Raw genomic sequence first — 54,655 nt, forward strand, 5'->3', positions numbered from 1 at the left:
CGCGCCGTCGCCGTCGGGCGGTCCAGCCGTAGGTTTTCTCCACCTCGATTCCGTGGTCGCTGACGATGAACATCATCGCTCACCGTGGATTCGGAGACCGATACCCGGAGAACACCACGTTCGCCGCCGAGAGCGCGAGTCGCGACGCCGACGCCGTCGAGATAGACGTCCGGCGGTGCGGGTCGGGGGAGTTGGTCGCCAGCCACTTCAGTCGCCTGCGCTGGGTGTCCGACGCGTCGGGTCACGTCGCGGACCACCCCGTCGAGACGCTGGCGTCGCTTCACGTCGCCGGGTCGGAGTACGGCATTCCGACGTTCGAGGAGGCGCTTTCGGCCGTCCCCTCCGACATCGCGGTGGAAGTCGACCTGAAGGAACCCGGCCTCGTCGCGGACGTCCTCGACGCGACGGACGCGGTGGAGAACTACACCACGCTCACCTCCTTTTATTCCGACACGCTCTGGGAGGCTCGCTCGGCGTCCGATGAGGTTGACCTGACGTACAACTTCGACGTCAGACTCGACCGGAACCTCCACACCGCGGAACTACTCGACTGCGACCGGGTGAACGTCCACTGGTCGCTCTGTCTGGGAACGGACGTCGTCGAGCGAGCGAAGGCGAAGGGGATGGACGTGTACGCGTGGCCCGTCAAATCGCGGGCGGTCGCGGCGGCCGTCGGCGCCGCGGACGTCGAGGGGATGCTCGCGACCCGGCCGGGGACGGCGAGGTGGGCCGACCGCGGCCGAAAACTGCGAGACGCACTCGCCTGATTCGACCGTCGACTCACACCCGCGAGAGCACGTGGACGTGTCGGTCCAGCGAACCGTGGACGCGACGCTCGAACCGGGCGTCGACGCGCCACCCGGCGTCCTCGGCCGCCTCCTCCCACGACCGGTCCGCGACGACGACGGCCGACGGCGCGATTCTGGCCGCCTCCGAGAGCGCGCCGCCCACCAGGTCCGCGAGTTCGTGCCGGGCCACCTTCGACTGCCGGCCGTACGGCGCGTCGAACGCGACGGCGTCGGCGCAGTCGTCGCGGAGGGGGAGGGAGGTGGCGTCGCCGCGCACCGCCTCCCAGTCGGCGTCGGGGAGGTACGCGGCGAGGTTCGTCTGCGTCCCGCGGGCCATCTTCCACTGGGCGTCGCTGCCGACGACGCGCGCGCCGACCAGCCCCGCCTCGACGAGGAGGCCGCCGGTGCCGCACATCGGGTCGACGACCGTCGCGTCCGGCAGGGCGTGGCCGGCGGCGAGGTTGACGTACGCGCGGGCGTCCAGCGGGTTCATACTTCCCGGTTGGAAGAACGGTCGGTCGGTGGGCGCGCGCGTCCCGAAGTCGCGGACGCTCTCGGCGGCCCGCCAACCGAGCAGACAGGTGTCCTCCGAGAAGAGCGCGCACAGGACGTTGTCGGGGTCGTCCAAGTCGACCGCGAACCCCCGGTCGACGAGGACGCCGCCGAGCGCTCGCTCCGCGGCGGAGGCGCTCACCCCCGAGGAGGAGCGCACGTCGCGGGCGCGGACGGCGACGCTTCCCTCCTTCTCGAACGAGGCCGCCGAGAGGAGGGCGGCGGCGCTCTCCACGTCGGCGTCGGTCCGCCCGAGCAGTTCCGAGACGCGGTGGGTGTACGCGAGCGTCGGCACCCGGTCGAGGCGGACGCCGCGGGCCGTCGCCAGTCCGGGGGCGGCCCGTTCGACGGCCGAGGCGGCGGCGCGTTCGGCTTCGAGGCGGGCGAGCGGTTCGTCGCCGGCCTGCCCGGCGAGTTCGAGGCAGTACACGCTCGGACCTTCCCGGCCGCGGGCATCAGCGTGTCGACTCGGCCCGTCGCCCGAGCGCTCGAGGAGTGCGGAGGAGTTCGCGACCCCTCGGGGTATCGTATAAGTCCTCGGACGCCGTCGCTTCCGACGATGCTCCCGGCCACCGTCGCGTCCCTTCCCGTTCCGGCGCTGGACGCCGCCCTCTGGCTTTCGGCCGTCGCCCTCTACGGCGTCGGCGACTACGTCACCACCGTCGCCGCGGTGACGCGACCCGGGGCGCGGGAACGGAACCCCCTCATCCGCCGCCTGTTCGACTCCGTCCCCCTCCCGCCGTCCGTCTCCTTTGCGGCCCTCAAACTCGTCGCGTTCGCCTGTTTCGTCGCCGGGTACCTCTCCGTCGATGCGCCGCCGCTCCGTCCGCTGATTCCGGCGCTCGTCGCGGCCGTCGGCGCCCTCGTGACCGCACAGAACGTCCGCGTGCTGAGCGGTCGTCACTCGCCCCCGCGGTGACTGCACTAACCTTTTTCAACCTTTATATCGTCATTTAAGTCGTCGCATGACCGACCCCAAGGATACTATCAACATCGAGAATGTCGTCGCCTCGACCGGTATCGGTCAGGAACTCGATCTCCAGAGCGTGGCGATGGACCTCGAGGGTGCGGACTACGACCCCGAGCAGTTTCCCGGACTCGTCTACCGGACGCAAGAACCGAAATCTGCGGCGCTCATCTTTCGTTCAGGCAAGATCGTCTGCACCGGCGCGAAGTCGACCGACGACGTGCACGAGAGTCTCGAACTCGTGTTCGACAAGCTTCGCGCCCTCCAGATTCCCGTCGAGGACGACCCCGAGATCACGGTGCAGAACATCGTCACCTCGGCCGACCTCGGCCGGAACCTGAACCTCAACGCCATCGCCATCGGTCTCGGATTAGAGAACATCGAGTACGAACCCGAGCAGTTCCCGGGGTTGGTCTATCGGCTGGACTCGCCGGACGTGGTCGCGCTTCTCTTCGGGTCGGGCAAACTCGTCATCACCGGCGGCAAGCAGCCCTCGGACGCCGAGGAGGCGGTCGACGAAATCGTCTCCCGGCTCAGCGACCTCGGTCTGTACGACGGCTGACGCCGTCTCTTCTTTCGACCGGAATGTACGCGCCTAAGTCGTCGGCGCCCCTGGCGTCCCGTATGTCGATACGCCTGGCTCCGTTGCAGTCCGGCACCGCCGGCGGCAGCGCCGTCGCCGTCGCGGGCACGGTCGCCTCGCTGGCTCTGTTCCTCTCCCTGACCGCGCACATCGCGGCGAGAAACGTCCTCGGGGACGTCCCCGTGAGGTACGCGTTCGTCGTCGGCCCCGTCCCGGCCGTCGTCGCCGTCCTCTTCACCGCGTTCGGGCTGAACCCCCTCGTCGGCATCCTCCTCGCGATACTGCTTGACGGCGTCGCCGTGAGCTACCTCTACGGGCAGTCGCGACGCCTGACGGCGTACATCACCTTCATCCACGTCGTCGTCTCCATCCTCCTCGGGACGGTGCTGTACGGCGTGCTGGCGCTGTGGGCCTCGGCGCCCGGCTAACCGGCCTCGGCGGACCACTTTCTTGCGCCGTCGGTTCGAACCGCCGACGTGAACCTCCCGCCCGCCGTCCGTACGGTTCTCGGCGTCGTCTGGAGTTGGATTCTCGTCGTCTGGAGCTGGATTGTCAGCGTCGTCTGGAACCGACGGGAGCGGCGCCCGCGTGCGCCGGTCCGACTGACCATCGGCGTCGTCGCATTGCTCACTACGCTCGTCGCGGTCGGCTTCCTCCTTACGTACGTCCTCGGAGCGCCGGGGCCGCTCGGCGGCCTCGTCTCCCAGTTCGTGTCCATCTTGGTTCCCGGGGCGCTGGCCCTCGGCCTCGCCGTCGTCGTCGACAGGCGGACCCTGACGGACCTCGGACTCGGCCTCGACCGCGACTGGTGGCTCGACCTCGGATTCGGCCTCCTCCTCGGCGCGGCGCTCATGACCGGAATCTTCCTCCTCGGCGTCTCGGTCGGTTGGTTCCGCGTCGAGGGCACCTTCAGCGGCGGTTCGCGCGGCTTCCTCGCTGGGTTCGCCCTCCTGACGCTCACGTTCCTCGCTGTCGGCGTCAGCGAGGAGGTGCTCTCGCGGGGCTACCTCCTGACGAACGTCGCCGAGGGGCTTTCGGGCTACACCTCCCGAACCGTCGCCGCCGGCGTCGCCGTCCTCGTCTCTTCGGTCGTGTTCGGCCTCGCGCACCTCCAGAACCCGAACGCGACGCTCGTGAGCATGTTCGGCATCTCACTCGCCGGCATCTTCCTCGCCGCGGGCTACGTCCTGACCGACGAACTCGCCATTCCCATCGGTCTGCACGTCACGTGGAACCTGTTTCAGGGCGGCGTGTACGGCTTCCCGGTCAGCGGACTGGGCATCGGCGCGAACGTCGTCGACACGGTGGAGACCGGACCCGACGTCTTCACCGGCGGCGCGTTCGGCCCCGAGGCCGGATTGCTCGGGATGAGCGCCGTCGTCGTCGGGACGGTCGCCGTCGTCGCCTACGTCCGGTGGCGCTACGGCGAGGCGCGACTCGCCCCCGGCCTGTTCGTTCCCGACCTGCGCTGGCGCGACTGAGTCTCCCTCTCCTTACTCCACCAACCGCTCGATTTCGGTGACGAGGATGCCCGAGGCGCCGACCGCCTTCAGGTCGTTCACCACCTCGAAGACGTGGCGCTCGTCGACGACGGCGTGGACCGCGACGGCGTCGTCGCCGGCCACGTCCATCACCGTCGGACCGCCGAGGCCGGGAAGCACCTCGCGGATGTCGTCCAGTCTGTCGCGGGGGGCGTTCATCATCACGTAGCGCTTGTCCTCGGCGGCGAGAACGGACCGGAAGGCCGTCACCAACTGCTCGACCTTCGGGTCGTCGACGGCGTCGGGGTGCGCGAACAGGCGCACCGACGATTCGAGCACCTCGTCGACGATTGCGAGGCGGTTCATCCGCAGGGTCGTCCCCGTGGAGGTGATGTCGATGATGGCGTCGGCCATCTCGACGTGCGGGGTGAGTTCGGTCGCGCCGGTCACCTCGACCACCTCGGCGTCGACGCCCTGCTCGGCGAAGTACTCGCGGGCGATGGTGGGAAACTCCGTGGCGACGGTCTTGCCCGCCACGTCCTCGACCGACTCGATGTCGCCATCCTCGGGCGCCGCGAGGACCAACCGACAGGAGCCGAACTCCAAGTCGACGAGTTCTTCGAGGTCGTGGCCCGACTCGCGCATCTGGTCGAGACCCGTGACGCCGACTTCGGCGGCGCCGTCGCGGACGTACTCCGGAATGTCGGCCGCGCGGGCGAACAGCACCGTCACGTCGGGGTCGACGGTGTCGGCGTACAGTTTTCGGTTCGCTCCGTTCTTGATGTGGAGGCCGGCGCGCTCTAAGAGTTCGACGGTCGGGTCGTGGAGGCGCCCCTTGTTGGGCACGGCGATACGCATACGTCCCCGTCTCGGCGGCGGAACCTACGCCTTTCGCTCTCGGCGACGGGGACGGAGACGGCTGCGCGGATAGCGGATACGAGAACGGCGAGTGGGAGGGCCGCGTCAGTCGGGGATTCGTCCGCGCTCTCAGTCGGCGTCGACGGGCGTCTCACTCGGTCCGGCGGCGTCGGCGCTCCGTTCCGCCGCCGCAACCGCGTCCGCGTCGAGGCGCGAGAGCAGCGCCGCCGTCGCCGCCGGCCGGTCGAGCACCAGCGTCACGCGGTTTCGGATGTCGCGCTCCTTCTCGACGACGCCCTCGGCTTCGAGGTGGCCGACGTGCCACTCTAGGGTGCTCCGGGCGATACCGAGGTCGTCGGCGAGGGCCGCCGGGCGCGCCTCCCCGTCTTCGAGGAGGGTTTCGAGCACCGCGCGCGCGGTCCCGCGGTGATAGAGGGCGACGGTCGCGCGCTCCCACTCGGTGAGGCCGGGGGAGTAGTAGTGCGTCCGGCCGTAGAACTCCTCGCGGACGACCGCCTCCGTCTCGACCAGGCGGCGGACGTGATGTTGGACCTGACCGGGCGCGAGGTCCAGCGAACGGACGAGGCCGTTGAAGTGGACGCCCGGGTGCGAGTCGACGTACGTGCGGATTTGGGTTCGTGTCTCGGTCATCTGTCGCTCCACCGGCGCGCCGGGGGACGCGCCGACGTGTTAGTCGTAGACTCGGCCCGCGCCGTGGGTAAGATAGGTTCACGATTCTCGGAGTTCTGGAATCGGTTCGCTCGGCCCGCTACGGCCGTATTATCGACGGATAACTTCGCGCGCTCGCCGCACGTATCGTCCGACGTACACGTCGACGCGGCGGAACCCGATGGAGTGATACGCCCGCCGTCGGTACGGCCGTCCATGAACGCGCTCTGTATCGCGGGCGGTCGGGTGCTCCGCCCGGACTGCTCCGTCGAGGCGGCCGACGTAATCGTCGACCGGGACACCGGCAACGTCCACGACGTGGGCGAGGGACTCGCGGCCGAGTACGACGGTGAGACGCTGGACGCCGCGGGCGGCGTGGTGATGCCGGGACTCGTCAACGCCCACACGCACGCGGCGATGACGCTGCTCCGGGGGTATGCCGACGACAAACCGCTCGGGTCGTGGCTCCGCGAGGACATCTGGCCCGCGGAGGCCGCCCTCGAACCCGAGGACGTGCGCGCCGGCACCGAACTCGGAATGGTGGAGATGATTCGCTCGGGGACGACGGCCTTCGCGGACATGTACTTCGAGGTGCCCGAAGTCGCCGCCGCCGTCGAGGAGTCCGGGATGCGCGCCCGCCTCGGCCACGGCGTCGTCACCGTCGCCAAGGACGACGAGGATGCCGCCGAGGACGTCGAGGAGAGCCTCCGCGTCGCCCGCGAGTTCGACGGCGCCGCGGACGGGCGAATCCGCACGGCGTTCATGCCCCATTCGCTGACGACGGTGAGCGAGGAGTTCCTCCGGGAGGCCACCGCGACGGCCCGCGAGGAGGGGATTCCGCTGCACTTCCACGCGAACGAGACGGCCGACGAGGTGTCGCCCATCGTCGACGACTACGAGAAGCGCCCGCTGTCGTACGCCGACGACCTCGGCATGTTGACGGAGGACGACTTCCTCGCCCACGGGGTCCACACCGACGCCGAGGAGATAGAACTCCTCGCCGCGCGCGGCACGAGCGTGATTCACTGCCCCGCCTCGAACACGAAACTCGCCTCCGGCATCGCGCCGATACAGGAGATGCTGGACGCGGGCGTGAACGTCGGCATCGGCACCGACGGCGCCGCCTCGAACAACGACCTCGACATGTTCGACGAACTGCGCGACGCGGCGATGATCGGGAAACTCGGCGCCGACGACGCCGCGGCCGTCCCCGCCGCCGCCGCCGTCACCGCCGCCACCGCGGGGAGCGCGGACGCCGTCGGCCTCCCCGGCGGTCGAATCAAGGTCGGCGGCGCGGCGGACCTCATCGTAGTGGACTTCGACGCGCCGCACCTCGCGCCCGCCCACGACGCGGTGAGCCACCTCGCCTACGCCGTCCGCGGGTCCGACGTGCGCCACACCGTCTGCGACGGGCGGGTGCTGATGGAGGACCGCGAGGTGCAGACGCTGGACGAGGAGCGAGTCGTGGAGACGGCGAAAGAGCGGGCGGAATCATTGGTGGAACGGGCGGAGTAAACCTCCACTTCGGTGGACTTGTTTTGAGATACCGTACCGCGAGGCGAGCGAATGCGAGCCTCGCGGCGTCTTTTTGGTCCAGCTTTTTGCGACGAGGGTCCCCGCAGCGTCGCCGAAGGCGACGCGAGGAGACCTGAATCTGCAAAAAGCTGGTTCGGTACTGATTTGAGTCATCTCCGCAAACTCCAACCTATGAGTGACTATGCCCCCGTAAGCGAGCATCTCGACGATGTGGAGAGCGCTCGCACAGAGGGACGACGCAAGATGGATTGGGCGCTCCAGCACATGCCCATCCTGACGGAACTCCGCGAGCAGTTCGAGGCCGAGAAACCCTTAGAAGGCGAAGTCATCGGCATGGCGATGCACGTCGAGGCGAAGACGGCCAACCTGGTCGAACTCCTGGCCCTCGGCGGCGCGGAAGTTGCCATCACCGGCTGTAACCCGCTGTCGACGCACGACGACGTGAGTGCCGCCCTCGACGCCAACGACGCGATTACCTCCTACGCCGTCCGTGGCGTCGACGACGACGACTACTACGCCGCCATCGAGTCGGTCATCGACCACGAACCCACCCTGACCGTCGACGACGGGATGGACATGGTGTTCGCCATCCACGAGGAGCACCCCGAACTCATCGACACCATCGTCGGCGGGTGCGAGGAGACGACGACGGGCGTCCACCGCCTCCGCGCGATGGACGAGGACGGCGCGCTGAACTACCCCGTCTTCGCCGTCAACGACACGCCGATGAAGCGCCTGTTCGACAACGTCCACGGCACCGGCGAGTCCTCCTTGGCTAACATCGCCATGACGACGAACGTCTCCTTCGCCTCGAAGAACGTCGTCGTCGCCGGCTACGGCTACTGCGGAAAGGGCGTCGCGAAGAAGGCCTCGGGCCAGAACGCGAACGTCGTCGTCACCGAAGTCGAACCCCGCCGCGCCCTCGAAGCGCACATGGAGGGCTACGAGGTGCTCCCGATGAAGGAGGCCGCGAAGAAGGGCGATATCTTCGTGACGACGACGGGTAACCGCGACATCATCACCGAAGAGGACTTCGAGGTGATGAAGGACGGCGCCATCCTCTCGAACGCCGGCCACTTCGACATCGAAATCGACCTCGACGCCCTCTCGGACCTCGCGAGCGAGGAGTACGACGCCCGCGACGGCGTCCGCGCCTACGAGATGGACGACGGCCGCCGCATCAACGTGCTCGCGGAGGGCCGCCTCGTCAACCTCGCCTCGCCCATCGCCCTGGGTCACCCCATCGAGGTGATGGACCAGTCGTTCGGCGTCCAAGCCGTCTGCGTCCGCGAACTCGTCGAGAACGGCGACGACTACGGGGCGGGCGTCCACGACGTGCCCGACGACCTCGACAAGGAAGTCGCCGAGATCAAACTCGCTGCCGAAGGCGTCGAGATAGACGCCCTCTCCGAAGAACAGCGCGAGTACATGGGCAGTTGGAGCCACGGGACCTGAGGTACGCGACCGACGCTGACGACGCCGACGGCGCCGCCGCACTTCTCACCCGATTTCACCGAACGAGTCGAACGCGTCCCAGCACTCGCAGTCCAAATCGTCCAAGGAGGTCACCTCGTCCGGCAGACTGGACACCGGCATCCCGCCGCCCACCGCCTCACAGTCGCCCGTGTGCATCGTGAAGTCGTCGCTCGACATCGTGTACATCGAACACTAGTCAGATTCCCAACTATAAAAAGCTCACTCGCGCTCGCAGGGGCAGCGAGCGGAGCAGGGGCCGGTCCGCTACCGCGTACGGTCGTCCATCTCGTCCGCCTGTCGGCTCACGTCGTTCAACGCCTTCTCCTGTTCGCCGCGTGCGATGCCGCCGGACTCCGCGTGGCGGCCGTCGTACTGTCGCCGCGGGATGGCGTCCCAGACGGAGTTCTCGCCGTCCCGGTCCGCCGAGACGAAGGCGCGGAGCCGTTCGAGGAGTCGGAGGGCCATGCCTCGGAGTAGCACGTCGGAAAAGTTAATGTTCGGGTCGCCGCGGCGTCACCGCGAGGTGGTGGACCCGGCGCGGACGACGTGCCCGTACTTCAGGAGGGCGACGAAGACGGAGCCGCCGATAGCGTTGCCCACCGTCGAGACGGCCATGAACTCCGCGAACGTGGCGAGCCCGATTTTGGGGGAGAATATCATGGCCGGAAGCACCTCGACGATGCCGGCGATGCAGTGCGGCAGGTGGGCGATGCCGATGGTCGTGGCGACGAGCCAGACGAAGAACGTCCGGCTGATGGTCTCTTGGGCGGCGGAGACGAGCCACGAGAGCAGTCCCATCAGCCACCCCGCGAGGATGGCGGCGGCGAACTTCGCCTCGGGGGGATGGTCGACGAGCTTCAGGGCGATGTCGACGAACGCGCTCGGGTCGACGATGCCGAACGAGGGGGCGACGGTGACGGCGATGAGGGAGAACGCGACGGCGCCGACGATGTTGCCGGCGTAGATGATACCCCACAGGCGGCCGAGTTGCTTGACCGAGGCGTCGCCGTTGAGCACCGGAACCACCGCTAAGGTGGTGTGTTCGGTGAACAGTTCCGACCGGCCGAGGACGACGAAGATGAACCCGATGGCGTAGAGGTTCGCGAGGACGATGCTGCTCGTCACGTCCGACCAGGTGCCCGCCGCCGTCGTCGCCACCGTGGCCATCAGCAACGGGCCGAATCCGATGTCCAACCCCGCCGACAGCGCCGAGAGGAACAGGCCGCCCGACGGGCGCTGCAACTCGTTCAGCCCGTGTTCTATCTCGGTTTGGAGGATGGCGCTCATCGGCGTCTGGTCGTCAGAGCTACTCTTCATCTCCCCTTCGCTTGCCTCGCTCATTCAATCGAACTGTCGGGCGGGGGCTTGAAAATCGCTCTTGCCGTTCCGGGCGTTTCCTTCGTCTCATTTAAGAACGGCCGCGGCCGAGAGTCGTCCATGTCCTCGAACCGAAAGGGCGACCGCAGGGAGCGCGAACTCGTCAACCGCCTCGACGAGGCCGGGTTCGCGGTCATGCGCGCGCCGGCGTCCGGGAGCGCGACCGAACGCGAACTTCCGGACGTCCTCGCGGGCAACGGCGAGGTGTTCTACGCCATCGAGGCGAAGGCGAGTTCGGGTCGGCCCATCTACCTCCAGGGCGAGGAGGTGGAGGCGCTCATCTACTTCTCGCAGAACTTCGGCGCGAAGGCCCGAATCGCCGTCCGGTTCGACCGCGAGGACTGGTACTTCTTCCACCCGGGCGACCTCTACACGACCGACGGCGGCAACTACCGAGTGAAAAAGGAGACGGCGCTCGCGGAGGGGGAAGCGTTCGAGTCGTTCGTCGGCGGCCCGGCCCAGAGTAGACTGACGGACGTGAGCGAGGAGTCGGCGGACGGCGACTGAGCGAGGACGCCGACTCCGGCCCTCTCGAACCCCTTCGTTTCCACTGTACGATGACGCGCGTCTCGCGTCCGTCTGACGCGGGTTCGGCGCTCAGACCAGCGACGCCTGCCGCGTCTCCGGCCGGTCCGACGCCGTCGCGTGCCGGACTGACTCGGCGTCGGCGAAGTCGGATTCGACCGGGCGGAGACGCGAGGCGGGGAAGCGGTAGCGCGTCCGTCCCGCTAAATCCTCGACGCCGCCCGAGAGGGGCAGCGAGTCGACGTAGACGGCCTCGAAGACGGGTTCGTGCCGGCCGTAGTTCTCGTTGCTCTCGTAGTCGGCGACGAGCCTTCCCCCTCCGGTGGCCGACTCGTCGGCGCGTTTGCCCGTCGCGCGGACGACGACGAGGAGGCTCTTCGTCTCCCTGTCGCGCACCAAGTCGCCGGGGGCGTGAGCGTGTCGCTCGCAGAGGGTGGGCGCGGAGTCGAACATCGGGACGAACGTCCGGCGGCCGCAGACGGCGCAGGCGCTCGTTCGCTCGCCGGGGGCCGGAATCAGCCTCTCGTTTATCTCGATGGCGACGCGGCGCAGGTGCTTACAGCGGGCGCGTCTGATTGCGCTGTCCGGACAGGTGCAGGTTCCGGTCTCCACGTCGACGACGTACGTTCCGCCGGTCGTCTCGACGACGTACCGGCCGTCCCTGAGCGGTCGGATGGCCATCGCTTCGGCGCGGGCGCGGCGCGTGCGGCCGGCGAACCCCTCGGCGGGGAGAGTCGTCATCCGTCTCACGGGGCGGACAGCGGGCGCGGAACGGGCTGTCGACGCGGGTGTGTTTCGGGTGTGCGTCATGGGTGATTCGTGCCGAGAGAGCGTCTCTATCGTCGCTCTCCCGCTGTATTCTCCTACGTCCCCGACGGAGGTAAACCCTCGTTTCGTCTCGAAACAACGGACGATTTTTGTGCGACTACCGGTCCGAGTTCGCGTCGCCGCGAAGGGTCGTCGCCACCCCCAACCGACGCATATTCGAGTTAATTCGAGACAATTTAACTAAATTAGGATAGTCAATATCTATATTATATGTGGACAAACGGATACGTAACGACCGTCATGAGACGAAGCGCAACCACGGCGATGACCGCGATGCTGCTGATCGCGGCACTGACTATCGTCCCGATGGCGGGTCTCGCCCAGTCCGACACGGCGACCCCTGCGACCCCGACGCCGACGGCCGACTCCGAGTCGACCGACAACGAAAGCGTCAGGTCGGGAGAACTGCTGAGCGGCGTCCTCGCCGTTCAAGACGCCGAGATAGACGGCGAACTCGAAACCCGCGCGTTCGGTATTCGGGTGGCACAGGCGGCGACGGACGAGGCGAAGGCCGACGTCGTCGCCGAGCGACTCGAATCGAACCGAGTGCGACTCGACGAACTCGAACGACGCAAAGCGCGGCTCGAAACCGCCCGCGAGAACGGGTCGATGAGCCGCGGACAGTACGAGGCGCGGATCGCCGGACTCACCGTCGAGACGGCGACCGTGAAGGAACTGACCAACCGCTCGGCGAACGCTTCGGAGGGGATTCCGAGCGAACTGTTAGAACGACGCGGCGTCAACGCCTCGGCGATCCACACCCTCGCGACGCGGGCCGCCGATCTGACCGGGCCCGAAGTCGCGGAAATCGCCCGCAGCATCGCGGGACCGAACACCTCCCGTGGAGACGCCTCGGAACGGCGCGAAGCGGCCGGCAACGCGTCCGCACCCGGTGACCGCGCCGCCGCCGGCGATAGCGAACGTCGGGGAACGGACGCGGACGGACGGCGCGGACCGGCCGCGGAAGCCGACGACACGACGACCGGCGACGAGAGCGCAACGACCGAAACCGCGACCTCGGAGTCGAAATCGGGGTCCCACCCGCGTGACTCCGGGACCGACGATTCCGATGCCGACCGTGAACCCGGCGGCAGCACGCGAGGCGCGGCGTTCGCGTCGATATCGGGGGACGACCGCGCGTGAGCCGACCGACCGGTGAGGCGAGACGGCTACTGCGATTGCTGCTGGTCGGCGCCCTCCTCGTCGCCGGGACGGCGCCGACCGTCGTCGCGGCGGAACCGACCGACTCCGGACTCGTCGTCGAACTCCACGACGACGGAACCGCCACGGTGACGCTGCGAACCACCTACGACTTGGCGCGCGAGGAGGAGGCGCGAGCGTTCGCGGAACTGCGCGAGGACGAAGGCGCCCGCGAGCGACTGGTCGCGAGGTACGCGGAGAGAATGACCCGCGTGGCCGCGGCGGCCGAGGCGGAGACCGACCGGACCATGCGCATCTCCGAGGAACGCGTCGCGCTCTCGACGAACGACGGCGTGGGCGTCGTGGCGCTCTCGGTTCGGTGGGAGGGCCTCGCGGCGACGGACGACGGCCGACTCACCGTCGCTCACCCGTTCGCCAGCGGCTTCGACGTCGACCGGCCGCTGACGCTCGTCGGACCGACCGGCTACGACGCCGTCGAGACCGCACCCGCGCCCGACAGTCGGACCGAGAACCGCCTCGCGTGGGAGTCGGGGGCCGAACTGGACGGCTTCGAGGTGGCGTTCGCACCGTCCGGCGTCGAGACCGACTCGTCCGCGGACGGCCCCGACACGGGAACGAACGTCCCCGGGTTCGGTGCCGTCGTCGCGGTCGTCGCTCTGTTCGTCGCTGCGATGTCGGCTCGACTCCGCGAGTGACCCGGAACCCCGTCGCCGTACCGGGCGGGCCGTGACGGACGCCGGGAGTCGGCGTTCCGAGACGGCGCTCTCGCTCTCCGGCGTCGGGTCGCCGACGCTGTCGGCTCAGACTTCGAAGCGCTTTTAGAACGGCCGACGGAAGGCGAGAGCATGGCTCTCGAAGCGGAGATGCGTCGCAAGATCGTCGTCTCCGTCGCCGCAGTCGGCTTCTTCATCGCGCTCGTTGTGGGGGTCGGTGCGACCTACAACGACGGCGGACTCGTCGGGGACGGCGGCCTCGTACTCGTCGGCATCCTCGCGCTGTTCGTACTGGTGATGGGTATCATCGGCTTCATACTCGACCGCTGAGCGCGGCGCTCCCGGTCGCTTGTCTCCCTCTCGTCGTCCAGTCGCGACGCTCAGTCCCCGTCCGCGACCGCCTCGCGCCAGTCGCGCACCTCGCCGGCGTCCCGCAGGGCGCCCGCGTAGTACGACAGGGGATGTGAGATGGTCTCGCAGCGCTCGTCTCTGTTCACGCAGTCGCCGTACGACTGCATGCTCGCACACGAGGGTGGGGCGAACTGCGCGCCCTCGGCGTCCGCGAGGTACTCGACGCGCGTCTCCATCCGCGCCGCCGCCTCCTCGTCGGCCCCGAGCAGCGTGGTCACTTCCGTCGCGTCCATGCCGAGAGCGACGAGGAAGGAGACGAGCGAGAACTCGCTGTGCGAGGCGAGCGACTCGCCGTTTCGGGCGCGCTGAACCAACTCCTTCATGCAGGGGGGAAACAGCCCGGGGACGACGGCGTCTACCTCGGCGCCACCGGCCGCGTCGTGGTCGTTCAGCAGGGTCCGCAGCGCGGCAACCTCCTCTTCGAGGGCGTCGGCTATCTCCTCGCCGGCCGCGCTCCCCCGCACGGAGAACGGGAGACCCTCGGCGACGCGGCGGCGCACCGCCTCCTCCAGCAGTCGGCGGAGTTCCTCTTCGGTCACGCGCACGTCGCCGGCGGCGAGTTCGCGGTTGACGAGGCGCCAGCGCTCGCCCCACTCGGCCGTCGAGAGCGTCAGGTACGCGCCCGCGTCCACCCAGTAGTGCGAGGGGTCGCGGCCGCCCCGGCGCCCGCCGCCCTCGGCGCGTTCGGGTCGCACGTCGCCCGAGAGGTCGAACTCCCGGAGCACGTCGTCCAGCGAGACGGTTCGCGTCCCGGTGCTCTGCAGGCCGTCGTCGTCGGATTCGAAGTCCGTCTGGAAGCGGTCGTGCGCCGTCGCGGCCTCCGCGGCGGCGTACTTGTCGACGGCGGCGGGGGTGTCCACGAGGGAGACGAGGATGCGCGCGATGGGGTAGGAGAGCAGTTCCTCGCGGTCGGTCCAGCGCCGTTCGTCTTCGGGGGCGACGGTGCCCTCCATCAGCGCGCGTTCGACCCGCTCGAGGCCCCGTTCGACGGCGGGGGCGTCCTCGGCGATGAGTTCCGCCGGCGAGATGTCCGCGTCGCCGACGGCGTCGCGCGCGCCGTCGAAGAAGGGATACCGGGCGAAGTGCGGGTCCATCGGTTCGGCTCGTCGTTGCCGGTCTGACCGAATAAACACGACGATTGGTGCGGGGTCGTTCCGGTTCCGCCCTCTCCTCGGAACTCGCTCTCGGCCCGCCGTTGACCCGACACCGCACGACCTAAGACGGCGCGCGCCCTCCCCGACGACGTGCCGCAGTTCGACTACCCGTGTCCCGACTGCCGGGCGACCAACAGTCTCCACGACGTGGACTGCCGCTTCGAGGGGACGCCGTGGCCCGCCGTCGAGAAAGCCTACGTCGACGCCGTCGCGCGACTCACGGCGGGGCCGGTCGCCGAGGACGACCTCGAGTCCGAGGTCCACGGCGACTGGGACAACCTCCACCGCGCCGCCCTCGAACGGTTGAAGCGCGACGGCCGGGTGTCGGAGGCCAACGGCGTGCTCAGACTGCTGACCGCCGAGGAGTTCCGCGAGGAGGTCTCGGAACCCACCGCGGAGCCGATGAAGACCATCTACCGCCGCGGGAGCGTCCCCGGCTGTCACGACAACGCCGTCTTCGCCATGATCGCGTGGTACGAGATGGTCGGCCTCTCGTGGTCGGAGACGCGCGAGAAGGTGGTGTCGTGGCTCGAAGAGAGCGGAACGTGGTCCCGCGGCGGATTCGAGGAGGCGACGCCGGCCCAACTGGTCGACAGCAAGCGCCACGTCTACGAGGCGGGGTACGGCTGGAAGGAGAAGGCCCAGTCGGCGAAGCGCGTCATCGACCGCCACCGCTGACTCCGTCTCCATCCTCCTCGCTCCGCTCTCCGCCCCCGAGCGCACCGCTCGCACGCCCCTCGCCCCCTTTTACGTCGTTACCGTCCGTCTCTCCCGCGTGAGCGAACCAGAGGCGACGGGCGGCGACGACGGGGCGACGCCCGCGGCGGAGACCGTCGACTCCCCCCGTCGAGCCCTCGCCATCGTCGTCGGCATCGTGTTCATCGACCTGCTCGGCTTCGGCGTCGTCATCCCCGTCCTCCCGTTCTACGTTCGCAGTTTCGCGGTGAGCGACGTACTCATCGGGCTGCTCGCCGCGTCGTACTCGCTGATGCAGTTTCTCTTTGCACCCTTACTGGGCCGCCTCTCGGACGCGCGCGGCCGGCGGCCCGTCCTCATGCTGTCGCTGTTCGGCAACGTCGTCGCGTGGACCGTCTTCGGCCTCGCCGCCGAAGTCGGCCTCCTCCTCGGGACGACGGCCGCGCTGGCGACGCTGTTTACCTCGCGGATGCTCGCCGGTGCGATGGGCGGCAACATCGCCACCGCGCAGGCGTACATCGCGGACGTGACGGCCCCCGAACGCCGCGCCGCCGCCCTCGGTTTAGTGGGCGCGGCGTTTGGCCTCGGATTCGTCTTCGGCCCGGCCATCGGCGGCGCCGCCGCCAGCGACGGCGCCGTCGCCGCCGCGGAGTCGGTGCTTCCGTCGTTCGTCCCGGCGACGCGCTTCTCCCTGCCGAGTTTCGTCGCGGCCGCTCTCAGTCTCGTCGCTCTCGCCGCCACCGCGGCGTTCCTCCCCGAACCCGACCGGCAGCGCGGGACGGCGGGACGCGCGACGCTCGTCGGTCAGTTCGCTTCGGCCCTGCGCGACCGGTCGCTCCGCGGCCTCGTCGTCGCCTTCTTCCTCGTCTCCTTGGCGTTCTCCGGGGTGCAGGTCATGTTCATCCCGTACGCCGCCGACCTGTTCGGCTACGACGAGACGCAGACAGCGCTGCTTCTCACCTACATCGGCGTGCTCGGCGTGCTGAACCAGGGCGTCCTCGTCGGCCGTCTCTCGCGGCGCTACCCCGAGCGCCGCATCGCACTGGCGGGCGCCGTCCTCCTCGCCGCCGCCCTCGCCGCCATCCCGTTCTCGCATCTCGTCGGCGCGGCCGTCCCGCTGGCGGGCGTCGGCCCGGCGTGGTTCACCGGCCCCGTGGCGGTGCTCCTGACGGTTCTCGCCTGTCTCTCCGTCGGTAACAGCCTGCTGAACGTCGCGCTGTCGGCGCTCGTCTCGCGCGCCGTGCCGGCGGACAGGCAGGGCAACGCCTTCGGCGTCACGCAGGGGGCCGGCAGCCTCGGGCGGACCGTCGGCCCGCCGCTGATGGCGGCGCTGTACGTCGTCGTCTACTGGTCGCCGTTCGTCGCGGGCGCGCTGTTGGCGCTCCCCGTCGTCGCCATCCTCGCCGGGCGTGTCCTCGGCGACGCGACGGCGGCCGCGCCGCCGAGCGGGTCGGAGTAGCGGAGCGTCGCGCGCCCGCGGCCGCTACGGGCGATTGCACCGGGGGTCGAAACGAAGGGGAAACAGGAGGGAGAAGAAAGGTAAAGCGGCGAGAGTGCGGGCGAGCGCGCGTCGAGCGCTTCGAGGCGGCCGTCCGCTCAGTCGCTCTGGATGCGCGGCGCGAGCATGTAGGTGACGTTGCCCTGCCCCTCGGCGATGCGGTAGTGGAGCTTCACGGGGAACTCCTCGCCCAGTTCCATGGTGACCTCGGCGTCCTTCGGGATGGCCTTGTTCATGTCCTTCAGGTAGTCCAGGGAGAACAGCGAGTCGGCCGTCCCCGAGGTGAGGTCGATGAGGTCCTCGGCGTCGAGTTGGAAGTCCACGTCGTCGGTGTCGCCCTGCGCCTGGATGTGGAACGCCTCCTCCTCGTCGTCGACGCGGAGGCGGACGTGGTCGGAGACCATGTCGGCGGCCTTGATACCGCGGTCGAGTTGCGCGCCTTCGAGGACGATTTCGGCGGCGAGGTCGAGGTCCGGGATGTCGGGTTCCTGCCGGATGGAGTCGGGGTCGATGAGCGCCAGCGTCGAGGTGAGTCCGTCGATGCGAATCTGCAGTTTCCGCGTCTCCTCGTCGAGTTCGAGTTCGACCAACTGGTCGGAGTTCGCCATGCCGACGAAGTCTTCGAGTTTCGAGAGGTTGACGCCGATGACGCCGCCGTCGGCCTCGTAGGACTCGAACGAGGCGGCGTCAAGCGTCAGGTCGACCATGCCGACGTTCGCGGGGTCGACCGCCCGAATCGAGAGGTCGTCCTCGTTCAGTCGGATCTTACACTCGTCGACGAGCACGCTCACCGAATCCAGCGCGTCCCGGAGCGTGGAGGCGCTCACGATGGCCTTGAACATGTGGACGCAGCTACGACAGCGGGCTTAAAAATACCCTTGATTCGCCCGTTCACTAAGTGTGTTCTCGCACGCCCACGCGAGACCGTGCCTGCCTCTCCGCGCGCCCCGTCCTGTCGCCGATTCTGTCTGTTCCAGGTGGGAAAACAACTATATGAGTATCTGCTCATCTATTCATACATGGTGCAAGGCGCGAAGCTAGAGGGCGACGCGGCGGAGGAAAACGGAGACTGCTGCGGGACGGCGGAACTCGGCCCGGACGGGGCGAGCGACCGCACGGTCGAGCGCGACGTGGAGACGCTGAAAGCGCTCGGGAGCGACACCCGCTACCGGGTCGTCAGACTCCTCGCCGCGGCCGACGAGGAACTGTGCGTCTGCGAGATAACGCCGCGGTTCGAGGTGAGCGACAGCGCCGTCAGCCACGCGCTGTCGGACCTCGCCGAGGCCGGGTTGGTCGCGCGTCGAAAGCAGGGGACGTGGCGGTACTACCGACCGACCGACCGGGCCGCGAAACTCGTCGATGCGCTCGACGCCACGCGGGGTGAGGAGCGATGAGCGACGCCGACCGCGCCGCCCCGCAGGAGGACCCCGTCGACGCCGTCCGCGTCGCCTTCGTCTGCGTGCAGAACGCGGGTCGGAGTCAGATGTCGGCCGCCTTCGCCGAACGCGAACGCGACCGGCGGGGACTCGAAGACCGCGTGGAGATTCTGACCGGCGGGACCCACCCCGCCGACCACGTTCACGACGTCGTCGTCCGACTGATGGACGAGGAGGGGTTCGACCTCTCGGACCGGACTCCCGGAGAGATATCGACCGCGGAGTTGGAGACGTGCGACTTCGTGGCGACGATGGGGTGTTCGACGCTCGAACTCGATACCTCCGGCGGCGTCGACGTACGCGATTGGGCGCTCGACGACCCCGACGGCGCCGACGAGGACGACGCGCGGGCGATACGCGACGAAATCGAAGAGCGGGTCGTCGCCCTGTTCGACGAGATAGAGGCGCGGGCCGAGGGGAAGGGAGCATGAGCGACTCCGAGGACGGCGGGTCGGCGGACGCGCCGACGGATTCTCTCGACCCCGCCGCCCAGCGACGCGCCGTTCGGGAACGCTACGCCCGCATCGCCACCGCCGGGTCCGCGTCCGACTCGACTTCGGATTCGACCGCGGACTCGACCGACGACGACGGTGGCTGCTGCGACGCCGACGCGATCGATTCGTCGCCCGACGACTCGACGGCCCTCGGCTACACCGACGACGACGTGGCCGCCGTCGCCGACGGCGCGGACCTCGGACTCGGGTGCGGCAACCCGAACGCCATCGCCGCCCTCGAACCCGGCGAGACGGTGCTTGACCTCGGGTCCGGCGCCGGGTTCGACTGCTTTCTCGCCGCCCGCGAGGTGGGCGAATCCGGGCGCGTCGTCGGCGTCGACATGACGCCCGAGATGGTCGAGAAAGCCCGCGCGAACGTCCGGAAGAACGACGCGACGAACGTCGAGTTCCGCCTCGGCGAGATAGAGAACCTCCCCGTGGCCGACGGGTCCGTCGACGTGGTCATCTCGAACTGCGTTATCAACCTCTCGCCGGACAAGCCGCGGGTGTTCCGCGAGGCGTACCGGGCGCTCCGCCCCGGCGGGCGACTCGCCGTCTCCGACGTGGTGCTGACCGCGTCGCTTCCCGACGACGTCCGCCACGACCCCGACTCCGTGGCCGCCTGCGTCGCCGGCGCGTCGACCGTCGAGGAGGTGGAGGAGATGCTGACCGAGGCGGGATTCGAGGACGTAGATATATCCCCGAAAGAGGAGAGCGCCGAGTTCATCGGCGAGTGGGACGACTCGCTCCCCCTGGAGGAGTACGTCGTCTCCGCGACCATCGAGGCGAGAAAGCCCGCGTAGCGCGCCCGTCGACGCCGGTCGGTTCTCACTCGCCGACGCGACCCCGTGAACTCCCGTCGCACGCGCGTTCCATCCCGCTACCCCTATCTGTCTGAACCGAGTAGAGCCGACAATTGACCATGGCCCGAAAGGACCACTACTACAACAAAGCGAAACAGGAGGGCTACCGCACCCGTTCGGCGTACAAACTGCAGCAGTTGGACGAGGAGACGGGGCTGTTCGGCCCCGGCAACACCGTCGTGGACCTCGGGGCCGCCCCCGGCGGGTGGCTCCAAGTCGCCGCCGAGGCCGTCGGCGACCGCGGGACCGTCGTCGGCGTCGACTTCCAGCGCATCCGCGACCTCGACGCCGACAACGTCGAGACTATCAAGGGCGACATGACCGAGGAGGGGACGAAGGAGCGACTCCGCGAGCGAATCGGCGCGGAGGGCGCGGACGTCGTCATCTCGGACATGGCGCCGAACATGACCGGCGAGTACTCGCTGGACCACGCTCGCTCCATCCACCTCGCCCGGCAAGCGTTCGAGGTGGCGCTGGACCTCCTCCCCGCCGGCGGCGACTTCGCTGTGAAGGTGTTCGACGGGCAGGACCTCGCGGACTTTCGCGCCGACATGGAGGAGGAGTTCCAGTACGTCCGGTCGGTCCGGCCGGACGCCTCCCGAGACGAGTCCTCCGAGCAGTACTTGGTGGGCAAACACCGCATCACCGCGCCCGTCGCGGAAGGGGACGAGTTGGACGTCGTCATCCACGACGTGGGCAGCGAGGGCGACGGCATCGCCAAGGTCGACGGCTACACACTGTTCGTCCCCGGCACCGAGACGGGTCAGGAGGTCCGGGTGCGCGTCACCGACCGCAAGCCAAACTTCGGGTTCGCCGAGGTCGTCGACGGTTGAACGGCGACGACGGTCGGTGAACCACGAACGACGAACGACGAACGACGGACGTGCGCCGTCGCTCCTCGCTCTCCCGTCTTCTCCTCGTCTCTGATTCGGTTACTCGGACTGCCTCTCGACGACTACGTCGACGTGGAGGTGAGCCTCGCAACTGCCGCGCCCGCCGCCCCGCCGACATTGGCCCGTACTGATGATGTCCGAGAGGGTCGTGTACGTCCCGCACTCGGGGCATCGTAGCCCGCTCTCCATCGTATCACCTTCCGTCAGGCGAACGCGTTGCTCTCCGTCCATGCGTGTCGTACGATACCGCCCCGCATAAGAGGGTTAGTCTCGCCGCTGACCGGTCAGAACCCGTGTCACTCCAGCGCCCACGGGTCCCGTTCGTCGGGACGGCCGCCGCCGAGGGCGGCGACGACGCCGTAGACGAACGGCGTGTCGACGACGGCGATGAGCAGTTTCAGGAGGTACTGCCCGACCATGAGCGAGAGGAGGGCGCTCCACGGGAGGGCGTCGCCGATGCCGAGCACCCGCGGCGCGACGGAGAAGGCGACGAGGACGAAGATGACCGTATCGATGGCCTGACTGGTCGACGTCGAGGCGATGTTGCGGAGCCACAGGTGGTCCCGTCCGGTCGCCGCGCGGATGCGGTGGAAGACGACCACGTCCCAGTTCTGGCTCACGAGGTAGGCGAGGAGGCTCCCGGCGACGACGTTCGTCCCGGAGGCGAGGACGGTGCGGAACTGCCCGGCGAACTCCGGGTCGGCGGCCGGCAGGAGGATGGTGACCCACACCAACGCGAGGAGAACGAAGTTCATCGCGAAGCCGACGTTGACCATCACCTGCGTCGACCGGCGGCCGTACAGTTCAGAGTAGCAGTCCGAGGCGAAGAAGGTGAGCGCGTACGCCACCGCCGCGCCCGGCATGAGCACCATCGCGCCGACGATGGGGAGCGTTCCGAGAGCCTCGGGAACGGGCACGGCGAGCAGTTTCGACGCCGTGAGTTGCGCCGTCGTCAGCGCGGTGACGAACAGGGCGAGGAGGACCACCTGCCCGGTTTCGAGTCCCCGCTCACTCATCGTCGATTCGGTCGTGTCGGGCGTCTATCTCGTCGAGCAGATCGAGCGTCTTGCGGACGGACGCGCGGATGGCGTCGCTGCGGTTGACGAACTTCTTGTCGTCGCCTACGTGTTCGTCTAAGTCGGCCAGGAGTTCGTCGGGTATCTCGACGCTTATCTTGGACATACTCGTGGATTCTCAGGCGCATATTTACCGCTTTTCAATGGCCTGTCGGCCGGGCGACACCCGCCGCTCGGGCGGATTCTGAGACGACCTCCCTTCGTCGCCTCAGGTCGCCCGGGCGGGCGCGAGGTTGCGCCGGCCGCCGAGGGTGACGACGAACAGGAGGCCGAGTCCGATACCGTAGGCGGCCATCAGCGGAATCGTGACGAGGAACATCGTCAGGATGCCGGCGGGCGTGAACACCGCGGCGAACGCGAGGACGCCGACGGTCACCTCGCGCCAGCGACCGCGGAGTGACTGATAGGTGACGCCCGACCCGTTGAGCAGCAACAGCAGGATGGGGATGTCGGCGAGGAGGCCGATACCGCCCGTCGTGAAGAAGATGAGCCAGAAGAAGTCGGTGATGCGGTAGGAGATGATCATGTTCGACTGCACCGCGTCGTTGACCAGCCACGAGATGACCGCGGGGGCGACGTAGAAGTAGCCGAAGACGAACCCGCCGAGCAGACCGCCGACGAGCGACCCCGTCCAGAGGAACACCGTGCGGCGGCGACGGCGGACGATGTTTCGCTCGCGCAGGGCGGGCCACGCGAAGAACGCCACGAGGGGGAGCGTGACGACGGCGCCGACGAGCACCGAGAACTTCACCATGAACAACAGCGCCTCCATCGGGTGGAGGGCGACGACGTTCAGCACCTCGTCTGGCGTCACCTGCGCGGGGAGTCGGCTGAGGAACTGCTCGTAGACGACCCGCAGACCGCCGACGTACAGCGCCGTGAACGCCAGCGCCATCGTCGTCATGAACACGCCGACGATCCAGAACGTCTTCGAGGTGAGCGACTCGACGATGAACGAGATGTCCTTGTAGTAGCCGCCGATGTCGTCCTCGTCGGTTTCGCCGTCGGTGAGTCCCTCGAACAGCGTCCCGCCGGCGCGCGTCGCCCGGTCTTCGAGTTCGCCGGGTTCGTCTCCGTCTCCGGTTTCGGTCCCGTCTCCGCTCTGCCCGTCGGCCTCGCGCGCCGCCTCGGCCTCGTCGAACCGGTCGAGGACGGCCTGCGCCCGTTCGTTGTCACCCTCGTCGAGGGCGTCGCCCGCTATCGCCATCGCCTCCTCCTCGCTCAGGTCGGCGAACGCCTCGGGGGGCGCCGCGCGGACGCCCGCCGTGTCCAGTTCGGAGACGTCGATGCTGCCCGGGTCGCCGACGCCGCGTTCGAGCGGCCCGACAGACTCCTCTAAATCCTTGTAGACGGCGTAGCAGACGCCGAGACCGAGGAAGACGAGGCCGCCGAGAACCGACAGGAGGAGGAGGACGCTCTGGGCCGGGAGACCGAACGTCCCCTCGAGCGCGGGAACCTGGTAGTCGCTCCCGGCGAGGCGGAGTGCGCTGTCGACGGCCGCGGGACCGCCGACGGTGTAGAACAGGTAGACGGCCGCGCCGCCGAGGACGCCCACGCCGGCGACGACGTTCCAGCGCTTCGAGACGCCGGCGCGTACGTCGATTCGCTCGCTCCCGCGCCGCGCCGTGACGAGCACCTTCGAGAGATACAGGCTGAACCCGTACAGCGTCAGCACCGGAATCGCCCACAGAATCTGGGTGAACGGCTCCGGCGGCGTGAACAGCGCGCCGGCGAGGAAGATGGCGACGACGGCGTAGCGCCACTGGTCGCGGAACGTCTCGTAGGGGACGATTTCGGTGTACGACAGCAGCGTCATCACCAGCGGCAGTTGGCTCGCCAGCCCGAACGAGACGGTGAGCAGGAACATGAACTGCGCCCACTTGACGATGGAGTAGGTGGGCGCGAAGCCGATGTTCACGGTGCTCTGCGCGAGGAACGCGAAGGTGATGGGGAAGAAGAAGAGATAGCCGTAAGCGACGCCGAGGGCGAACAGCGCGACCATCCCGCCGACGACGAGCGCGAGTTTCCACCGCGGAACGGGCGATTCCGGCCAGTAGCCGCGCTCTCTGAGCGCGTCGCGCGAGAAGTAGATGAACACGGGCGCGGCGACGATGAGACCGGTCACCAGTCCGATCTTCGCCTGGAGGAGGACCACGTCGAACGGCGTCTGAGCGATGATCTGCACCTCCTCGCTGATGGTCTGCTGCATGTTCTGACGCGTGATGGCCTTCAGAAAGCCCCAGACGTACAGCCGAAGCGCGTAGAACGTGCCGAGGAATCCGACGAGAAAGACGATAAAGACCTTCTGGAGGTCCTTCTGCGCCGCGCGGAGCATCGCCCCCGCGGTCTCTCGACCCTCGTCGAGTGCGCGGCGAGTATCGCCGTCCAGCGCGCTAGACATACCCGACGAAAGCCCTCTCGCAGTTATCAATCTTTTTCATGCGGTCGCGCGGGCGACCGCGTCCTTCTCGCGACGCGGCTATCCGGAAAGGCCTATAAGAACCGGGAAGTGAATCTCTGGTGAATGGCCGACGATTCGGAGTCGGAGCGTCCGCCGACGGACCCCGACGAGTCCGACGATTCGACCCCGGACGACGACGAGACCGAGTCGTCCCAGACGCCGACCGACGGGGGCGGGGACGCGGACGACACCGAGAGCGACGGCTACGCCTCCGACGAGACCGATGCAGACGCGGACGCGAACGGAGACGAAGACGCGGACGTCGAACACGAGGACGGAATCGACAGTCCCGACCGAGACGGTGACACCGACGCGGACGCCGATGCGGATTCCGAGGGGAGCGACGACCGGCCCGACGTCGCCGCGACGTCCGACGGCCGACCCGACGCGGAGGGTGACCCCGACGAGGAGGACGACGTCCCCCTCGAACGCGAGGGGCTCGTCCCGCCGCCGGGCGACGAGCGAGCGACGGACGTCTCCGGCGAGGAGGTAGACGGGGACGGTGCGGCCGCCGACCCCGACCCCGACCCCAACTCCGACGGCAACGCCGACGCCGACGACACTGATTCCGACTCCGCCACCGCCGACCCTGATTCCGACTCCGCCGCCGCCGACCCTGATTCCGCCGACGAGGACGACGACCCCCTCTGGCCCGAGGGCCACGAGTACCCCGACACCGAGGCGGCCGAACGGCGGGAGGTGGCCGACGACGACCCGGCCGCCGTCGCCGACACCGACGGCGGCGCGCCCGCCTCCGTCTCCGCCTCCACCGCTCCCGGACAGTCCCGCAACGACTTCGCGGACGACGACGACGTCGACCAGGGGATGTTCGGCGACGGGCCGGAGTCAGACCAGGAGATGCCGCTGGCCGAGCACATCGAGGAGATGGTCAACCGCCTCGCGGCGGTGTTCCTCGTCGGCGGCCTCATCACCCTCCTGCTCTACCCCGGCGCCGACCTGGCGAACTCGGCGCTGAACCTGAACTTCGTGAGTTCGGCGGACGTCATCAACTTCCTGTGGAACAAACACATTCCCGGGGCACCGGAGATAGTCGACCGCCGCCCACGGGTGTACGGTCCGCTCGAACTCGTCCTGACCGAACTGAAGGTCGCCGGACTCGCCGGTCTCATCGTCGGTCTGCCGGTGTTCGTCTACCAGACCTACCTGTTCATGCGCCCCGGCCTGTTCCCCCGGGAGCGCCGCTACTACCTCGCCGCCGTGCCGACGAGTCTCATCCTCGCGTTCGTCGGCGTCGCCTTCGCGCACTTCGTCGTCCTCCCGGCCATCTTCGCGTACTTCACCTCCTACACCACCGGAACGGCCGTCGTCGCCTTCGGACTGAAGGAGACGTTCAACCTCATCCTCATCCTGATGGGCTACAACGCCATCATCTTCCAGATTCCACTGTTCATCATGCTCGCCATCATGATGAACCTCGTCACTCGGGAGTGGTTGGTCCAGCGCCGTCTCATCTTCTGGGCGTCCTTCCTCGGTCTGGCGTTCTTCGTCAGCCCCGACCCGACGGGGATGGCGCCCATCATCGTCGGGACGACGATGATCACGCTGTTCGAGGGGACGCTGTTCCTCCTGCGCTGGACCGGGAAGGGGTCGCTGGTTCCCACCGCCGAGGGACTGGCAGCCTACCGTCCCCACGTCGCCGTGTTCGCGGCGCTCGTCGGCTACCTCCTCAGCCCCCTACCGGCCCCGACGGGCTACTACGACCTTCTTCCCGCGGTGGTCACCGAGACGCTCGCGGCCAACGACCTCGCGGTGTACACGCCCCTAATCATCGCGGGGGTCCTCGTCGGCGCGTTCGAACTCGCGTCGTTCCTCCTGCGCCGCTACGGTCGCTCGCGGCGGATGCTGCGGGCCCGTCTCGCCATCAGCACCGCCCGCCGTCCGGTGTGGCTGGTCGCCATCGTCGTGGGCTACCTCGGCAGCCCCGACCCGGTCCTCCTCCGGTGGGCCGCTGAGCCGAGTCTTCGCCCGGCGCTGGCCGGCGGAATCGCGGTCGGGCTGGTACTCGGGTACGAGGCGCTTCGCCTCCTGCTCGCGTCCCGCGAAGACCGCGCGGCCTGAACCGTCGGCTGTCTCGCACCTTTTCCGACGACCAGAACCGGGTCGAAACGCTCCGACCACCGGCCGCCGACGGCTTCCTCTCCGCCGTTCGGGGGCGTGAGTCGGACGTGGGGCCGTGCTCCGACGGTCGCCCGCCGGGTGATTCGCGCGAACGGGTTTCGGTTCAGGACCCGTACGCCTCGAAGTCAGTGAGCCCTGTCCACACGTCCTCGGGCGGGACGTGGACATCGATGACCGTTCGAATCTGCTTCGTACGCTCTCCGAGGCGGCTCCGGGGAATCTCTCGCGTGCGACGACGTGACTCCCCGTCGGGTCGCCCTAGGATTCGAGTCGCGCGGCGAAGAACGTCCACGGCGTCCGGTCCTCGGCCTCCTCCGCGCGGTCCGCCGCCAGCGGTGACCGGGTGCCCCACTCGTCGACGACGGCGAACCCCGCCCCTCGAAGGTGTTCGCGCGTCGTCGCCGCGCCGGCGATACTCCACTCCATGGAGACGCCCGTGTCGAGCCAATCCGGGTTCTCGCCGTCCCACGCCGTCGTCCCCTCCGAGAGGAGCACCCGACCGCCGGGTCGCAGGACCCGCGCGAACTCGTCGAGGACCGTCGGGTGTTCGGCCGCCGGGAGGTGGATGAGCGACCAGTAGGCGACGACGGCGTCGAACGCGTCGTCGGCGAACGGCAGCGCCGCCATGTCCCCGCGGACGTGAGACGCCTCGGGGGCGTTCTCGGTCGCCGCGCGGAGTTGCGCCCGCGAGAAGTCGAGGCCGACGGCGTCCCCCTCGGCGCTCGCCCGCGAGAGCACCGGCGTCCCCCGCCCGCACCCGGCGTCGAGGACGCGCGGCGATTCGGGAAGCGTCTCGAGGAACGCCGAGAGGATAGCGACGTCCCGGCCGTCTTCGCCCCGCTGTGCGGCGTAGGCGTCGGCCAGCTCGTCGTACGACCGGCGGACCGCGTCCTTGTCGACCATCGCCGGAGACGTCGGGCCGCGGCGCCGTAACTCCTCGGCGTCGGCGCTCAGCGCTCCGCCGGGACCGTCGCGGCGAGTCCGTCGACGAGGTAGTCGTTGGCGACGAGGAGAATCACGACGATGGGGAGCAGTCCGAGGACGGCGGCGGCCGCGCCGAGCGTCGCCTCGGAGTACCGGAGACCGTAGACGAACGGCGCGAGCGGCGCCCAGTGGTCCGGGTCGCCGTCGGTCATGAGGTACGAGAAGAAGAACTCGTTGTACACCTGGACGAACGTGAGGACGCCCGCCGTGGCGATTCCGGGGCGAGCGAGGGGGAGCACGACGCGTCTGAGCGCGCCGAGCCGGGTCGCCCCCTCGACGCGCGCCGCCGCCTCCAACTCCTCGGGTATCTGCGCGTAGAACACCATCAGCACGTAGACCGCCAACGGCATCGTCAGCATCGACGTGGGCAGGACGACGGCCGCCGGCGTGTTGTACAGGGTGGGCGTCGCCACCGTCACCGGCCCGAGCGGCACCGAGAGGCCGGTGAACAGACGGAACAGGGGAACGAGGAACGCCGCCGGCGGGACGTAGGCGAGAGCCAGAAACAGGAGCAGGAGGGGTCGGCGGCCGGGGAACGACAGGCGTCCGAACGCGTACCCCGCCAACGACCCGACGACGAGGACGAGCGCAGTGCTGAGTGCGGCGACGAGCAGGCCGTTGAGGAGGTGTCTGAGGAAGGGGGTGAACGCGGCGACGGCGACGAGGTTCGACGCCGTCAGCGTCTCCGGCGCGATACCGAGGCCGTTGACGGCCGCCGGCGGGGTCACGGCCAGCACGAGCAACCAGTAGAGGGGGAACCCGAACAGGAGGAGGACGAACGCGACCAGGACGCCGAACAGCAGCCGATACACTACGTCAGGGTGTTCGATGGCGTTTCGGACGCCGCGCTGGAGGATGCCCTCACTCACGACCGATTCGCTCCTCGGGTGGGATACACGTCTCGTTGTGTCAACTCAGTCGGGTAAAAAGGATAGGGACTCGCGCGTCTCACTCCGCCGTCGACGGGCGGGGCGCCTGCTCTTTCTCGGTTCTCTCCTCCGCACGGCGCTTCAGCGCCCCGTTCATCGCCTCGAAGCCGGCTTGCGTGTCGTCGCCGACCATCCGGAGGAGCGGACCGGCGAGGACGCCGCCGAACGTCTCGGCGTGGACGAACCGGGTTCGCGCCCCGCCGTCGAGGGGTTCGAGGACGAAGCGGTGCTCGCCGTCGAACAGTCCCGGAACGTACAGGTGGCCGAGCCATCTGAGTTCGCGGTCCGGTTCGACGACGGTCACTTCGGGACGGAACGTCATCGCCCGGCCGTCCGGCGGCGTCAGCCGAACCTGCGGGTGCGCCCCGACGTTCGGCTTCCCGGCGATTCGCGCGAACGGGTTCCACTCGTCGTAGGCCTCGAAGTCGGTGAGTACGGTCCACACTCGCTCGGGCGTTGCGGCTATCTCGATACTCGTCAGAATCTCCTTCATTCGTCTCTTGACGCGCGCTGAGTCGATAATACTCGCGTGTGCCCTGTCACCCCGCCGCCGCGCGTCACTTCGTCGGGTACTCGGAGGCGAACACGTCCTCGACGAGGGGTTCGTCGCCCGCGGACTCGGCGTTGGAACCGGCGTCGGCGTCGGTTTCCCCGTCGCCGTCGGCCTCCGCGGCCGGACTGACGCTCCCCGTCTGGTAGCCGTGCAGGTCGAGGGTGACGTGGTCGAACCCGAGTTCCGACAGGCGCTCCCGGACGGCGGCGGCGAAGTCGGGGTCGAGCGCCGTCTCCAACTCCTCACGGGCGATTTCGATGCGGGCGAGGCCGTCGTGGTCGCGGACGCGGAACTGCGAGAACCCCCACTGGCGGACGGCGCGTTCGGCCTTCTCGACGCGGCTCAGTCGCTCTTCGGTGACCTCAAGCCCCGTGGGGATGCGCGAGGACAGACACGCCATCGAGGGTTTCTCCGCGACCGAGAGACCGTAGTCGTCGGCGACGTCGCGCACCTCCTCCTTCGAGAGGTCGTGCGCGAGAAGGGGTGAGAGCACCTCCAACTCCTCGACGGCGCGGAGACCCGGTCGGTGGCCCTCGCCGGGGTCGGAGGCGTTCGTGCCGTCGCAGACCGTCTCGATTCCCCGCTCCCGAGCGGCGTCGTACATCCGGCCGAGGCGCATCGTCCGGCAGTGGTAACACCGGTCGCCGTCGTTCTCGACGAAGTCGGGGTTGTCCAGTTCGGAGAACTCGACGACTTCGTGTCGGATGCCTATCTCCTCGGCCACGCGGCGGGCGTCCTCCAACTCCTCGGCGGGGAGCGTCTCGGACTTCGCCGTGCAGGCGACGGCGTCGTCGCCGAGGGCGTCGCGGGCGAGGGCGGCGACGACGGCGGAGTCGACGCCGCCGGAGAACGCGACGAGGACGCCGTCCCGCTCTCGGAGCGACGCGCGCGCCGCCGCGGTCTTCTCCGCGAGCGTGGGGGCCGGGTCGTCGGGCGTGTCCGCGTCTGACATGCGGGTGACTTCCCCCCGGAGCGTCAAAAGTACGTTGTCCTCGGCCGGGGCCGCCGGCTCTCCGCCGTCAGGATAACAACGCGCGCCGACGAACCGGCTGGTAATGCCGGTTGACCCTGCCATCGAATCGCGCGCGGCCGAGGCGGAGATAGAGGACCACGACGCCACCGTCACCGACGTCGCCGTGATGGACCGGGACCGCGAGGAGGAGATCGAGGCGGCGGTCGACACCCACCGCGAAGCGATACGCCAACGGCTCGACATCGAGGATACCCTCGGACCCTTAGGCGAGAGCGGGGACGCCTGGGACCGGGTGACCGCGGAACTGTCGGCGCAGGGCGAAGAGGAACTCGGGGGGAAACTGGAGGCGCTGAAAAAGCGGCTCGAACGGCCCTACCCCTCGCTCGTCCGCATCCGCTTCGAGGTGGGCGAGGCGGCGGACGACCCCGACGACACCACGTTCGACTACGTCCCCGGTCAGTACGCCAGAATCAGCTACGGCGACGAGGAACCGCGCGTCTACTCCATCGCCAGTTCGCCCAACCGCGACTACGTCGAACTCTGCATCCGGCGGGTGCCGGGCGGCGAACTCACGCCGCACCTGTGCACGGAGACGAAGGAGGGCGACTCGCTGTTCGTCCGCGGACCGTACGGCGACGAACTCATGCTGGAGAAGCCCTCCGAACGTGACCTCGTCTTCATCGCCACCGGGACGGGCGTCGCCCCGTTCAAGAGCATGATCAACTACGTCTTCGAGGAGGAGATGGACCAGTACGACGGCGACGACCGGGACGTGTGGCTGTTCCTCGGGTCGTCGTGGGAGGACCATCTGCCCTATCACGAGGAGTTCCGCCAGTTGGACGACGAACGGGAGAACTTCCACTACGTGCCGACGCTCTCCCGCGAGAACTACCTCACCGAGTGGGAGGGAGAGACCGACTACGTCCAGTACTGCCTCCTCCGGTATCTCGACCGCGAGGCGACCGACCTCGACGCCCTCCCCGAGGAGTTCGCCGACTACGCCGAGAAGGAACCGACCGTGGACGTGGACGGCGGCGCCCGCGTCGACCCCGCGAAGATGGAGGTGTACGTCTGCGGCATCGGCGCGATGTGCGACCCCATCGAGAACGTCGTCGCCTCCCTCGGCGTCGGCGAGGAGTTCCTCGACGTGGAGAGCTACGGATAGTCTCGCGCAAGGTCGTTTACTGTCGACCGCCAGACCTGGCCCCGAAGGCGTCCCCATCGGACCCGTAACGTTTTCTCCGAGGGGGCGATACTCCACCCCGAATGGAGTTCGAGGCCATCCCGGGCGTCGGGGAGAAGACGGCGAAGTCGCTGTCGGAACTCGACGACGCCGAGCGAGCCCTCGCGGCCGGCGACGTGGCCGCCCTCGCTCGCGCCCCGGGACTCACCGAGGGCCGCGCGGCGGCCATCGCCCGCGGCGCCATCCGCCGCCGTCACGGCGACGACGGCGACTTCCTTGCCACCGACCGCGCCCGCGAAGTCTACCGCGACGTGCTCTCTCTGCTCCGCGAGCGGACCGTCACCACCTACGCCGAGAAGCGACTGGAGACGCTCTTTCCCACCGCCTCTGCGTCCAGAATCGAGGAGGTCCGGGCGTTCGCCGCCGAGGCGATGGAGCGAGACCCGGACCCGGCGGTCCTCGACGCCCTCGACGGGGTCGCATCGCTCGAACCCGCCTCGGGCATCCGGGTCCGAGAGCGCTGTCTCGCCACCGCCGACGCGGAGCGCTACGCCGCCGCGAAGGACGCCTTCCCGGAACTCTCCGTCGAAGTCGTCGAGGACGCCCGCGGCCTCGCCGAACTCGCCCGGTCGTACGCCACCGTCGTCGCCCTCGACGAGGAGTTCGCGGGTGTCGACGTTGAGGGCGACGTGCGCGTCCGCCCCGACGCCGAGGAGCACCCGGACGACATCGTCCCCGAACGAGTGCTGGCCTTCTTCGCGCAGAACCGCGGGCGCATCCGCGCCGCCGCCGACGTGCACGAGGCGGCGGGGATGGACATCCCCTGCGACCTCGACTCGCTCCGCGACGCGCTCACCCGGTTAGACGACGACGGCACCGTCGTCGGCGACGAGGAACTCGACCGCCTGACGAACGCCGTCGACGACGCCGACGCCGCCGTCTCGACCGCCGAATCGGTCGCCAACGACCACCTCCGCGACGCCATCCGCGAACGCGACGTGACCATCGAGGGGACGGACTTTCTCTCCCTGGTCGAACAGGGCGCCCGCGTCGACTCGCTGCTCTCGCGGGAACTCGAAGACCAGTACGCCGGGGCCGTCGCCGCGGCCCGCGAGCACCTCGTCGAGTCGCTCTCGCTGCGACCCGAAGAGGCCGACATCGCGAACCGAATCTTTTCGGACGACCCCTCCTTTCCCGTCGGCTACGACGAGGAGATGCTCTCGCGCCTCCGCACGGAGTTGAAGGCGGGGCGGGACCGCCGGGCCATCCGCTTGAAACGCGAACTCGCCGCGGACCTCTCGGCGCTCCGCGACCCCGCGAACGAGATGGTGACGGACGCCCTCGAACTCGACGTGGAACTCGCCGTCTCGCGGTTCGCCCGCGACTTCGAGTGTTCGATGCCCGAGTTCGTCGAAGGGGGAGACGCGGACGACCCGGCGGGGTTCGCCATCGAGGGCGGCCGCTCGCCCCTGCTCGACGTGCCGTTCGAGGCAGCCGACCCCGTCGACTACGGCGTCTCGGGCGTCACGCTCCTCTCGGGGGTCAACTCCGGCGGGAAGACGTCGACGCTCGATTTGGTGGCCCTCGTCGTCGTCCTCGCGCAGATGGGGTTGCCCGTCCCGGCCGACCGCGTCGAACTCGAACGCTTCTCGGAGTTACATTACTACGCGAAGTCGCAGGGAACGCTCGACGCCGGGGCGTTCGAGAGTACGCTCCGGGACTTCCGCGAACTCGTCGACGGCGAGACCGACCGGTTGGTGCTCGTCGACGAACTGGAGAGCATCACCGAACCCGGCGCCTCGGCGAAGATAATCGCCGGCATCCTCGAAGCGCTGGACGACCAGTCCTCGACGGCGGTGTTCGTCTCCCACCTCGCCGACGAGATACGCGAGGCCGCCGGATTCGCCGTCGCCGTCGACGGCATCGAGGCCGTGGGGCTGGAGAACGGAGAACTCGTCGTCAACCGCTCTCCCGTCAAGAACCACCTCGCGCGGTCGACGCCGGAACTCATCGTGGAGAAACTCGCCGGCGAGGACGCCTCCGGCTTCTACGACCGCCTGCTGGAGAAGTTCTAGCTCCAGGTTCTGACGGAAGTTTATCACGATTCGCCGTCGACGGTCGAGTATGGTCTCCGAGACGGACCCCCCTCCCGCCACCGATGCGGACGGTTCTCGTCGCGACGACCGCGCCGCCGTCGACTCGACCGCTACGACGACCGACGGCGGGTCGACGGCGGCCGACCCGCGCGACGGCCCGACGTACGACGTCGTCTACCGCGCGACGCGGGACGCGATGTGGGACGTGGTCGGAACCGCGACGCTCATCCTATTCTTCCTCGCGCTGGCGGGCATCGGTCTCTCCGTCGCGTGGACCGGCTTGGGCTTCGGCGTCGGTCCGGTCGGGGTCGCTATCGGACTCGTCGGACTGGCCGTCAGCCTGTTCGCCGCCTCCCGCGTCTACGTCCTCGTCACCGAGTGAGGTCGACTGGCGCCGGGTCGAGTCGACGCGCCGAATCGAATCCGGCGTCAGTGGACACGCGACGCCGTCCGTCGGTTTCGTCCGTTATTTCACTTTCACTCCGGCGCTGGGGAACGGTTAAGTAGACTGCTCTGCGTGATTCAACCGATGAGCGAGGACCCCGAGGAGGGGATGCTGTCGTGGGACGAGACGGTGTTCCGCGACGAGCACGTCTTCGAGATAGACTACGTTCCGGAGACGTTCAACCACCGCGAGACGCAGTTGCAGAGTCTCAAGTACGCGCTGCGTCCGGCCGTCCGGGGGTCCCGCCCGCTCAACACCACCGTCCGCGGTCCGCCGGGGACGGGCAAGACCACCGCCGTCCAGAAACTGTACGGCGAACTCGGCGCGCAGTCGGGCGTCCGCGCCGTGCGCGTCAACTGCCAGGTCGACTCCACCAGATACGCCGTCTTCTCCCGCATCTTCGAGCACATCTTCGAGTACGAACCGCCCTCCTCGGGCATCTCCTTCAAGAAGCTGTTCGGGCAGATAACCGACAGATTGGTCGAGGAGGACGAGGTGCTCGCCGTCGCGCTCGACGACGTGAACTACCTGTTCTACGAGAACGAAGCTTCGGACACGCTGTACTCGCTGCTCCGCGCCCACGAGACGCACTCGGGGGCGCGCATCGGCGTCATCATCGTCTCTTCGGACCTCGCCTTGGACGTCATCGACGAACTCGACGGGCGCGTTCAGAGCGTCTTCCGGCCCGAGGAGGTGTACTTCCCGGTGTACGGCGTCGACGAAATCGTCGACATCCTCCGCGGGCGGGCGAAACGCGGGTTCCACGACAGCGTCGTCGGCGCCCCCGAACTTGACCGGGTGGCCGAACTCACCGCCGAGAGCGGCGACCTCAGGGTCGGAATCGACCTGCTCCGCCGCGCCGGCCTCCACGCCGAGATGCGCGCCAGTCGCACCGTGACGCTCGAAGACGTTGAGGCGGCCTACGACAAATCGAAGTACGTCCACCTCTCGCGCTGTCTCCGCGGCCTCTCCGACTCCGAACGCGCCCTGGTGCGCGTCGTCGCCGAGTACGACGGCGAACAGGCCGGCACCGTCTACGAGGGATTCCACGACGAGACCGGACTCGGCTACACGCGTTACTCCGAAATCGTCACCAAACTCGATCAACTCGGTATCATCGACACAGAGTACGCCGAGATAGACGGACGCGGCCGCTCCCGGTCGCTCTCCCTGGCGTACGACGCCGATGCGGTTCTCGACCGGCTCTGAATCCGGCTTCGACCCCCGTGCTCACTGCGTGTTCGCCATTCCGCCGTCCACCGAGAGGGACTCGCCGTTCACGTACCCCGAGAGGTCGGACGCGAGGTAGAGCGCCACGTCGGCGACGTCCTCGGGCGTTCCGCTCCGCCGACTCGGAATCGACTGCGTGTACGCGTCCTCGGCGTCCGTTCCGAATATCGGCACGTCGTCGGTGGTCATCGCCGTCTCGATGAGGCCGGGGTGGACGGCGTTGACGCGGACGCCCTCGGGTCCGAGGCGGGCCGCGAGCGCGTACGTCATCAGACGAACCGCGCCCTTCGAGGTGCAGTAGCTCACGAAGTCGGCCGACCCGCGCAGGCCGGCGACGCTGGAGAGGTTGATGATGCTGCCGCCGTCGCCGCCGTCCTCGACCATTCGATTCGCCGCCGCGCGCGCCCCGTAGTAGACGCCGCGGACGTTGACGTCCATCGTCCGGTCGAACACCTCGTCGTCCTCGTCGAGGAACGTCTCGGCGCGGAAGATGCCCGCGTTGTTCACCATCACGTCGACGCCGCCGAACTCGTCGGCGACGTCCATCGCGTCGAGGTGGTCGTCGTATCGGCTCACGTCGCACTCGACGAACGCCGCGCTCGCGTCCGTCTCGGCCTCGATTCGCTCGTGAGTCGGCTCGTCTCCCTCCCGCGGTTCCTCCTGTACGTCCGCGACGACCACGTCGCACCCCTCCTCGGCGAAGAGTAGCGATATCGCCCGTCCGATTCCGCTCGCACCGCCTGTTACGACCGCCGTCTCGTCTGTCAGTAGTTCTCGCACGACTCCCGGTACCGCACCGCGGTAGAAGTATCTACCCGAAAACATTTGTCTTCTGCCACGACCGGCTCGACGAGGCCCGGCCCGCCGCGGACGCCGACCCTACAGGAACTCGATGTCGCCCGTCCCGTTCGTGACGTGCGTCTCGAACGTCATCGTATCCGTGTCCTGTTCGACGAGGTGCCAGTACGTCTCGGCGATGTCGTCGGGGTCGAGATAGTCGGATTCGTCGTCCACCTCCCGGTTCGGCGGGAGAATCCCGCCATCGAGGACGACGTGCGCGACGTGGACGCCCGCCGACCCGAGTTCCTTCGCCATCGACTCGGCCATCCCGCGTGCGCCGAACTTCGCCGCCGAGAAGCCGAGCGCACCCTCGCGTCCCCGGACGGCGGAGGTAGCGCCCGTGAACAGCACCGTCCCGGCCTTCTCGTCGCTCTCCGTCTCGCCTCGCTCCAGCATGTCGTCGACGGCCTCCTGCGCGCAGACGAACGCACCGCGGACGCCGACGGCCGTCGCGTGGTCGAGTTCCTCGACGGAGAGTTCCCGCAGGCCCTTCCACGAACCGCTGCTGGCGTGATTGACGAGCACGTCCACGGGGCCGAACGTCCCGCGCACCTCGTCGAACGCCGCCCGAATCTCGTCGGGTTCGGCGAGGTCCGTCGGCACCGCGAGCGCCTCGCCCGGCCCCTCTTCCAACTCCGCGGCGAGTTCGTCGAGGTAGGACGCCGACCGCGCGAGCAGGGCGACCGAACAGCCCTCCGCGGCGAACCTGCGGGCGATAGACGCTCCGAGTCCCGGACCGACACCTGCGACGACGGCGACGCGTGTCATATTTTCGGGGAAGACGGCCAGCACCAAAACGGTGGGCGAGGCGTGCGCGGTCGGCGCGAGAGCGCAACGCTTGTGCGGGCCTGTCGCGACGCACCGGGTATGAAGACGACCGGCGGAAGCGACGACCAGAAGCGCCGCGCGGCCGAACGCGCGGCCGACCTCGTCTCCGCGGGCGAGACGGTCGGACTCGGCACCGGAAGCACCGCGGCGTTCGCCATCCGCGCCCTCGGACGGGCGGTCGAGGCGGGCGACCTCGACGGCGTCCGCGGCGTCGCCACCTCGTTCGCCTCGCGCCAACTCGCCCGTGAATCCGGCGTCCCCCTCCTTGACCTCGACGAGGTGGAGGCCCTCGATATCGCCATCGACGGGGCGGATCAGGTCGATTCAGCGGGACATCTGATAAAGGGCGGCGGCGCGGCCCACGCCCGCGAGAAGGTGGTCGACGCGGCGGCCGACCGCTTCGTCGTCGTCGCCGACCCCTCCAAGGTCGCGGAAACGCTCGACCGGGCGGTGCCGCTCGAAGTGCTCCCCGCCGCCCGGACGCTCGTCTCGGCGGGCGTCGAGGACCTCGGCGGTGACCCGGTCCTCCGGACCGCGGAGAGAAAGGACGGACCGGTCGTCACCGACAACGGCAACCTCGTGTTGGACTGCGACTTCGGCGAGCTATCGGACCCCGAATCGCTCGCCGCCGACCTCTCGGCGACGCCGGGCGTCGTCGAACACGGTCTGTTCGTCGGACTCGCCGACGAAGTGCACGTCGGTACCGCGGACGGCGTGGACGTGCGGACCTACTGACCGCGGGACTCGCGCAGTCCACGGAGCGTCGCGGCGAGACCGAGGGCGAACTTCGGTGGACGGGACACCGGCGGCGCTACGTGGAGGCGACTTCTGTAGCTGTCGGTGGAGTAACTAGTTCGCCGGGCGGCGGAGTGGCTCGTCGGTCGGCGTCCAAAGAAAGATACGGGGTTTGGGGACCCGGATTACAGGTCGCGGGGCTGGACCGTCTTCCGGTCGTTCTCTTCCGCGCGGCGGGCGGCGTCTTCGAGCAGTTCCTTCACTTCCTCGTCGAGCGCGTCGTAGAAGTCAGAAGCGACGTTCTTGTCGTTGAGCGCTTCCTTGACGGCTGCCTTGACAATAAGGTCTGCCATACACGCCTCCCTTCTGGGGCCTACTTAATAAGATTTCCCAAATCGGCCGCCTCTCCGCTCATATCCGCGAGATATGGCCTTTGGGAGGGGACGGATTTATATATAGGGAGGTCGCATAAGGGGGTTCGGCCGCTTACGGGCGTCTCGGACCCAGTGTCGCCCGTGAACTCGGTTTCGGGGGGTCGGTCGGCCCGAAGCGATAGGTAGGTGGGCCTCGGCCGCGAACGCACGTCCATGCGAGACATCTTGGAAGCCGTCGCGGCGGGCGACCTCGACCCGGCCGTCGCGGAGGCGCGCCTCTCGGGGTACGCGACGACGGGCGCCGGGCGGTTCGACGCCGCCCGCGAGACGCGACGCGGCGTTCCGGAGGCCATCCTCGCCGAGGGAAAGACGCCCGAGGAGGCGGCGACGCTGGCGACGGCGGCCGTCCGGTCGACCGGACGGGCCATCCTCACCCGCGCGACCGACGCCCACGTCGACGCCGTCGCGGACGAACTGGACGAGACGGCGACGCTCGACCGGGACCACCGGGCGAGGACGCTCGTCGCGCGCGCCCCCGACTTCGAGGGGCCGACGCTGGACGCGACGGTCGGTCTAGTGACGGGCGGCACCTCGGACGCCGAGGCGGCGGGCGAGGCGGCCGTCATCCTCGAAGCGATGGGGGCGTCGGTGACGCGCGTCGAGGACGTCGGCGTCGCCCACCTCGGCCGCGTTCTCGACCACCTCGATACTCTCCGTGACGCGGACGTTCTCATCGTCGCCGCCGGCCGCGAGGGCGCCCTTCCCACCGTGGTCGCCGGCCTCGTCGACACGCCGGTTATCGGTCTCCCGGTCTCGACCGGATACGGTCACGGCGGCGCGGGGGAGGCGGCCCTCGCGGGGATGCTCCAGTCCTGCACCGTCATCTCGACGGTCAACGTCGACGCCGGATTCGTCGCGGGCGCGCAGGCCGGCCTCGTCGCCCGGGCCGTGAGCGACGCACGCGGGGCGACCGAGGGAGACGGCGAGGCGGACCGGAGCGACGCCGACGAGCGCTGAGCATCCGTCCCGACGGTCGCCCGCAGGACCTCTCTGACGTTCCGCGCTGCCGTGCCACACCGTATCAGACATACGTCCGATTACGACCCCTCTCACTGGACGATTCGCAACGTTGCGCGCACGCGCGCGAAGGCCTTTACGTGCGGCGGTCGTATCCGAGGTACCGGCACACGTGGTGGCTGCCGGACTCAACAATGCCAACTTGCGACCACTGCGGGTCGCACGTGTCTGAGCGCTTCGCGCGCGTGTTCACCGACGGTAACGGGCGTCTGCTCGCCTGTCCAAACTGTTCGGCGAACGCGGGCATCGCTGAAGTCGCACGACACCGAACCCGCACTGTCTGAGCCGCTGAAGCGGAGGAAAGACCACCACGCGAAGCCGTAACCTCTTGTACGCGGCCGGCCTGAACCACCGGCCCGTCTTCGACTGACCAGCGACGCCTCGGTCCGTTCCCCCAGAGACCAGAAGCGCTACTTGACTCCCCGCGTACCCTCCGGTATCCGATGAGCGACGGACACTCCATCCTGCTGACGAACGACGACGGCATCGACGCGCCGGGCATCGCCACCCTCCGCGAGGAACTCACCGCCCTCGGCGACGTCACCGTCGTCGCCCCCGACGGCAACCAGAGCGGCGTCGGCCGCACGCGCACCCACACCGCCGTCGTCCGCGAGCACCCCTGGGGGTACGCCCTCGGCGGCACGCCCGCCGACTGCGTCGCCTACGGCCTCCGCGGACTGGATACCGACTTCGACGTCGTCGTCTCCGGCGTCAACGACGGTCCGAACGCCGGCAACTACGTCGTCGGTCGCTCCGGCACCGTCGGCGCGGGCATCGAGGCGGCGTTCCTCGGCACGCCCGCCCTCGCCGTCTCCGCGTACCACTCGACGGACTTCTTCCTCTCGCCGCCCGAGGAGTACGACTTCGGCCGCCCCGCCCGCGTCGCCGTCGCCCTCGTCGAACGCGCCCTCTTGTCGGGCGTCTACGAGGATGTGGACCTCCTGAACGTCAACGCGCCCGTCGACTCCCCGGAACCGCCGGTGATGCTCACCGAACCGCACCACGACTACGGGCAGGAGGTCGTCGAAATCGACGAGGAGGAGGGGGAGGGGGAACTCGCGCCCGACGAACACCGCGTCGAACTGCACGACCGGACGTGGCCCGACGCCGTCGGGTGGGAGAACCCCTTCCCCCTCGCGGAGACGCACCGCGACCGGTACCCCGTCGGGTCGGACCGCCGCGCGATGGTCGACGCCGCCGTCAGCGTCTCGCCGCTGACGGTCACCCACGCCGTCCCCGACAGCGCCCGCCTCGCGGACGTGGTGGAGACGCTCGAAGTCGAGTGAGGATGGGAGCGCACTACGTCTACGTCCTCCGCTGTTCGGACGACTCGCTGTACACGGGGTACACGACGGACGTGGCGCGACGCGTCGAGGAACACGACGCCGACGAGGGGGCGAAGTATACCCGCGGACGCACGCCCGTCGAACTCGTCCACACCGAGTCCTACGAGTCGAAGTCGGCTGCGATGTCGCGCGAGTACGAGATAAAACAGCTCTCGCGGCCGCAGAAGGAGCGGTTGGTGGAGTGACTCGGCGGCTCAGTCGTCCGCGCTGGGGGCGCGCGTCCGTCCGCCCTGCAGTCGTTCGGCCTCTTCGACGACCGATTCCGCGAGGGAGACGAGACGGCGGCGCACGTCCTCGTCGGTGAGTTCCTCGCCGTCGTAGACGTTGTACGCGCCGCGGACCCCGACCTGTTCGGGAACGACGCGGCCGTGGACGCCGCGGACGGTGCTCCGCATGTGCTCCAACGTCGCACCGTAGGACCCTCCCCCGGCGGTGGCGAGGAGGCCGATGGCGGTGTTCTCGAACTCCTCTTTCGAGCAGTAGTCGTGAAAGTTCCGCCACGTCGAGGAGTACGACCCGTGGTAGACGGGCGACCCGATGAGGAGGCCGTCCGCCTCGCGGACGAGTCGAGTGAGACGTTCGGAGTCGCCCTGTTCGTCGATGTCCGGGTGGTAGAGCGGGAGGTCCACGTCGCCCAGGTCGAGCATCTCCGTCTCGGCGCCGGCCGCTTCGGCGGCGTCGAGGGCGATACGGAGCGACTTCAGGGTGTGACTCCCCTCGCGTCTGCTCCCGCAGACGGCGACGATACGTACCATTGGATTCGGTGAGTGACCGACGAGCAAAAGCCCGTCGGCTCCCGGTCGATGCGGCCGGTTCCGGCGCGGTTCCGACCGCCGCGCGGTCCGCGTCGCGTTCGCCGACGACGCGGTCCGCGTCGCGTTCGCCGACGACGCGGCCGCGGCGTACCTTTTTGCCCGGCCGCGGCGTCGGTGCCCGCATGGACGCCATCTCTTTCGGAACGGACGGCTGGCGCGCGACCTTGGACACGTTCACGGACGACCGGGTCCGCATCGTGGGACAGGCCGTTGCCGACTACCTCTCGGACGAGGGGTTCGACGCGCCCGTCCTCGTCGGCTACGACGCGCGGGAGACGTCGCCCGGGTTCGCCGACTCGCTCGCGGAGGTGCTCGCGGGCAACGGGTTCGACGTGCTGCTCCCCGACCGGGACCGACCGACGCCGCTGGTCGCCCACGCCATCGTGGACCGCGGCCTCTCCGGCGCGCTGATGGTCACGGCGTCGCACAACCCCGCGGAGTACAACGGCGTGAAGTTCATCCCATCCGACGGCGCGCCGGCGCTCCCGGAGGTCACCGAGGCCATCGAGGAACGCCTCGCCGAACCCGACCTGCTCTCCGAGGACGAACGCGGGACGATAGAGGAGGTCGACATCGTGACGCCGCACTTCGAGGCGGCCCGCGAACTCGTCGACGCAGACCTCTCGGGGCTGACGGTCGCCTACGACGCCATGCACGGGAGCGGCCGCGGCGTCACCGACGCCCTCCTCGAATCGGCGGGCGCGGAGGTGGTGAGCATCCGCGACGAACGGGATCCGGACTTCGGCGGCACGCCGCCGGAACCGAGCGCCGAGAACCTCGAACGCCTCGTGGAGACCGTCGATGAGCACGACGCTGACCTCGGCGTCGCCAACGACGGCGACTCCGACCGCGTCGCGTTCGTCACCCCCGAGCGAGGCCACCTCGACGAGAACCTCTTCTTCGCGGCCGCCTACGACTACATGCTCGAATCGGACGCCGGACCGGCCGTCCGCACCGTCTCGACGACGTTCCTCATCGACCGCATCGCCGAGGAACACGGCGAGGAGGTGTTCGAGACGGCTGTCGGCTTCAAGTGGGTTGCGAACGGGATGAAAGAGCACGACGCGCTGATGGGCGGCGAGGAGTCCGGCGGCTTCTCCATCCGGAACCACGTCCGCGAGAAGGACGGCGTCCTCATGGGACTGCTCGGCGCCGCCGCCACGGCCGAGGAACCGATGGACGAACGCGTGGACCGACTCCTCGACACCCACGGCGACATCGTCGCGGACAAGATAGGCTTGGAGTGCCCCGACGCGGAGAAAGACCGCGTCATCGACGAGTTGGACGACGAACTGCCCGAGCAGGTGGCCGGTCGCGACATCGCGGAGGTCGTCACGCTCGACGGCTTCAAACTCCTCCTCGAAGACGGCTCGTGGCTCCTCGTCCGGCCCTCGGGCACGGAGCCGAAGATGCGCGTCTACGCCGAGGCGTCGAGCGAAGAGGACGTCCGCGAACTCCTCGAAGCGGGCCGCGAACTCGTCGCACCGCTCATCTGAGTCGACCCCGGAATCTTCCGTTTTCGTTTTCGTCTTCGTCCTCGTCCTCGTCTTCCGGTTCGACCTCGAACCCCACCGCCTCGTAGAACGGCCGTACCTGTCCTCGGAACGTCGCCGTCAGCGGCCCGTCGGTCCGCGCCGCGGCGGCCTCGACCAGTTTTCGCCCCAGTCCCCGCGCCCGCCGAGAGCGGTGGACGGCGACGTGGGTTATCTCGCTCTCGTTCCCTCGCTCGCCTCCTCCCGGCTTCAGCACGCAGACGCCCACGAGTCGCGTCTCGGCGTCGGCGACGAGGACGTCCCCCGCCTCGATTCGTCGCCGCACCTCCCCGGAGTCGACTTCGAGCATCGCCGCGTCCAGCAGTTCGACGGCGGCGTCGCGGTCGGCGGGGCGGGCCGGACGTACCTCGGGTCTCTCGGGTTTCTCGGGCAAGTCTCGGCCCTTCAGGCAGCCCCGCCCTTGATGAGGCGCAGGATTTTCACGCGGTCGGCCTCGACGGGTTGGTCCTCGGGGACGGGCGACCCGTCGACGAGGACGGACACCTCGTGAGGGCTGAGGTCGACGGCGCGCACGAGGTCGGCGTACGTGCCGTCCGCGTCGACGGACACCTCCTCGACCCCCTCGCCGACGACTTCGACGGTGACGTGCATATTCCCTCTCCGCACGGCGTGGCTTTGCCCGTTTCGCTCTCCGGTCCGGCCTTCCGACCCCGTGCGGAGCCAACGCGGGTGCTTTATCACTCGCCGGACCCGACTCCGGCGTATGAGCGAGGCCGCGGATGCGGAGGGCACGACGGGTCGCGAAATCTGGATCGAGAAGTACCGACCGCAGACGCTCGAGGACGTGTACGGGCAGGAGGACATCGTCGACCGACTCCGCTCGTACATCGAGCAAGACGACCTGCCGCACCTGCTATTCGCGGGACCGGCGGGCGTCGGCAAGACAACCTCCGCGACGGCCATCGCCCGCGCCGTCTACGGCGACGACTGGCGCGGCAACTTCCTCGAACTCAACGCCTCCGACGAGCGCGGTATCGACGTGGTACGAGATAGAATAAAGAACTTCGCCCGCGCCTCCTTCGGCGGCTACGACTACCGCATCATCTTTCTCGACGAGGCCGACTCGCTCACCTCGGACGCGCAGTCGGCCCTCCGCCGGACGATGGAGCAGTTCTCCGACAACACGCGCTTCATCCTCTCGTGTAACTACTCCTCGAAGATAATCGACCCCATCCAATCCAGATGCGCCGTCTTCCGCTTTTCGCCCCTCGGCGACGACGCCGTCCGCAAGCAGGTGGAGGCCATCGCCGAGACGGAGGGCATCGAACTCACCGAGGACGGCCTCGACGCCCTCGTCTACGCCGCCGGCGGCGACATGCGCCGCGCCATCAACTCCCTGCAGGCGGCGGCGACGACGGGCGAGGTGGTCGACGAGGAGGCCGTCTACCTCATCACCTCCACCGCCCGCCCCGAGGACATCGAGGAGATGGTCCAGTCCGCCATCGGCGGCGACTTCCTCGCCGCGCGGTCGAAACTGGAGACGCTCCTCGTCGACACCGGGATGGCCGGCGGCGACATCATCGACCAACTCCACCGCTCGGTGTGGGAGTTCGACCTCGACGAACGCGCCACCGTCCGCCTGATGGAGCGCATCGGCGAGGCGGACTACCGCATCACCGAGGGGGCGAACGAGCAGGTGCAGTTGGAAGCGCTGCTCGCGTCGCTGGCGGCCGCCGACGAGTAGAACTCAGACCCGGAACTCGAAGCGCGCGCCGCCTGTCTCTGATTCGGTCACCGACACCGACCAGCCGTGCGCGTCGCTGATGCGGGAGACGATGGCGAGTCCGTAGCCGATACCGTCCTCGCCCGTCGTCTCGCCGGGGTCGAAGACGCGTTCGCGGCGTTCGGGCGGGATGCCGACGCCGTCGTCCTCGACGTAGAACCCCTCGTCGCCTCCCTCTCCGCTCCCGTCGACCGGGTTATTTCCGCCGAGCGGACCCACGCGGACGGTGACCGACTCGCCGTCATCGGCGGCGCGCCGCCCATCCGTCGAACCGTGCTCCAGCGCGTTCCGGAAGAGGTTCCCGAGCAGTTCGGCGAGTCGCTCCTCGTCGGCGTCCACCGTCACCCCCGCCGCCTCCAGCGACGCCCCGCCCGTCTCGACGGTCGCCCACGCGCGCCGGGCGGTCGCCGCCACGTCGACGGCGGCCGTCTCGCCCACCACGTTTCCCTGTCGGGCGAGCGATAGCAGGTCGTCGATGAGTCGCTCCATCTGCCCGAGGGCGTCGGCGACCGTCTCGAAGGACTCCTCGCGGCCCGTCTCGCGACCGAGGTCGAGGTGACCCTGCGCGACGGCCAGCGGGTTCCGCAGGTCGTGGCTCACGATGTTTGCGAACTCCTCCAACCGTTCGTTCTGCCGCTCTAGCTCCGACTCGCGGCGCTTGCGCTCGGTGATGTCGGTGTACAGCGCGTACCCCTGTCCGTCGTTCGCGTCGGGGTCGAGGGGGACGACGTTGAGGATGAACTCCCGCGTGCCGTCGGTGGCGAGGCGCCGTACCTCCCCTCGGTGACGCTCTCCCCCGGCGACGCGCAGTTCGGGCGGGTCGGACTCGTCGTCGGGGACGATTTCGCCGACGAGGTCGCCGCCCACGACGTCGACCGCGCGGCGTCCGAACCGCTCCTCGAAGGCGCGGTTGACGCTCTGGACGCGCGCGGTGCCCTCATCGTCCACCGCGTAGGCGACGGCGGCGTCCGAGACGTGCTCGAAGAGCGCCGTCGAGCGGTCGCGTTCGTCGCGGAGACTCTCCTCCGCGCGGATGCGTTCGGCGGTCACGGCGACGTGCGCCATCAGCAGTTCGGTGAGTTCCACGTCCGCCTCGTCGAACGCGTTCGGGGTGTACGCGGCCGCCTGAAAGACGGCGATGTCGCCGACGGGGACGCTCACCCCCGAGCGGTAGGCCTCCTTCGTCGGCCGGGCGTCTTCCGCCTCGGCCATGTCCGTGACGAGGCGCGTCCGTCCCGTGCGGTGGACGTGCGCGGCGACGCCGCCGTCTTCGAGCGATTTCACCTCCGCGCCGTCCTTAGGGAACTCCTCGGACGTCGCCGCGGGGACGATGTACCCTTCTTCGACGACGCCGATGTAGCTCAGGTCGAACGAGAGGATGTCGTCGGTTATCCCGACGGTCCGCTCGAACAGTTCTTCGAGGTCGGTGACGGCGGCGAGTTCGACCGTTCCGCGGTGAAGCGCCTCGATACGCCCGCGACTCTCCCGGAGGGCCGCCTCCGAGGCGATGCGCGCGGCCGTCTCGGCGACGTAGGAGACGAGCAGTTCCGCCAGTCGGCGGTCGGTCTCGTCGTACGCGCCCACCTCCGTCGAGATAGCTTGGAAGACGCCGATGTCGCCGATGGGGACGCTGACGACCGACCGGAACGCGGGGTCGTCGGGCGCGGCGGCGTCGTGTTCGCGAACGTCGTCGATGAGTTTCGACTCGCCGGTCCGGTACGTTTCGCCGAGGATGCCCTGATTCAGCGGAATCAGGTCGCCCTCGTCCGTCGCCGTGTCGGTGGCGGAGACCCGGAAGCTCCCGCCCACGTCGATGCTGATGGAGGAGTTGTCGAACGCGAGGATGCGCTCGGCGATATCTATCGTCCGGGCGAACAGTTCGTCGGTCGTCTCGGCGGCGATGAGCGTCGAGGTTCCCTCGTAGAGCCGTTTGAGACGGGTCTGGCTGTCCCCCCTCCGCCCCGAACGCGAGCGGAGCCAGCGGATCTGCGTGCGGAGCGACGCTTCGTCGCCCCGCGGCACGAACGCGTCGAACCGTTCGGGCCGCGGCACCGACTCGGGGTCGCAGTCGGCGTAGCAGACGACGGGAACGCTCAGGTCGAACTCCCCGTCGGGGTCGGTAACGACGGCGACGTCGACGTCTCGGTCGCCGGCTTCCGCGGCCGCCAGCGTCGCTATCGTCGTCCCCGCCGCGACGTCGGACGCGACGCCGCCGAGAGCAGTCGCGTCGTCCGTCGCGAGCCGCACATGTTCAACGATTTTCACGTCGGTCTGACTAAGGAATATTCAGGATTCACATAACTGTTGCGGGACGTTGCCGCGGGTCTCGGTGTGACGTCCCACGCCCCGGTTCAGTTCAGCACCCAGAACCGGTAGTTGAGCGCCGTCGCGAACGTCACCCACGCGAGGTACGGGAGCATGAGCGCCGCGGCGCGGCGGTCGATGCGACCGAACAGGACGGTCACCCCGGCGATAGCCCCGAGGAGGGGGACGATGACGACGAGACCGTACAGCGGCGACTGCAGGCCGAAGAACGCCAGCGACCACGCCACGTTGAGGAGGAGGTGTCCGACGAAAGCGAACAGCGCGCCCCGAGCGCGGGGGTCGGCGGAACGGGAGACGAGAAACGCCGCCGTCCCCATGAGGGCGTACAGCGTCGTCCACACCGGTCCGAACACCCAACTCGGCGGGGCGAACGACGGCTGTACGAGCGTCACGTACCAGGTTCCGACGGCCGACGCCGTCGCCACGCCGCCGACGACGCCGGCCAGTTCGGAGAGCAGTACCCACGCCGCCCACTCGACGGCGGGTCTCTGGCGGATGGATTCGCGTATTCTCACGAAAGAGCGGACGTCCGCGACGACGTTATAGTCAGCCCCTGCACCCGAGTACTCGTTTCGCCGACGGCGCCGTGCGGCCGAACGAGCGAGGCGTCGCAGACGTTCTCGGAGCGTCGGCGACGGACAGACGTCGTCCGCGCGTCAGACGCTCCTTTCGCCCGACTGCGGGGAGAAACGAGGCCGAAACCGTCGTCTCCTGCGCTCCCTACCCGGAACTGTTTTACCCGGCCGTGGGTCAATCTGGGGTAATGAGTGAACTCGAAGAGGAGTACCGCCTCGACTACTTCGAGGAGGAGGGGTTCCACCGGAAGCAGTGTCCGGTGACCGACGCGTACTTCTGGACGCGCGACCCCGACCGCGAGACCTGCGGGGAACCGCCCGCCGACGACTACTCGTTCATCGACAACCCCGGCTTCGCCGAGGAGTACACCTTAGAGGAGATGCGAGAGGAGTTCCTCTCGTTCTTCGAAGAGCACGGGCACGAGCGAATCGAACCCTACCCGGTCGCGGCGAACCGCTGGCGCGACGACGTGCTGTTGACGCAGGCTTCTATCTACGACTTCCAACCCCTCGTCACCAGCGGGCAGACGCCGCCGCCGGCGAATCCCCTGACCATCTCCCAGCCCTGCATCCGGATGCAGGATATCGACAACGTGGGGAAGACGGGGCGGCACACGATGGCGTTCGAGATGATGGCCCACCACGCGTTCAACGCCCGCGAGGAGGTGGGCGACGAGTACGCCTACTCCGGCGAGGTGTACTGGAAGGACGAGACGGTCGAACTCTGCGACGAGTTCTTCGAGCACATGGGCGCCGACTTGGAGGAGATAACCTACATCGAGGACCCGTGGGTCGGCGGGGGTAACGCCGGTCCCGCCTTCGAGGTGCTGTACCGCGGCGCCGAACTCGCCACCCTCGTCTTCATGTCGATGGAGCAGGACCCCGAGGGCGACTACGAGATGAAGGACGGCAACCGGTACTCGCCGATGGATACCTACATCGTCGACACCGGTTACGGCCTCGAACGCTGGGCGTGGGTGTCGCAGGGCACCGCCACCGTCTACGAGGCGGTGTACCCCGACATGATAGAGTTCCTGAAGAAGAACGCCAACGTCACGCTGTCCGAGGAGGACGAAGAACTCGTCCACCGCGCGGCGAAACTGTCGGGCTATCTGGATATCGACGAGGTGGACGACGTCTACGAGGCCCGCGGCGACATCGCCGACGAACTCGGCGTCGACGTCGACGAACTCACGAGCCTCCTGCGCCCCCTCGAAGATATCTACGCCATCGCGGACCACTGCCGTACTCTTGCATACATGTTCGGCGACGGCATCGTCCCCTCGAACGTCGGAACGGGCTACCTCGCGCGCATGGTGCTCCGCCGGACGAAGCGCCTCGTCGACAACGTCGGCGTCGACGCGCCCCTCGACGAACTCGTGGACATGCAGGCCGAACGCCTCGACTACGAGAACCGCGACACCATCCGCGACATCGTGCGCACCGAGGAGCGAAAGTACCGCGAGACGCTCGAACGCGGCACGCGGAAGGTGCAGTCGCTGGCCGACGAGTACGCCGGGCGAGAGGAACCGATTCCGCTGGACGACCTCGTCGAACTGTACGACTCCCACGGCATCCAACCCGACATGGTGCGCGAGATAGCCGAGGAACGCGGCGCGACGGTGGACGTGCCGGACAACTTCTACTCGCTCGTCGCGGACCGCCACGAGGGAGAGGGCGCCTCCGAGGAGGCCGAGGAACGCGAGAAGCGACTCGCGGACCTGCCCGACACCGAGAAACTCTACTACGACGACCAGGAGCGCACGGAGTTCGAAGCCGTCGTCCTCGACGTCATCGAACGCGAGGAGGGGTACGACGTGGTGCTCGACCAGACGATGTTCTACCCCGAGGGCGGGGGCCAACCCGCCGACCACGGGACGCTGTCGACGGACGACGCCACGGTTCAAGTCTCCGACGTGCAGATACGCGACGGCGTCGTCCTGCACCGCACGGACGCCGACCCCGGCAAGGGCGAGTTCGTCCGCGGGCAACTCGACGTGCAGCGCCGCCGCCGCCTGATGCGACACCACACGGCGACGCACGTCGTCGGCCACGCCGCGCGGCAGGTGCTCGGTGACCACGTCCGACAGGCCGGCGCGCAGAAGGGCGTCGACCGGGCGCGCTTCGACATCTCCCACTACGAGCGCATCACGCGCGAGGAGGTCAAGGAGATAGAGCGGGTCGCCAACGACATCGTGATGGGTAACAGCACGGTGCGGGCCGAGTGGCCGGACCGCCACCAGGCCGAGGACAAGTACGGCTTCGACCTCTACCAAGGGGGTATCCCGCCGGGACGCAACGTCCGCGTCATCACCGTCGGCGACGACGTACAGGCCTGCGGCGGCACGCACGTCAAGCGGACGGGCGACATCGGCGCCATCAAGATTCTGAACACCGAACCCGTTCAAGACGGCGTCGAGCGCATCGTCTTCGCCGCGGGTGACGCCGCTATCGCGGCGACCCAACGCACCGAGGACGCCCTCTACGACGCCGCCGACGTCCTCGACGTCAACCCCGAGGACGTCCCGGAGACGGCCGAGCGGTTCTTCACCGAGTGGAAGGAGCGCGGCAAGACTGTCGACCGCCTGAAGTCCGAACTCGCGGAGGCGCGCGCCGCCGCGGAGACCGAAGAGATAGACGTCGACGGTACGCCCGCCGTCGTCCAACGAGTCGACGGCGACGCCGACGAACTCCGCGCGACGGCCAACGCCATCGTCGGCGAGGGCAAGGTCGCCGTCCTCGGGTCCGCCGCGGGCGGCAGCGCCCAGTTCGTCGTCGGCGTCCCCGACGACGTGGGCATCAACGCCGGCGACGTCGTCGGCGAACTCGCCTCCCGCGTCGGCGGCGGCGGCGGCGGCCCGCCGGACTTCGCGCAGGGCGGCGGTCCGGACGTCGACGCCCTCGACGACGTGTTGGAGGAGGCGCCCGACGTGCTCCGCCGCGTTCTCGACGCCTGAACGGGAGACACGTCGTTCCGGCCTCGACCGCACCGCACGCCGGCCCCCCGCCGCAGTCCGGTGAAATCTCGGCGAGTACGAGAAGAGTTATCACCGCCTGTCGACTTGCGTATCCGATAGATGGAACTCACCGACCGGGTCACCCGCGAGACGCGTGATGCCGCCGGCGTCCTCGTTCTCAGGCCGCACTCGGAGTCCGACTCGGACTTGACGTGCAAGCGCCTCCTCGCGGGCGGGTCGCGCCCCGTCAACCTCTTCGGCGTCTGTTTCTCGCGGCCGCTCACGCGGTGGTACGACGACTGGGTCGCAGCCCTCGACGGCCCGCCCGAGAACGCCGCCGTCGTGACGACGCCGGACCGCGCGACGGACGACGCGCCCGACGGCGTCGCCGTCGAGACGGTGCCGACGCCCGCCGACCTGACGAGCGTCGGGATGCAGGCGACGCGCTATACGGGTTCGTGGGCCGACGACTCGGACGCGGCGACGATCGTCTCGATGGAGTCGCTCGACCTGTTGCTCCGATACGTCCCCCTGAAGACGCTGTATCGGTTCCTGCACGTCCTCGTCGGCCGCCTCGACGCCCTCGGCTTCGACGAACGGGACACCGCGAGTACCGACCGACCGCGCCCCGGCGCCCGCGGCCTGTTCTTCCTCGACCCGACGACGCAGAAGGAGACGACGGTGACCACGCTGGAGAGCCTGTTTCACGGCGTATTGTCGTACGAGGGCGACGGTCAGTGGCGACTGCGGACGCAGTCGTAGCACCGCGCGGACCGTCGCTCCGCTTCGATGCCGCTAAGGCGGCGTCCCCCCGACTACGACCGTACTATGCCAGTGGCCTCGAACGGCGGCGTCGCCTGCTACTACGAACGCGACGGCGGCGGCGACGGCGACTCGGTCGTCTTCGTCGGCGACGCGGGGTACGGCGCGTGGCAGTGGGGGTGGCAGCACGCGGCCGTCGCGGGGCCGTTCGAGAGCGTCGTCACCGACGTTCGCGGCGCGGGTCGCTCCGACGCGCCGCCCGGCCCCTATGCTATCTCCGACCTCGTCTCGGATTTCACGACCGTCCTCTCGGACGCCGGTCTCCGCTCGACGTCCGTCGTCGGCGCGGGCCTTGGCGGGCTAGTCGGTCTCGAAGCAGCCCGGACCACCTCGCGCGTGGACCGCCTCGTCTGTCTCGGGTCGGGCGCCTCGGGGTCGGGTGTCGACCTCGATTCGCTCTACGCGCCGCCGACCGACCGCGAGGGCGTCGAGCGGACCACGAAGGCGGCGCTCTCGGCCGAGTTCGTCGACGAGCATCCCGACGCGGTCCGAGAGATAGTCGAGTGGCGCACCGCGGAGGACGCCGACCCGGCGGCGTGGGAGGCGCAGGCCGCGGCCGCCCGCGGGTACGCGCTCGACGCGCCCTATGAGGTGACGACGCCGACGCTGGTCGTCCACGGCACCGACGACGCGGCGTGGCCCGTCGAAGGCGCTCGAACGCTCACCGAGGACTTGCCTCGCGGGGAGTTCGTCGGCGTCGACGGCGCCGGGCACCTCGCGCACGTCGAACGCTCGAAGCGCGTGAACGACGAGTTGCTCGCGTTTCTCGAAGAATAGATGAAATAAACTGTCGGTTGTTCGGCCGTCTGCGATTTTCGTGGTGACAACACGTACCACGAGCGCAACTCTCTTCACGCCGGATTTCCTCGTATCCACCAATGAGCCAGGGAACCGAGCGACTCCGTTTCGCTCTTCTCGACGCGTCGCACGGGGACAGTAACACCCGGCGGAACTTCCGCCGCGAACTCGACGCCGACCTCGTCGAGTTCGACGTCACCGAGGGGCAGATACCCTCGCACTTCGACTTCGACGGCGTCGTCGTCACGGGGTCGCGCGCGTCCGTCTACTGGGACGAGGCGTGGATTCCGCCCCTCGTGTCGTACGTGAGCGACGCCGCCGAACGCGACGTGCCGGTCCTCGGCGTCTGTTACGGGCACCAGATTCTCGCGACGGCGCTCGGCGGCACCGTCGAGGGGATGGGCGAGTACGAAATCGGTTACCGAGAGGTACAGCAGACGACCGACAGCGAACTGTTCGAGGGTATCGACGACCGCTTCACCGTCTTTACGACCCACTCGGACGCCGTGACCGAACTCCCGGCGGGCGCGGACCTCATCGCGGAGAACGAGTACGGCGTCCACGCCTTTCGGAAGGGCCACGCGTGGGGCGTGCAGTTCCACCCCGAGTACGACCCCGACACCGCCCGAGACGTGACGATGGGGAAGGACCTCCCCGACGAGCGGATTCGGTCGGTCTTGGACGGCATCGACGAGGAGAACTACGGCGCCGCCTGCGAGGCCAAACGCCTGTTCGAGAACTTCGTCTCCTACGCGCGGCGGGTCCGCGCGAACGCGGCGGCCGACGTCGGAACCGACGTCGAGACGGCGTCCTGAACGTCTCCGATACTCTTCTCTCTCTCCGCTCGCGCCGCCGGCCCGAACGAACACCTTTTGTCGCCCGCCGTCGAGCAACGTTCATGCTCGATTATCTAGGTTTGGAGGCGGACCTCACGACCGAAGAGCGGATGATTCGCGACGAGGCGCGGCGCTTCGTCGACGAGGAGGTCAAACCCGACGTCGGCGACCACTTCGAGGCGGGGACGTTCCCGATGGACCTGATTCCGAAGATGGGCGAACTCGGCTTCTACGCGCCGACCATCGACGGCTACGGTCTGCCGGGCGTCGGCGACAGGGCGTACGGCATTCTGATGCAGGAGTTGGAGGCGGGCGACTCCGGCCTCCGGTCGATGGCGAGCGTGCAGGGTGCGCTCGTCATGTATCCCATCCACGCGTTCGGCTCCGAGGAGCAGAAGGAGCGGTGGCTCCCAGCGCTCGGAACCGGCGAGGCGGTGGGGTGTTTCGGCCTCACGGAACCCGAGCACGGGTCGAACCCCTCGGGGATGCAGACGCGAGCGGAGAAGAGCGAGGCGCAGAGCGCCTCGGAACGGAGCGGCACCGCCGCGGAGAAGGACGGCGACGAGTACGTCTTGAACGGTTCGAAGACGTGGATAACCAACTCACCCATCGCGGACGTGGCTCTCGTCTGGGCGCGCGACATCTCCGCTGAGGAGTCGCCCGTCCGCGGGTTCCTCGTGGAGACGGACCGCGACGGCGTGACGACCGACGAGATACACGACAAACTCTCGATGCGCGCGTCGATAACGGGCGGCATCGGCCTCGACGACGTGCGCGTCCCCGAGGCGGACGTGCTGCCGGGCGTCGAGGGGATGAAGGGGCCGCTGTCGTGTCTCACGCAGGCCCGCTACGGCATCTCGTGGGGCGTCGTCGGCGCCGCGCGCGATGCCTTCGAGACGGCGCTGTCGTACGCGAAAGAGCGCGACCAGTTCGGCGGCCCCATCGCCCGGTTCCAACTGCAGCAGGACAAACTCGCGGAGATGGCGACGAAGATAACGAACGGGCAGTTGATGGCCTACCGCCTCGCCGAGTTGAAAGAGCGCGGCGAACTCCGCAACCAGCAGGTGTCGATGGCCAAGCGGCACAACGTCCGGATGGCCCGGCAGGTGTCGCGGACGGCCCGCGAGATGCTCGGCGGCAACGGAATCACCACCGACTACTCCCCGATGCGGCACCTCGCCAACATGGAGACGGTGTACACCTACGAGGGAACCCACGACATCCACACACTGGTGTTGGGGGCGGACCTCACCGGAATCGCGGCCTTCGAGTGACTCCGTTCAGTTGATTCGGTGCGATTTCGGTGAGTGGGACCGGAATCGCGGCCTTCGAGTGACTCCGTTCAGTTGATTCGGTGCGTTTTTGCCGAACTCGCTCTGGCATCCCGATTTGTGAGTGACTATCTCTCTCAAATTCTTCTCTCAGAGTAAATATGAAGATAGAGAAAGTTCTTACAGCTGTCTATATCGGCTCTGTCCCATTCTCCTGTCGAAACATCAATCTTTGCCGGGCGTGCGCGGACTATGCCACTCACGCACACACTTTATATCAATGCAGACGTACGTCCGACCAGAGATAGAGCATGACCGCTTCGGCCCACAACTACCCGACTCCGCTCGACCTTTCGCTCGAGGAACTGTGGGTGGTGCACGCCGCCCTCCTGAGCGACGCCGAACGCACCGTCGACGACGGTGACGACCCCCAGCAAGCCCTCTCGCTCCTCGCGCGCCTTGAGGACGACGACACGTTCGAGCGCGACGAACTGGCGTTCTTCGTCCGCGTGCTCCGCGACTACGCGGACGAACACGCCCCGACCCGCGACCGCAGACCCGCGCGGGACGTCATCGACGACATCGAGACGGCGCTCGCGTGAACTTCGCCCGGCCGACGGCCGCCCTCCCGTTCGACCGACGGCGCTCCGACGGTTACGACTCGCCCTCCCAGTAGTCCACCGCGTCGTCCCGCTCGAAGTACCCCGAGACGACGCGCTCTCCGTCGCCGCCCGGCGGTGCCCCGGCGAACA

The 54,655-nt window shown here is 68.6% G+C and carries 60 protein-coding genes and 1 pseudogene (1 of these 61 running past the window's edge); 35 read left to right on the forward strand and 26 right to left on the reverse strand.

The genetic code is table 11. From position 1 onward, the window contains the following. The first annotated feature begins 65 nt into the window (after positions 1-65). Entirely contained in the window at positions 66-767 is a 702-nt protein-coding gene (locus tag NDI76_RS01410; RefSeq protein WP_310922188.1) for a glycerophosphodiester phosphodiesterase, read from the forward strand. A 13-nt stretch (positions 768-780) separates the two neighbouring features. Here the strand turns inward: NDI76_RS01410 and NDI76_RS01415 are convergent, their stop codons facing one another. After that, positions 781-1,770, reverse strand: a complete 990-nt coding sequence (locus NDI76_RS01415; protein ID WP_310922189.1) for a methyltransferase domain-containing protein — start codon at positions 1,768-1,770, stop codon at positions 781-783. 129 nt (positions 1,771-1,899) lie between these two features. Here NDI76_RS01415 and NDI76_RS01420 point away from each other — a divergent pair, with 129 nt between their 5' ends. The 4 genes from NDI76_RS01420 to NDI76_RS01435 all read left to right on the forward strand — a co-directional run bounded on the left by NDI76_RS01420 (position 1,900) and on the right by NDI76_RS01435 (position 4,371). Further along, positions 1,900-2,259 carry a DUF5658 family protein gene (locus NDI76_RS01420; RefSeq protein ID WP_310922190.1) on the forward strand — a complete coding sequence of 120 codons (360 nt, stop codon included), beginning with the start codon at positions 1,900-1,902 and terminating at the stop codon, positions 2,257-2,259. Between the two features lie 46 nt (positions 2,260-2,305). Further along, complete coding sequence (locus NDI76_RS01425) at positions 2,306-2,869, forward strand: TATA-box-binding protein (RefSeq protein WP_310922191.1); 564 nt, start codon at positions 2,306-2,308, stop codon at positions 2,867-2,869. A gap of 62 nt (positions 2,870-2,931) precedes the next feature. Continuing rightward, a complete protein-coding gene (locus tag NDI76_RS01430; protein ID WP_310922192.1) occupies positions 2,932-3,318 on the forward strand; it encodes a DUF7473 family protein in 387 nt (128 codons plus the stop codon). Between the two features lie 48 nt (positions 3,319-3,366). Further along, on the forward strand, positions 3,367-4,371 hold the full coding sequence (locus NDI76_RS01435; protein ID WP_310922193.1) for a CPBP family intramembrane glutamic endopeptidase: 1,005 nt from the start codon (positions 3,367-3,369) through the stop codon (positions 4,369-4,371). A gap of 12 nt (positions 4,372-4,383) precedes the next feature. Here NDI76_RS01435 and hisG read toward each other — a convergent pair whose 3' ends face one another. Both hisG and NDI76_RS01445 read right to left on the reverse strand, forming a co-directional pair. Then, on the reverse strand, positions 4,384-5,229 hold the full coding sequence (gene hisG / locus NDI76_RS01440; protein ID WP_310922194.1) for an ATP phosphoribosyltransferase: 846 nt from the start codon (positions 5,227-5,229) through the stop codon (positions 4,384-4,386). 129 nt (positions 5,230-5,358) lie between these two features. After that, positions 5,359-5,880 (reverse strand): winged helix-turn-helix transcriptional regulator, encoded by a 522-nt coding sequence (locus NDI76_RS01445; protein WP_310922195.1) that lies wholly within the window; start codon positions 5,878-5,880, stop codon positions 5,359-5,361. Between the two features lie 234 nt (positions 5,881-6,114). Between NDI76_RS01445 and NDI76_RS01450 the strand changes: the two genes are divergently transcribed. Next, complete coding sequence (locus tag NDI76_RS01450; RefSeq protein ID WP_310922197.1) at positions 6,115-7,413, forward strand: amidohydrolase; 1,299 nt, start codon at positions 6,115-6,117, stop codon at positions 7,411-7,413. A 192-nt stretch (positions 7,414-7,605) separates the two neighbouring features. Further along, positions 7,606-8,889, forward strand: coding sequence for an adenosylhomocysteinase (locus NDI76_RS01455; protein WP_310922198.1), 1,284 nt, complete (start codon positions 7,606-7,608; stop codon positions 8,887-8,889). Between the two features lie 45 nt (positions 8,890-8,934). On the opposite strand, the gene NDI76_RS01460 is transcribed toward NDI76_RS01455, so the two are convergent. The 3 genes from NDI76_RS01460 to NDI76_RS01470 form a co-directional block, all read right to left on the reverse strand. Further along, positions 8,935-9,096 carry a hypothetical protein gene (locus NDI76_RS01460; RefSeq protein WP_310922199.1) on the reverse strand — a complete coding sequence of 54 codons (162 nt, stop codon included), beginning with the start codon at positions 9,094-9,096 and terminating at the stop codon, positions 8,935-8,937. Positions 9,097-9,174: 78 nt separating this feature from the next. Beyond that, the gene (locus NDI76_RS01465) at positions 9,175-9,375 is read right to left on the reverse strand and encodes a hypothetical protein (RefSeq protein ID WP_310922200.1); all 201 of its coding nucleotides are present in this window, start codon (positions 9,373-9,375) and stop codon (positions 9,175-9,177) included. Between the two features lie 48 nt (positions 9,376-9,423). Next, positions 9,424-10,251 (reverse strand): formate/nitrite transporter family protein, encoded by an 828-nt coding sequence (locus NDI76_RS01470; protein ID WP_425498309.1) that lies wholly within the window; start codon positions 10,249-10,251, stop codon positions 9,424-9,426. Positions 10,252-10,347: 96 nt separating this feature from the next. On the opposite strand from NDI76_RS01470, the gene hjc reads away from it, so the two are divergent. Next, on the forward strand, positions 10,348-10,794 hold the full coding sequence (gene hjc, locus NDI76_RS01475; RefSeq protein ID WP_310922201.1) for a Holliday junction resolvase Hjc: 447 nt from the start codon (positions 10,348-10,350) through the stop codon (positions 10,792-10,794). 90 nt (positions 10,795-10,884) lie between these two features. On the opposite strand, the gene NDI76_RS01480 is transcribed toward hjc, so the two are convergent. Continuing rightward, entirely contained in the window at positions 10,885-11,562 is a 678-nt protein-coding gene (locus NDI76_RS01480) for an SWIM zinc finger family protein (RefSeq protein WP_310922202.1), read from the reverse strand. A gap of 318 nt (positions 11,563-11,880) precedes the next feature. On the opposite strand from NDI76_RS01480, the gene NDI76_RS01485 reads away from it, so the two are divergent. The 3 genes from NDI76_RS01485 (at position 11,881) to NDI76_RS01495 (ending at position 13,844) form a co-directional block, all read left to right on the forward strand. Then, entirely contained in the window at positions 11,881-12,783 is a 903-nt protein-coding gene (locus NDI76_RS01485; RefSeq protein WP_310922203.1) for a hypothetical protein, read from the forward strand. Continuing rightward, positions 12,780-13,496 (forward strand): DUF7345 domain-containing protein, encoded by a 717-nt coding sequence (locus NDI76_RS01490; protein WP_310922204.1) that lies wholly within the window; start codon positions 12,780-12,782, stop codon positions 13,494-13,496. The genes NDI76_RS01485 and NDI76_RS01490 overlap by 4 nt, the downstream gene beginning before the upstream one ends. Positions 13,497-13,646: 150 nt before the next feature. Then, positions 13,647-13,844 (forward strand): DUF7472 family protein, encoded by a 198-nt coding sequence (locus NDI76_RS01495; RefSeq protein WP_310922205.1) that lies wholly within the window; start codon positions 13,647-13,649, stop codon positions 13,842-13,844. A gap of 50 nt (positions 13,845-13,894) precedes the next feature. On the opposite strand, the gene NDI76_RS01500 is transcribed toward NDI76_RS01495, so the two are convergent. Next, complete coding sequence (locus NDI76_RS01500) at positions 13,895-15,019, reverse strand: DNA primase (RefSeq protein WP_310922206.1); 1,125 nt, start codon at positions 15,017-15,019, stop codon at positions 13,895-13,897. 150 nt (positions 15,020-15,169) lie between these two features. Between NDI76_RS01500 and NDI76_RS01505 the strand changes: the two genes are divergently transcribed. Both NDI76_RS01505 and NDI76_RS01510 read left to right on the forward strand, forming a co-directional pair. Continuing rightward, the gene (locus tag NDI76_RS01505) at positions 15,170-15,757 is read left to right on the forward strand and encodes a DUF7474 family protein (protein ID WP_310922207.1); all 588 of its coding nucleotides are present in this window, start codon (positions 15,170-15,172) and stop codon (positions 15,755-15,757) included. 97 nt (positions 15,758-15,854) lie between these two features. Further along, the gene (locus NDI76_RS01510; RefSeq protein ID WP_310922209.1) at positions 15,855-17,234 is read left to right on the forward strand and encodes an MFS transporter; all 1,380 of its coding nucleotides are present in this window, start codon (positions 15,855-15,857) and stop codon (positions 17,232-17,234) included. A gap of 137 nt (positions 17,235-17,371) precedes the next feature. On the opposite strand, the gene NDI76_RS01515 is transcribed toward NDI76_RS01510, so the two are convergent. Further along, the gene (locus NDI76_RS01515) at positions 17,372-18,115 is read right to left on the reverse strand and encodes a DNA polymerase sliding clamp (protein WP_310922210.1); all 744 of its coding nucleotides are present in this window, start codon (positions 18,113-18,115) and stop codon (positions 17,372-17,374) included. Between the two features lie 177 nt (positions 18,116-18,292). Between NDI76_RS01515 and NDI76_RS01520 the strand changes: the two genes are divergently transcribed. The 4 genes from NDI76_RS01520 to NDI76_RS01535 all read left to right on the forward strand — a co-directional run bounded on the left by NDI76_RS01520 (position 18,293) and on the right by NDI76_RS01535 (position 20,899). Continuing rightward, positions 18,293-18,667, forward strand: a complete 375-nt coding sequence (locus NDI76_RS01520; RefSeq protein ID WP_310922211.1) for an ArsR/SmtB family transcription factor — start codon at positions 18,293-18,295, stop codon at positions 18,665-18,667. Beyond that, on the forward strand, positions 18,664-19,140 hold the full coding sequence (locus NDI76_RS01525; RefSeq protein ID WP_310922212.1) for an arsenate reductase/protein-tyrosine-phosphatase family protein: 477 nt from the start codon (positions 18,664-18,666) through the stop codon (positions 19,138-19,140). Before NDI76_RS01520 ends, NDI76_RS01525 begins: the two co-directional genes overlap by 4 nt. Next, positions 19,137-20,006 (forward strand): arsenite methyltransferase, encoded by an 870-nt coding sequence (locus tag NDI76_RS01530; protein WP_310922213.1) that lies wholly within the window; start codon positions 19,137-19,139, stop codon positions 20,004-20,006. The genes NDI76_RS01525 and NDI76_RS01530 overlap by 4 nt, the downstream gene beginning before the upstream one ends. A 119-nt stretch (positions 20,007-20,125) precedes the next feature. Continuing rightward, positions 20,126-20,899 (forward strand): 23S rRNA (uridine(2552)-2'-O)-methyltransferase, encoded by a 774-nt coding sequence (locus NDI76_RS01535; RefSeq protein WP_310922214.1) that lies wholly within the window; start codon positions 20,126-20,128, stop codon positions 20,897-20,899. A gap of 99 nt (positions 20,900-20,998) precedes the next feature. Here NDI76_RS01535 and NDI76_RS01540 read toward each other — a convergent pair whose 3' ends face one another. From NDI76_RS01540 to tatC (NDI76_RS01555), 4 genes are all read right to left on the reverse strand, one after another. Further along, positions 20,999-21,190, reverse strand: coding sequence for a hypothetical protein (locus NDI76_RS01540; protein ID WP_310922216.1), 192 nt, complete (start codon positions 21,188-21,190; stop codon positions 20,999-21,001). A gap of 65 nt (positions 21,191-21,255) precedes the next feature. After that, positions 21,256-21,975, reverse strand: a complete 720-nt coding sequence (locus NDI76_RS01545; RefSeq protein ID WP_310922217.1) for a queuosine precursor transporter — start codon at positions 21,973-21,975, stop codon at positions 21,256-21,258. Next, the gene (locus NDI76_RS01550) at positions 21,968-22,141 is read right to left on the reverse strand and encodes a ribbon-helix-helix domain-containing protein (RefSeq protein WP_310922219.1); all 174 of its coding nucleotides are present in this window, start codon (positions 22,139-22,141) and stop codon (positions 21,968-21,970) included. The genes NDI76_RS01545 and NDI76_RS01550 overlap by 8 nt, the downstream gene beginning before the upstream one ends. Before the next feature lie 102 nt (positions 22,142-22,243). Continuing rightward, positions 22,244-24,436, reverse strand: coding sequence for a twin-arginine translocase subunit TatC (gene tatC / locus NDI76_RS01555; RefSeq protein ID WP_310922220.1), 2,193 nt, complete (start codon positions 24,434-24,436; stop codon positions 22,244-22,246). Between the two features lie 123 nt (positions 24,437-24,559). Here tatC (NDI76_RS01555) and tatC (NDI76_RS01560) point away from each other — a divergent pair. Continuing rightward, positions 24,560-26,101, forward strand: a pseudogene (tatC, locus tag NDI76_RS01560) (twin-arginine translocase subunit TatC); the annotation flags it as partial. Positions 26,102-26,893: 792 nt separating this feature from the next. Here the strand turns inward: tatC (NDI76_RS01560) and NDI76_RS01565 are convergent. The 4 genes from NDI76_RS01565 to larE all read right to left on the reverse strand — a co-directional run bounded on the left by NDI76_RS01565 (position 26,894) and on the right by larE (position 30,053). After that, positions 26,894-27,538, reverse strand: a complete 645-nt coding sequence (locus NDI76_RS01565; RefSeq protein WP_310922221.1) for a class I SAM-dependent methyltransferase — start codon at positions 27,536-27,538, stop codon at positions 26,894-26,896. A 47-nt stretch (positions 27,539-27,585) separates the two neighbouring features. Further along, positions 27,586-28,488: a carbohydrate ABC transporter permease gene (locus NDI76_RS01570; RefSeq protein WP_310922222.1), complete on the reverse strand. Its 903-nt coding sequence runs from the start codon at positions 28,486-28,488 to the stop codon at positions 27,586-27,588. 79 nt (positions 28,489-28,567) lie between these two features. Next, positions 28,568-29,041, reverse strand: coding sequence for an SRPBCC family protein (locus NDI76_RS01575; protein WP_310922223.1), 474 nt, complete (start codon positions 29,039-29,041; stop codon positions 28,568-28,570). Positions 29,042-29,105: 64 nt separating this feature from the next. Further along, a complete protein-coding gene (larE, locus tag NDI76_RS01580) occupies positions 29,106-30,053 on the reverse strand; it encodes an ATP-dependent sacrificial sulfur transferase LarE (RefSeq protein WP_310922224.1) in 948 nt (315 codons plus the stop codon). A 103-nt stretch (positions 30,054-30,156) separates the two neighbouring features. On the opposite strand from larE, the gene NDI76_RS01585 reads away from it, so the two are divergent. The 4 genes from NDI76_RS01585 to NDI76_RS01600 all read left to right on the forward strand — a co-directional run bounded on the left by NDI76_RS01585 (position 30,157) and on the right by NDI76_RS01600 (position 35,007). Then, positions 30,157-31,239 (forward strand): ferredoxin--NADP reductase, encoded by a 1,083-nt coding sequence (locus NDI76_RS01585; protein ID WP_310922225.1) that lies wholly within the window; start codon positions 30,157-30,159, stop codon positions 31,237-31,239. Positions 31,240-31,340: 101 nt separating this feature from the next. Next, entirely contained in the window at positions 31,341-33,332 is a 1,992-nt protein-coding gene (locus tag NDI76_RS01590; protein WP_310922226.1) for a MutS-related protein, read from the forward strand. A gap of 49 nt (positions 33,333-33,381) precedes the next feature. Further along, positions 33,382-33,735 (forward strand): hypothetical protein, encoded by a 354-nt coding sequence (locus NDI76_RS01595; protein WP_310922227.1) that lies wholly within the window; start codon positions 33,382-33,384, stop codon positions 33,733-33,735. A gap of 147 nt (positions 33,736-33,882) precedes the next feature. Next, the gene (locus NDI76_RS01600) at positions 33,883-35,007 is read left to right on the forward strand and encodes an ORC1-type DNA replication protein (RefSeq protein WP_310922229.1); all 1,125 of its coding nucleotides are present in this window, start codon (positions 33,883-33,885) and stop codon (positions 35,005-35,007) included. 21 nt (positions 35,008-35,028) lie between these two features. Here the strand turns inward: NDI76_RS01600 and NDI76_RS01605 are convergent, their stop codons facing one another. Further along, a complete protein-coding gene (locus NDI76_RS01605) occupies positions 35,029-35,808 on the reverse strand; it encodes an SDR family oxidoreductase (RefSeq protein WP_310922230.1) in 780 nt (259 codons plus the stop codon). A 99-nt stretch (positions 35,809-35,907) separates the two neighbouring features. After that, the gene (locus NDI76_RS01610) at positions 35,908-36,636 is read right to left on the reverse strand and encodes an SDR family NAD(P)-dependent oxidoreductase (protein WP_310922231.1); all 729 of its coding nucleotides are present in this window, start codon (positions 36,634-36,636) and stop codon (positions 35,908-35,910) included. 99 nt (positions 36,637-36,735) lie between these two features. Here NDI76_RS01610 and rpiA point away from each other — a divergent pair, with 99 nt between their 5' ends. After that, the gene (gene rpiA / locus NDI76_RS01615) at positions 36,736-37,431 is read left to right on the forward strand and encodes a ribose-5-phosphate isomerase RpiA (protein ID WP_310922232.1); all 696 of its coding nucleotides are present in this window, start codon (positions 36,736-36,738) and stop codon (positions 37,429-37,431) included. 185 nt (positions 37,432-37,616) lie between these two features. On the opposite strand, the gene NDI76_RS01620 is transcribed toward rpiA, so the two are convergent. Further along, positions 37,617-37,784 (reverse strand): DUF1931 family protein, encoded by a 168-nt coding sequence (locus NDI76_RS01620; RefSeq protein ID WP_006055446.1) that lies wholly within the window; start codon positions 37,782-37,784, stop codon positions 37,617-37,619. 234 nt (positions 37,785-38,018) lie between these two features. Between NDI76_RS01620 and larB the strand changes: the two genes are divergently transcribed. From larB to NDI76_RS01635, 4 genes are all read left to right on the forward strand, one after another. Then, positions 38,019-38,822 carry a nickel pincer cofactor biosynthesis protein LarB gene (gene larB, locus NDI76_RS01625; RefSeq protein ID WP_310922234.1) on the forward strand — a complete coding sequence of 268 codons (804 nt, stop codon included), beginning with the start codon at positions 38,019-38,021 and terminating at the stop codon, positions 38,820-38,822. A 194-nt stretch (positions 38,823-39,016) separates the two neighbouring features. After that, positions 39,017-39,166 (forward strand): DUF7563 family protein, encoded by a 150-nt coding sequence (locus NDI76_RS22545; protein WP_425498311.1) that lies wholly within the window; start codon positions 39,017-39,019, stop codon positions 39,164-39,166. A 159-nt stretch (positions 39,167-39,325) separates the two neighbouring features. Further along, positions 39,326-40,168, forward strand: coding sequence for a 5'/3'-nucleotidase SurE (gene surE, locus NDI76_RS01630; RefSeq protein ID WP_310922235.1), 843 nt, complete (start codon positions 39,326-39,328; stop codon positions 40,166-40,168). A gap of 2 nt (positions 40,169-40,170) precedes the next feature. Continuing rightward, positions 40,171-40,413 (forward strand): GIY-YIG nuclease family protein, encoded by a 243-nt coding sequence (locus tag NDI76_RS01635; RefSeq protein WP_310922236.1) that lies wholly within the window; start codon positions 40,171-40,173, stop codon positions 40,411-40,413. A gap of 9 nt (positions 40,414-40,422) precedes the next feature. On the opposite strand, the gene NDI76_RS01640 is transcribed toward NDI76_RS01635, so the two are convergent. Continuing rightward, positions 40,423-40,983 carry an NADPH-dependent FMN reductase gene (locus tag NDI76_RS01640; protein WP_310922237.1) on the reverse strand — a complete coding sequence of 187 codons (561 nt, stop codon included), beginning with the start codon at positions 40,981-40,983 and terminating at the stop codon, positions 40,423-40,425. Positions 40,984-41,165: 182 nt separating this feature from the next. Here NDI76_RS01640 and NDI76_RS01645 point away from each other — a divergent pair, with 182 nt between their 5' ends. Then, a complete protein-coding gene (locus NDI76_RS01645; RefSeq protein WP_310922238.1) occupies positions 41,166-42,539 on the forward strand; it encodes a phosphoglucomutase/phosphomannomutase family protein in 1,374 nt (457 codons plus the stop codon). Here NDI76_RS01645 and NDI76_RS01650 read toward each other — a convergent pair. Together NDI76_RS01650 and samp2 are read right to left on the reverse strand one after the other, a co-directional pair. Beyond that, positions 42,532-42,969, reverse strand: a complete 438-nt coding sequence (locus NDI76_RS01650; protein ID WP_310922239.1) for a GNAT family N-acetyltransferase — start codon at positions 42,967-42,969, stop codon at positions 42,532-42,534. The two genes, NDI76_RS01645 and NDI76_RS01650, sit on opposite strands and share 8 nt — an antisense overlap. An 11-nt stretch (positions 42,970-42,980) precedes the next feature. Further along, positions 42,981-43,187, reverse strand: coding sequence for a ubiquitin-like small modifier protein SAMP2 (gene samp2 / locus NDI76_RS01655; protein ID WP_310922240.1), 207 nt, complete (start codon positions 43,185-43,187; stop codon positions 42,981-42,983). A gap of 112 nt (positions 43,188-43,299) precedes the next feature. On the opposite strand from samp2, the gene NDI76_RS01660 reads away from it, so the two are divergent. After that, positions 43,300-44,280: a replication factor C small subunit gene (locus NDI76_RS01660; RefSeq protein WP_310922241.1), complete on the forward strand. Its 981-nt coding sequence runs from the start codon at positions 43,300-43,302 to the stop codon at positions 44,278-44,280. Positions 44,281-44,283: 3 nt separating this feature from the next. Here NDI76_RS01660 and NDI76_RS01665 read toward each other — a convergent pair whose 3' ends face one another. Together NDI76_RS01665 and NDI76_RS01670 are read right to left on the reverse strand one after the other, a co-directional pair. After that, positions 44,284-46,566, reverse strand: coding sequence for a sensor histidine kinase (locus NDI76_RS01665; RefSeq protein ID WP_310922243.1), 2,283 nt, complete (start codon positions 46,564-46,566; stop codon positions 44,284-44,286). A 104-nt stretch (positions 46,567-46,670) separates the two neighbouring features. After that, positions 46,671-47,159, reverse strand: coding sequence for a TspO/MBR family protein (locus NDI76_RS01670; protein WP_310922244.1), 489 nt, complete (start codon positions 47,157-47,159; stop codon positions 46,671-46,673). Between the two features lie 248 nt (positions 47,160-47,407). Here NDI76_RS01670 and alaS point away from each other — a divergent pair, with 248 nt between their 5' ends. The 6 genes from alaS to NDI76_RS01700 all read left to right on the forward strand — a co-directional run bounded on the left by alaS (position 47,408) and on the right by NDI76_RS01700 (position 54,505). Continuing rightward, positions 47,408-50,176, forward strand: a complete 2,769-nt coding sequence (gene alaS, locus NDI76_RS01675; protein ID WP_310922246.1) for an alanine--tRNA ligase — start codon at positions 47,408-47,410, stop codon at positions 50,174-50,176. A 120-nt stretch (positions 50,177-50,296) separates the two neighbouring features. Next, positions 50,297-50,938 (forward strand): DUF7504 family protein, encoded by a 642-nt coding sequence (locus NDI76_RS01680; RefSeq protein WP_310922247.1) that lies wholly within the window; start codon positions 50,297-50,299, stop codon positions 50,936-50,938. A 66-nt stretch (positions 50,939-51,004) separates the two neighbouring features. Continuing rightward, positions 51,005-51,775: an alpha/beta fold hydrolase gene (locus tag NDI76_RS01685; RefSeq protein ID WP_310922248.1), complete on the forward strand. Its 771-nt coding sequence runs from the start codon at positions 51,005-51,007 to the stop codon at positions 51,773-51,775. Between the two features lie 101 nt (positions 51,776-51,876). After that, positions 51,877-52,611 (forward strand): type 1 glutamine amidotransferase, encoded by a 735-nt coding sequence (locus tag NDI76_RS01690; RefSeq protein ID WP_310922249.1) that lies wholly within the window; start codon positions 51,877-51,879, stop codon positions 52,609-52,611. Positions 52,612-52,694: 83 nt separating this feature from the next. Beyond that, positions 52,695-53,906 carry an acyl-CoA dehydrogenase family protein gene (locus tag NDI76_RS01695; RefSeq protein WP_310922250.1) on the forward strand — a complete coding sequence of 404 codons (1,212 nt, stop codon included), beginning with the start codon at positions 52,695-52,697 and terminating at the stop codon, positions 53,904-53,906. Positions 53,907-54,214: 308 nt separating this feature from the next. After that, the gene (locus NDI76_RS01700) at positions 54,215-54,505 is read left to right on the forward strand and encodes a DUF7853 family protein (RefSeq protein WP_310922251.1); all 291 of its coding nucleotides are present in this window, start codon (positions 54,215-54,217) and stop codon (positions 54,503-54,505) included. A gap of 52 nt (positions 54,506-54,557) precedes the next feature. Here NDI76_RS01700 and NDI76_RS01705 read toward each other — a convergent pair whose 3' ends face one another. Beyond that, a protein-coding gene (locus NDI76_RS01705) for a cupin domain-containing protein (protein ID WP_310922252.1) crosses the window boundary here: on the reverse strand, positions 54,558-54,655 show its end. It continues 385 nt past the right edge of the window; only the last 98 of its 483 coding nucleotides appear in the window; its start codon lies beyond the right edge, outside the window; it ends in the stop codon at positions 54,558-54,560.

This window comes from Halogeometricum sp. S1BR25-6, assembly GCF_031624495.1.
Classification (GTDB): domain Archaea; phylum Halobacteriota; class Halobacteria; order Halobacteriales; family Haloferacaceae; genus Halogeometricum; species Halogeometricum salsisoli.

Coding starts and splice junctions, on each gene's coding strand:
- NDI76_RS01470 (WP_425498309.1), bottom strand. CDS start 10,251: ATGAGCGAGGCAAGCGAAGGGGAGATGAAGAGTAGCTCTGACGACCAG.
- NDI76_RS01420 (WP_310922190.1), top strand. CDS start 1,900: ATGCTCCCGGCCACCGTCGCGTCCCTTCCCGTTCCGGCGCTGGACGCC.
- NDI76_RS01645 (WP_310922238.1), top strand. CDS start 41,166: ATGGACGCCATCTCTTTCGGAACGGACGGCTGGCGCGCGACCTTGGAC.
- hjc (WP_310922201.1), top strand. CDS start 10,348: ATGTCCTCGAACCGAAAGGGCGACCGCAGGGAGCGCGAACTCGTCAAC.
- NDI76_RS01445 (WP_310922195.1), bottom strand. CDS start 5,880: ATGACCGAGACACGAACCCAAATCCGCACGTACGTCGACTCGCACCCG.
- NDI76_RS01485 (WP_310922203.1), top strand. CDS start 11,881: ATGAGACGAAGCGCAACCACGGCGATGACCGCGATGCTGCTGATCGCG.
- larE (WP_310922224.1), bottom strand. CDS start 30,053: ATGTCAGACGCGGACACGCCCGACGACCCGGCCCCCACGCTCGCGGAG.
- larB (WP_310922234.1), top strand. CDS start 38,019: ATGCGAGACATCTTGGAAGCCGTCGCGGCGGGCGACCTCGACCCGGCC.
- NDI76_RS01595 (WP_310922227.1), top strand. CDS start 33,382: ATGGTCTCCGAGACGGACCCCCCTCCCGCCACCGATGCGGACGGTTCT.
- NDI76_RS01590 (WP_310922226.1), top strand. CDS start 31,341: ATGGAGTTCGAGGCCATCCCGGGCGTCGGGGAGAAGACGGCGAAGTCG.
- NDI76_RS01465 (WP_310922200.1), bottom strand. CDS start 9,375: ATGGCCCTCCGACTCCTCGAACGGCTCCGCGCCTTCGTCTCGGCGGAC.
- NDI76_RS01660 (WP_310922241.1), top strand. CDS start 43,300: ATGAGCGAGGCCGCGGATGCGGAGGGCACGACGGGTCGCGAAATCTGG.
- NDI76_RS01535 (WP_310922214.1), top strand. CDS start 20,126: ATGGCCCGAAAGGACCACTACTACAACAAAGCGAAACAGGAGGGCTAC.
- rpiA (WP_310922232.1), top strand. CDS start 36,736: ATGAAGACGACCGGCGGAAGCGACGACCAGAAGCGCCGCGCGGCCGAA.
- NDI76_RS01515 (WP_310922210.1), bottom strand. CDS start 18,115: ATGTTCAAGGCCATCGTGAGCGCCTCCACGCTCCGGGACGCGCTGGAT.
- NDI76_RS01565 (WP_310922221.1), bottom strand. CDS start 27,538: ATGGTCGACAAGGACGCGGTCCGCCGGTCGTACGACGAGCTGGCCGAC.
- hisG (WP_310922194.1), bottom strand. CDS start 5,229: ATGCGTATCGCCGTGCCCAACAAGGGGCGCCTCCACGACCCGACCGTC.
- NDI76_RS01525 (WP_310922212.1), top strand. CDS start 18,664: ATGAGCGACGCCGACCGCGCCGCCCCGCAGGAGGACCCCGTCGACGCC.
- tatC (WP_310922220.1), bottom strand. CDS start 24,436: ATGTCTAGCGCGCTGGACGGCGATACTCGCCGCGCACTCGACGAGGGT.
- NDI76_RS01620 (WP_006055446.1), bottom strand. CDS start 37,784: ATGGCAGACCTTATTGTCAAGGCAGCCGTCAAGGAAGCGCTCAACGAC.
- alaS (WP_310922246.1), top strand. CDS start 47,408: ATGAGTGAACTCGAAGAGGAGTACCGCCTCGACTACTTCGAGGAGGAG.
- NDI76_RS01425 (WP_310922191.1), top strand. CDS start 2,306: ATGACCGACCCCAAGGATACTATCAACATCGAGAATGTCGTCGCCTCG.
- NDI76_RS01460 (WP_310922199.1), bottom strand. CDS start 9,096: ATGTACACGATGTCGAGCGACGACTTCACGATGCACACGGGCGACTGT.
- NDI76_RS01550 (WP_310922219.1), bottom strand. CDS start 22,141: ATGTCCAAGATAAGCGTCGAGATACCCGACGAACTCCTGGCCGACTTA.
- NDI76_RS01635 (WP_310922236.1), top strand. CDS start 40,171: ATGGGAGCGCACTACGTCTACGTCCTCCGCTGTTCGGACGACTCGCTG.
- NDI76_RS01575 (WP_310922223.1), bottom strand. CDS start 29,041: ATGAAGGAGATTCTGACGAGTATCGAGATAGCCGCAACGCCCGAGCGA.
- NDI76_RS01585 (WP_310922225.1), top strand. CDS start 30,157: ATGCCGGTTGACCCTGCCATCGAATCGCGCGCGGCCGAGGCGGAGATA.
- NDI76_RS01455 (WP_310922198.1), top strand. CDS start 7,606: ATGAGTGACTATGCCCCCGTAAGCGAGCATCTCGACGATGTGGAGAGC.
- NDI76_RS01685 (WP_310922248.1), top strand. CDS start 51,005: ATGCCAGTGGCCTCGAACGGCGGCGTCGCCTGCTACTACGAACGCGAC.
- NDI76_RS01640 (WP_310922237.1), bottom strand. CDS start 40,983: ATGGTACGTATCGTCGCCGTCTGCGGGAGCAGACGCGAGGGGAGTCAC.
- NDI76_RS01545 (WP_310922217.1), bottom strand. CDS start 21,975: ATGAGTGAGCGGGGACTCGAAACCGGGCAGGTGGTCCTCCTCGCCCTG.
- samp2 (WP_310922240.1), bottom strand. CDS start 43,187: ATGCACGTCACCGTCGAAGTCGTCGGCGAGGGGGTCGAGGAGGTGTCC.
- NDI76_RS01540 (WP_310922216.1), bottom strand. CDS start 21,190: ATGGACGGAGAGCAACGCGTTCGCCTGACGGAAGGTGATACGATGGAG.
- NDI76_RS01410 (WP_310922188.1), top strand. CDS start 66: ATGAACATCATCGCTCACCGTGGATTCGGAGACCGATACCCGGAGAAC.
- NDI76_RS01700 (WP_310922251.1), top strand. CDS start 54,215: ATGACCGCTTCGGCCCACAACTACCCGACTCCGCTCGACCTTTCGCTC.
- NDI76_RS01520 (WP_310922211.1), top strand. CDS start 18,293: ATGGTGCAAGGCGCGAAGCTAGAGGGCGACGCGGCGGAGGAAAACGGA.
- NDI76_RS01500 (WP_310922206.1), bottom strand. CDS start 15,019: ATGGACCCGCACTTCGCCCGGTATCCCTTCTTCGACGGCGCGCGCGAC.
- NDI76_RS01695 (WP_310922250.1), top strand. CDS start 52,695: ATGCTCGATTATCTAGGTTTGGAGGCGGACCTCACGACCGAAGAGCGG.
- NDI76_RS01680 (WP_310922247.1), top strand. CDS start 50,297: ATGGAACTCACCGACCGGGTCACCCGCGAGACGCGTGATGCCGCCGGC.
- NDI76_RS01450 (WP_310922197.1), top strand. CDS start 6,115: ATGAACGCGCTCTGTATCGCGGGCGGTCGGGTGCTCCGCCCGGACTGC.
- NDI76_RS01495 (WP_310922205.1), top strand. CDS start 13,647: ATGGCTCTCGAAGCGGAGATGCGTCGCAAGATCGTCGTCTCCGTCGCC.
- surE (WP_310922235.1), top strand. CDS start 39,326: ATGAGCGACGGACACTCCATCCTGCTGACGAACGACGACGGCATCGAC.
- NDI76_RS01600 (WP_310922229.1), top strand. CDS start 33,883: ATGAGCGAGGACCCCGAGGAGGGGATGCTGTCGTGGGACGAGACGGTG.
- NDI76_RS01530 (WP_310922213.1), top strand. CDS start 19,137: ATGAGCGACTCCGAGGACGGCGGGTCGGCGGACGCGCCGACGGATTCT.
- NDI76_RS01610 (WP_310922231.1), bottom strand. CDS start 36,636: ATGACACGCGTCGCCGTCGTCGCAGGTGTCGGTCCGGGACTCGGAGCG.
- NDI76_RS22545 (WP_425498311.1), top strand. CDS start 39,017: ATGCCAACTTGCGACCACTGCGGGTCGCACGTGTCTGAGCGCTTCGCG.
- NDI76_RS01430 (WP_310922192.1), top strand. CDS start 2,932: ATGTCGATACGCCTGGCTCCGTTGCAGTCCGGCACCGCCGGCGGCAGC.
- NDI76_RS01690 (WP_310922249.1), top strand. CDS start 51,877: ATGAGCCAGGGAACCGAGCGACTCCGTTTCGCTCTTCTCGACGCGTCG.